At 42.8% G+C, this 57671-nt stretch carries 49 protein-coding genes and 14 tRNA genes (2 of these 63 running past the window's edge); 23 read left to right on the top strand and 40 right to left on the bottom strand.

Translation table 11 applies throughout. From position 1 onward, the window contains the following. From frsA to L3V25_RS07810, 4 genes are all read left to right on the top strand, one after another. Positions 1 to 1216, top strand: the 3' portion of a protein-coding gene (gene frsA / locus L3V25_RS07795) for an esterase FrsA (RefSeq protein ID WP_237294828.1). Its footprint begins 26 nt before the window's first position; only the last 1216 of its 1242 coding nucleotides appear in the window; its start codon lies off the left edge, out of view; it ends in the stop codon at positions 1214 to 1216. 83 nt (positions 1217 to 1299) lie between these two features. After that, positions 1300 to 1686: a sigma factor-binding protein Crl gene (gene crl / locus L3V25_RS07800; RefSeq protein WP_237294829.1), complete on the top strand. Its 387-nt coding sequence runs from the start codon at positions 1300 to 1302 to the stop codon at positions 1684 to 1686. Between the two features lie 175 nt (positions 1687 to 1861). Next, complete coding sequence (gene proB / locus L3V25_RS07805; protein WP_237294830.1) at positions 1862 to 3016, top strand: glutamate 5-kinase; 1155 nt, start codon at positions 1862 to 1864, stop codon at positions 3014 to 3016. Positions 3017 to 3044: 28 nt separating this feature from the next. Further along, entirely contained in the window at positions 3045 to 4295 is a 1251-nt protein-coding gene (locus L3V25_RS07810) for a glutamate-5-semialdehyde dehydrogenase (protein WP_237294831.1), read from the top strand. 254 nt (positions 4296 to 4549) lie between these two features. Here L3V25_RS07810 and lipA read toward each other — a convergent pair whose 3' ends face one another. The 12 genes from lipA to leuS form a co-directional block, all read right to left on the bottom strand. Next, positions 4550 to 5515, bottom strand: a complete 966-nt coding sequence (lipA, locus tag L3V25_RS07815) for a lipoyl synthase (RefSeq protein WP_237294832.1) — start codon at positions 5513 to 5515, stop codon at positions 4550 to 4552. Positions 5516 to 5551: 36 nt separating this feature from the next. Beyond that, positions 5552 to 6244, bottom strand: coding sequence for a lipoyl(octanoyl) transferase LipB (lipB, locus tag L3V25_RS07820; protein WP_237294833.1), 693 nt, complete (start codon positions 6242 to 6244; stop codon positions 5552 to 5554). 179 nt (positions 6245 to 6423) lie between these two features. Continuing rightward, a complete protein-coding gene (ybeD, locus tag L3V25_RS07825; protein WP_027697515.1) occupies positions 6424 to 6693 on the bottom strand; it encodes a DUF493 family protein YbeD in 270 nt (89 codons plus the stop codon). Between the two features lie 254 nt (positions 6694 to 6947). Beyond that, complete coding sequence (locus L3V25_RS07830) at positions 6948 to 8135, bottom strand: serine hydrolase (protein WP_237294834.1); 1188 nt, start codon at positions 8133 to 8135, stop codon at positions 6948 to 6950. Between the two features lie 146 nt (positions 8136 to 8281). Next, complete coding sequence (locus L3V25_RS07835; RefSeq protein ID WP_237294835.1) at positions 8282 to 9067, bottom strand: septal ring lytic transglycosylase RlpA family protein; 786 nt, start codon at positions 9065 to 9067, stop codon at positions 8282 to 8284. Between the two features lie 4 nt (positions 9068 to 9071). Then, a complete protein-coding gene (rodA, locus tag L3V25_RS07840) occupies positions 9072 to 10196 on the bottom strand; it encodes a rod shape-determining protein RodA (protein WP_237294836.1) in 1125 nt (374 codons plus the stop codon). Between the two features lies 1 nt (position 10197). Next, a complete protein-coding gene (gene mrdA / locus L3V25_RS07845) occupies positions 10198 to 12105 on the bottom strand; it encodes a penicillin-binding protein 2 (protein ID WP_237294837.1) in 1908 nt (635 codons plus the stop codon). A 6-nt stretch (positions 12106 to 12111) separates the two neighbouring features. Beyond that, positions 12112 to 12582, bottom strand: a complete 471-nt coding sequence (gene rlmH, locus L3V25_RS07850; protein WP_089122503.1) for a 23S rRNA (pseudouridine(1915)-N(3))-methyltransferase RlmH — start codon at positions 12580 to 12582, stop codon at positions 12112 to 12114. 28 nt (positions 12583 to 12610) lie between these two features. After that, positions 12611 to 12928: a ribosome silencing factor gene (rsfS, locus tag L3V25_RS07855; protein WP_237294838.1), complete on the bottom strand. Its 318-nt coding sequence runs from the start codon at positions 12926 to 12928 to the stop codon at positions 12611 to 12613. A 100-nt stretch (positions 12929 to 13028) separates the two neighbouring features. After that, a complete protein-coding gene (holA, locus tag L3V25_RS07860) occupies positions 13029 to 14066 on the bottom strand; it encodes a DNA polymerase III subunit delta (RefSeq protein ID WP_237294839.1) in 1038 nt (345 codons plus the stop codon). A gap of 5 nt (positions 14067 to 14071) precedes the next feature. Further along, positions 14072 to 14791 carry an LPS assembly lipoprotein LptE gene (gene lptE, locus L3V25_RS07865; protein WP_237294840.1) on the bottom strand — a complete coding sequence of 240 codons (720 nt, stop codon included), beginning with the start codon at positions 14789 to 14791 and terminating at the stop codon, positions 14072 to 14074. Between the two features lie 128 nt (positions 14792 to 14919). Continuing rightward, positions 14920 to 17514, bottom strand: a complete 2595-nt coding sequence (gene leuS / locus L3V25_RS07870) for a leucine--tRNA ligase (RefSeq protein WP_237294841.1) — start codon at positions 17512 to 17514, stop codon at positions 14920 to 14922. 139 nt (positions 17515 to 17653) lie between these two features. Between leuS and L3V25_RS07875 the strand changes: the two genes are divergently transcribed. The 3 genes from L3V25_RS07875 to L3V25_RS07885 all read left to right on the top strand — a co-directional run bounded on the left by L3V25_RS07875 (position 17654) and on the right by L3V25_RS07885 (position 20907). Continuing rightward, a complete protein-coding gene (locus L3V25_RS07875; protein ID WP_237294842.1) occupies positions 17654 to 18136 on the top strand; it encodes a zinc ribbon-containing protein in 483 nt (160 codons plus the stop codon). Between the two features lie 216 nt (positions 18137 to 18352). After that, positions 18353 to 19723, top strand: coding sequence for an anaerobic C4-dicarboxylate transporter DcuC (gene dcuC, locus L3V25_RS07880; protein ID WP_192999903.1), 1371 nt, complete (start codon positions 18353 to 18355; stop codon positions 19721 to 19723). A gap of 56 nt (positions 19724 to 19779) precedes the next feature. Further along, positions 19780 to 20907 carry a M20 family metallopeptidase gene (locus L3V25_RS07885; RefSeq protein WP_237294843.1) on the top strand — a complete coding sequence of 376 codons (1128 nt, stop codon included), beginning with the start codon at positions 19780 to 19782 and terminating at the stop codon, positions 20905 to 20907. A 132-nt stretch (positions 20908 to 21039) separates the two neighbouring features. Here the strand turns inward: L3V25_RS07885 and lnt are convergent, their stop codons facing one another. The 5 genes from lnt to miaB form a co-directional block, all read right to left on the bottom strand. Beyond that, the gene (lnt, locus tag L3V25_RS07890) at positions 21040 to 22560 is read right to left on the bottom strand and encodes an apolipoprotein N-acyltransferase (RefSeq protein WP_237294844.1); all 1521 of its coding nucleotides are present in this window, start codon (positions 22558 to 22560) and stop codon (positions 21040 to 21042) included. 38 nt (positions 22561 to 22598) lie between these two features. Beyond that, entirely contained in the window at positions 22599 to 23504 is a 906-nt protein-coding gene (corC, locus tag L3V25_RS07895) for a CNNM family magnesium/cobalt transport protein CorC (RefSeq protein WP_089123553.1), read from the bottom strand. Positions 23505 to 23579: 75 nt separating this feature from the next. Then, on the bottom strand, positions 23580 to 24044 hold the full coding sequence (gene ybeY / locus L3V25_RS07900; protein ID WP_237294845.1) for an rRNA maturation RNase YbeY: 465 nt from the start codon (positions 24042 to 24044) through the stop codon (positions 23580 to 23582). Between the two features lie 8 nt (positions 24045 to 24052). Beyond that, on the bottom strand, positions 24053 to 25171 hold the full coding sequence (locus L3V25_RS07905; protein ID WP_237294846.1) for a PhoH family protein: 1119 nt from the start codon (positions 25169 to 25171) through the stop codon (positions 24053 to 24055). 84 nt (positions 25172 to 25255) lie between these two features. After that, on the bottom strand, positions 25256 to 26680 hold the full coding sequence (miaB, locus tag L3V25_RS07910; RefSeq protein ID WP_027697498.1) for a tRNA (N6-isopentenyl adenosine(37)-C2)-methylthiotransferase MiaB: 1425 nt from the start codon (positions 26678 to 26680) through the stop codon (positions 25256 to 25258). Between the two features lie 302 nt (positions 26681 to 26982). Here miaB and L3V25_RS07915 point away from each other — a divergent pair, with 302 nt between their 5' ends. After that, positions 26983 to 28164, top strand: coding sequence for a 2-octaprenyl-3-methyl-6-methoxy-1,4-benzoquinol hydroxylase (locus L3V25_RS07915; RefSeq protein ID WP_237294847.1), 1182 nt, complete (start codon positions 26983 to 26985; stop codon positions 28162 to 28164). Between the two features lie 58 nt (positions 28165 to 28222). Here the strand turns inward: L3V25_RS07915 and L3V25_RS07920 are convergent, their stop codons facing one another. The 17 genes from L3V25_RS07920 to lolB form a co-directional block, all read right to left on the bottom strand. Further along, the gene (locus L3V25_RS07920; RefSeq protein WP_237294848.1) at positions 28223 to 29260 is read right to left on the bottom strand and encodes a beta-propeller fold lactonase family protein; all 1038 of its coding nucleotides are present in this window, start codon (positions 29258 to 29260) and stop codon (positions 28223 to 28225) included. 166 nt (positions 29261 to 29426) lie between these two features. After that, positions 29427 to 29511, bottom strand: a tRNA-Leu gene (locus tag L3V25_RS07925). A gap of 111 nt (positions 29512 to 29622) precedes the next feature. After that, positions 29623 to 29697: transfer RNA gene (locus tag L3V25_RS07930), tRNA-Gln, on the bottom strand. Between the two features lie 83 nt (positions 29698 to 29780). Then, positions 29781 to 29865: transfer RNA gene (locus L3V25_RS07935), tRNA-Leu, on the bottom strand. Between the two features lie 141 nt (positions 29866 to 30006). Next, positions 30007 to 30081 (bottom strand) — tRNA-Gln (locus tag L3V25_RS07940). A gap of 36 nt (positions 30082 to 30117) precedes the next feature. Continuing rightward, positions 30118 to 30202 (bottom strand) — tRNA-Leu (locus L3V25_RS07945). Between the two features lie 111 nt (positions 30203 to 30313). After that, positions 30314 to 30388: transfer RNA gene (locus tag L3V25_RS07950), tRNA-Gln, on the bottom strand. Positions 30389 to 30472: 84 nt separating this feature from the next. Further along, positions 30473 to 30557 (bottom strand) — tRNA-Leu (locus L3V25_RS07955). Between the two features lie 106 nt (positions 30558 to 30663). Continuing rightward, positions 30664 to 30740: transfer RNA gene (locus tag L3V25_RS07960), tRNA-Met, on the bottom strand. A gap of 116 nt (positions 30741 to 30856) precedes the next feature. Continuing rightward, positions 30857 to 30931 (bottom strand) — tRNA-Gln (locus tag L3V25_RS07965). A gap of 35 nt (positions 30932 to 30966) precedes the next feature. Next, a tRNA-Leu gene (locus L3V25_RS07970) sits at positions 30967 to 31051 on the bottom strand. A gap of 105 nt (positions 31052 to 31156) precedes the next feature. Next, positions 31157 to 31233, bottom strand: a tRNA-Met gene (locus L3V25_RS07975). 261 nt (positions 31234 to 31494) lie between these two features. Continuing rightward, positions 31495 to 32586 carry a redox-regulated ATPase YchF gene (gene ychF / locus L3V25_RS07980; RefSeq protein WP_237294849.1) on the bottom strand — a complete coding sequence of 364 codons (1092 nt, stop codon included), beginning with the start codon at positions 32584 to 32586 and terminating at the stop codon, positions 31495 to 31497. Positions 32587 to 32655: 69 nt separating this feature from the next. Continuing rightward, on the bottom strand, positions 32656 to 33246 hold the full coding sequence (gene pth, locus L3V25_RS07985; RefSeq protein WP_237294850.1) for an aminoacyl-tRNA hydrolase: 591 nt from the start codon (positions 33244 to 33246) through the stop codon (positions 32656 to 32658). A gap of 141 nt (positions 33247 to 33387) precedes the next feature. Then, positions 33388 to 34332: a ribose-phosphate pyrophosphokinase gene (locus L3V25_RS07990; protein ID WP_027697493.1), complete on the bottom strand. Its 945-nt coding sequence runs from the start codon at positions 34330 to 34332 to the stop codon at positions 33388 to 33390. Between the two features lie 27 nt (positions 34333 to 34359). Continuing rightward, positions 34360 to 35328 carry a 4-(cytidine 5'-diphospho)-2-C-methyl-D-erythritol kinase gene (gene ispE / locus L3V25_RS07995; RefSeq protein WP_237294851.1) on the bottom strand — a complete coding sequence of 323 codons (969 nt, stop codon included), beginning with the start codon at positions 35326 to 35328 and terminating at the stop codon, positions 34360 to 34362. Then, positions 35316 to 35978: a lipoprotein insertase outer membrane protein LolB gene (lolB, locus tag L3V25_RS08000; protein WP_237294852.1), complete on the bottom strand. Its 663-nt coding sequence runs from the start codon at positions 35976 to 35978 to the stop codon at positions 35316 to 35318. Before lolB ends, ispE begins: the two co-directional genes overlap by 13 nt. 232 nt (positions 35979 to 36210) lie before the next feature. Here lolB and hemA point away from each other — a divergent pair, with 232 nt between their 5' ends. From hemA to L3V25_RS08045, 9 genes are all read left to right on the top strand, one after another. Then, positions 36211 to 37470 carry a glutamyl-tRNA reductase gene (gene hemA / locus L3V25_RS08005; protein WP_193001848.1) on the top strand — a complete coding sequence of 420 codons (1260 nt, stop codon included), beginning with the start codon at positions 36211 to 36213 and terminating at the stop codon, positions 37468 to 37470. Positions 37471 to 37539: 69 nt separating this feature from the next. After that, entirely contained in the window at positions 37540 to 38628 is a 1089-nt protein-coding gene (prfA, locus tag L3V25_RS08010; RefSeq protein ID WP_237294853.1) for a peptide chain release factor 1, read from the top strand. Positions 38629 to 38633: 5 nt separating this feature from the next. Next, positions 38634 to 39482 (top strand): peptide chain release factor N(5)-glutamine methyltransferase, encoded by an 849-nt coding sequence (gene prmC / locus L3V25_RS08015; RefSeq protein WP_237294854.1) that lies wholly within the window; start codon positions 38634 to 38636, stop codon positions 39480 to 39482. Between the two features lie 57 nt (positions 39483 to 39539). After that, a complete protein-coding gene (locus L3V25_RS08020) occupies positions 39540 to 39920 on the top strand; it encodes a SirB2 family protein (protein WP_027697487.1) in 381 nt (126 codons plus the stop codon). Positions 39921 to 39984: 64 nt separating this feature from the next. Then, positions 39985 to 40800 carry a SirB1 family protein gene (locus L3V25_RS08025; protein ID WP_237294855.1) on the top strand — a complete coding sequence of 272 codons (816 nt, stop codon included), beginning with the start codon at positions 39985 to 39987 and terminating at the stop codon, positions 40798 to 40800. Between the two features lie 65 nt (positions 40801 to 40865). Further along, positions 40866 to 41717 carry a 3-deoxy-8-phosphooctulonate synthase gene (gene kdsA / locus L3V25_RS08030; protein ID WP_237294856.1) on the top strand — a complete coding sequence of 284 codons (852 nt, stop codon included), beginning with the start codon at positions 40866 to 40868 and terminating at the stop codon, positions 41715 to 41717. Positions 41718 to 41942: 225 nt separating this feature from the next. After that, positions 41943 to 43604 carry a bifunctional UDP-sugar hydrolase/5'-nucleotidase UshA gene (gene ushA / locus L3V25_RS08035; protein ID WP_237294857.1) on the top strand — a complete coding sequence of 554 codons (1662 nt, stop codon included), beginning with the start codon at positions 41943 to 41945 and terminating at the stop codon, positions 43602 to 43604. Positions 43605 to 43726: 122 nt separating this feature from the next. After that, positions 43727 to 44203 (top strand): Cys-tRNA(Pro) deacylase, encoded by a 477-nt coding sequence (ybaK, locus tag L3V25_RS08040; RefSeq protein WP_237294858.1) that lies wholly within the window; start codon positions 43727 to 43729, stop codon positions 44201 to 44203. Positions 44204 to 44346: 143 nt separating this feature from the next. Next, on the top strand, positions 44347 to 45252 hold the full coding sequence (locus tag L3V25_RS08045; RefSeq protein ID WP_237294859.1) for a DUF2971 domain-containing protein: 906 nt from the start codon (positions 44347 to 44349) through the stop codon (positions 45250 to 45252). Positions 45253 to 45419: 167 nt separating this feature from the next. On the opposite strand, the gene L3V25_RS08050 is transcribed toward L3V25_RS08045, so the two are convergent. From L3V25_RS08050 to smrA, 4 genes are all read right to left on the bottom strand, one after another. Further along, a tRNA-Cys gene (locus tag L3V25_RS08050) sits at positions 45420 to 45493 on the bottom strand. A 61-nt stretch (positions 45494 to 45554) separates the two neighbouring features. Beyond that, positions 45555 to 45641, bottom strand: a tRNA-Leu gene (locus L3V25_RS08055). A gap of 181 nt (positions 45642 to 45822) precedes the next feature. Then, on the bottom strand, positions 45823 to 46854 hold the full coding sequence (rluF, locus tag L3V25_RS08060) for a 23S rRNA pseudouridine(2604) synthase RluF (protein WP_237294860.1): 1032 nt from the start codon (positions 46852 to 46854) through the stop codon (positions 45823 to 45825). A gap of 97 nt (positions 46855 to 46951) precedes the next feature. Further along, positions 46952 to 47533 carry a DNA endonuclease SmrA gene (smrA, locus tag L3V25_RS08065; protein WP_237294861.1) on the bottom strand — a complete coding sequence of 194 codons (582 nt, stop codon included), beginning with the start codon at positions 47531 to 47533 and terminating at the stop codon, positions 46952 to 46954. Positions 47534 to 47733: 200 nt separating this feature from the next. Here smrA and L3V25_RS08070 point away from each other — a divergent pair. Both L3V25_RS08070 and L3V25_RS08075 read left to right on the top strand, forming a co-directional pair. Beyond that, positions 47734 to 47810, top strand: a tRNA-Pro gene (locus tag L3V25_RS08070). Between the two features lie 207 nt (positions 47811 to 48017). Then, the gene (locus L3V25_RS08075) at positions 48018 to 48530 is read left to right on the top strand and encodes an RNA methyltransferase (protein WP_237294862.1); all 513 of its coding nucleotides are present in this window, start codon (positions 48018 to 48020) and stop codon (positions 48528 to 48530) included. A 14-nt stretch (positions 48531 to 48544) separates the two neighbouring features. Here the strand turns inward: L3V25_RS08075 and L3V25_RS08080 are convergent, their stop codons facing one another. Both L3V25_RS08080 and L3V25_RS08085 read right to left on the bottom strand, forming a co-directional pair. Continuing rightward, positions 48545 to 49429, bottom strand: a complete 885-nt coding sequence (locus L3V25_RS08080) for a TraB/GumN family protein (protein WP_237294863.1) — start codon at positions 49427 to 49429, stop codon at positions 48545 to 48547. Between the two features lie 80 nt (positions 49430 to 49509). Further along, complete coding sequence (locus L3V25_RS08085; RefSeq protein WP_237294864.1) at positions 49510 to 52266, bottom strand: copper-translocating P-type ATPase; 2757 nt, start codon at positions 52264 to 52266, stop codon at positions 49510 to 49512. 578 nt (positions 52267 to 52844) lie between these two features. Here L3V25_RS08085 and L3V25_RS08090 point away from each other — a divergent pair. From L3V25_RS08090 to L3V25_RS08105, 4 genes are all read left to right on the top strand, one after another. Continuing rightward, the gene (locus L3V25_RS08090) at positions 52845 to 54314 is read left to right on the top strand and encodes an OprD family outer membrane porin (RefSeq protein WP_237294865.1); all 1470 of its coding nucleotides are present in this window, start codon (positions 52845 to 52847) and stop codon (positions 54312 to 54314) included. Between the two features lie 317 nt (positions 54315 to 54631). After that, positions 54632 to 56059 (top strand): glutamate--tRNA ligase, encoded by a 1428-nt coding sequence (gene gltX, locus L3V25_RS08095; RefSeq protein ID WP_027697472.1) that lies wholly within the window; start codon positions 54632 to 54634, stop codon positions 56057 to 56059. Between the two features lie 238 nt (positions 56060 to 56297). Next, positions 56298 to 57149 (top strand): DUF3450 domain-containing protein, encoded by an 852-nt coding sequence (locus tag L3V25_RS08100; RefSeq protein WP_237294866.1) that lies wholly within the window; start codon positions 56298 to 56300, stop codon positions 57147 to 57149. Next, a protein-coding gene (locus L3V25_RS08105; protein ID WP_237294867.1) for a MotA/TolQ/ExbB proton channel family protein crosses the window boundary here: on the top strand, positions 57149 to 57671 show its 5' portion. It continues 836 nt past the right edge of the window; the window shows 523 of its 1359 coding nt (coding positions 1-523); its start codon is at positions 57149 to 57151; its stop codon lies beyond the right edge, outside the window. The genes L3V25_RS08100 and L3V25_RS08105 overlap by 1 nt, the downstream gene beginning before the upstream one ends.

Here is a 57671-nt window from a genome sequence, read left to right on the forward strand (position 1 = left end):
ATCACTGTTTAAAAAACATCAGCATGCCAAAGAAACGTCGAGTTTCATCAGTTATCTATCAGAAAGTCAGGACTTGTTAGATACCAACCAAAAACGCAGCAAAAGTGCCTGGTATCGAGCTTTGCGTCGTATGCAGTGGATTTGGCAGGGGTTAGATCCGATTGAAATTGAATCAGTCCTTGCTCGCATCGCCAGTTCAGGGAACAAACATAATCATCCCGATTGGCTTGATACGATAGCAGGCTACCGCCCGGGAAATTGGTCGTATGAATGGAGCCAACAAGGCGCGATTCATCAGAAAAAAGCAGCGTTATTGAAAGGTGAAGCCGCCTCAGATGAGTACTTTATCGCAAGCTTATGCTTTAGCGTTGCCAGTTACCCACACCTTAAAGGGGATAATCTCTCTATTCAGGCTCAAGTGCTTGCCAATAAAGCGTATTCTGATGCGATGGAACATAGCCCTTATGTCACAAAGCAACTGAAAATCCCATATAAAAACAAAAAGATCATGGCTAATCTTCACCTACCTCACACTGAAAAGTCGCTACCTGTTGTGATCGTGAGTGCTGGAATTGATAGCCTACAAACCGACATGTGGCGTTTATTTCGAGACTTTCTTGCCAAACATGAGATAGGCATGCTTACCGTTGATATGCCGGGCGTTGGTGCCAATATCCATTGGTCAATGACCGAAGATTCAAGCTGCCTACATCAAGCGGTACTCAATGAATTGCCAAATATCCCTTGGGTTGATCACTATAAAGTGGGCTTAGTTGGTTTTCGATTTGCCGGTAATGTGATGGCAAGGCTTTCATTTATCGAGCAAGACAAAATAGCAGCGTGCGTTGCTTTAGGTGCTCCCATTCATGATCTACTGTCTGATGCGAATAAATTCAGCATAATGCCGAAGATGTACTTGGACGCTTTGGCGTCTCGTATGGGTAAAAACGCCGTGGATATTGCGAGCTTTTCTAAACAAGTTCGCGCTTGGTCATTGAAATCACAAGGCTTGCTTGCCGGTAGAAAAACCACCGTACCAATTTTAGCGCTGGGGTTAGAAGGTGATCCGGTAGGTTCTAAGATGGATAATCAAAGTCTGGCAAGTTTTAGTCAGGGTGGAAAAGCGATTGAATTGAGAACAAAGTCAATTTCACAAGGTTATGATCAAGCGCTCACTTCTGCAGTCGACTGGTTGAAAGTAGCACTCAAAAAGTGACATTTGTGATCGAATAGTGAACTATAGATAACCAGGGTCAATGGATTGTTGATCTTCTTTAATAATAATGTATGGAGAATTCAATGACTGACGCTTCTGCACCAACTCACTATCGTTTAATGACCGCTTTGAAAGCGATTGGCCCTTATTTACGTGAAGGTGAATACGAGTCGGGTACTTACTTGTTTGATTGCTTGTCTGTCTGTGTCGATGATAAAAAGTCACCGGAGTTAAGAGAGTTTTGGGGCTGGTGGTTAGAGTTAAACAAGCAAGAAGATAACTTTGTCGCCAACTACACCTTGGGTAAATACGATGAAAAAGGCGATTGGGTTGATATAGCGATCCCTAAAAAATCACAACTTGAAGTGGAAAGGACATTAGAAGAATTCCATAAAAAGCTTGTTTCTGTATTGTCTGGAAATTACAACTACACGGTTAGTCTTCATAAAAACTCGGTTGATACTCTTTAATTAGCCGCAACATTATCTGAATAGAGAATATTGTAGGGCGTGTTTGTGGATTATCCGCAACACGCCTTATCTTTTACTTGTGAAATGGCGCTTGTATTGATACAACATCAAGATATCTTATACCCAAGTTACTTGGATACACCCTTTTATTATTTTCATTTTTGACAGGAAACACATGTCAACTCAAGCCTCTTCAAATCAAAGCGGAAACAACAGCCAAGTGGAATCTCAAACCATAGTGGTAAAATTGGGAACCAGCGTGCTGACCGGCGGAACCTTAGAAATTAATAAAGCTCGTATGGTTGACCTTGTTCGCCAATGTGCAGAGCTAAAAAATCAAGGCCATCAAATTGTTATTGTCTCTTCTGGCGCAATTGCTGCAGGGCGAGAGCATCTTGGTTACCCCGCATTACCCAACTCGATGGCAAGTAAGCAATTATTAGCCGCCGTTGGGCAAAGCCGCTTGATTCAAGTTTGGGAGTCATTATTTGAATTGTACGGAATTAAAATTGGACAAATGCTGCTCACCCGTGCTGATTTGAAAGACCGTGAACGTTTTCTGAATGCGAGAGATACCATTAATGCCTTAATTGAACATGGCATTGTGCCAGTGGTTAATGAAAATGATGCGGTCGCAACAACTGAAATCAAAGTTGGCGATAATGATAACCTTTCGGCATTAGTTGGTATTTTATGTGGCGCCGATAAACTGTTGCTATTGACCGATCAGTCGGGTTTATTCACAGCCGATCCTAGAAAGAACCCTGATGCAGAATTAATCCGCGAAGTGAAAACCATTGATGAAACACTGCGTAAAATCGCCGGTGGCAGTGGGACGACTTTAGGTACTGGTGGCATGGCAACGAAATTACAGGCGGCGGATATTGCAAGACGTACTGGTATTGAAGTAGTGATTGCCGCAGGAAGCAGTCCAAATGTGATTGTTGATACTTTGAGTGATAATCCTCAAGGTACACGCTTTCTGGCTTTAGAAGAGTCATTAGAAAACCGTAAACGCTGGATCTTAGCGGGCCCTGCTTCTGTGGGCGATTTGGTTTTAGATGATGGTGCCGCCAAAGCCGTTATCGAGCGAGGTAGTAGTTTATTAGCCAAAGGCATCACGCAGACTCAAGGCACTTTCTCGCGCGGAGATGTGGTTCGTTTGCGTAATCAGCAAGGGCAATTGTTAGCCAAAGGTATTGTGAGCTATTCAGATACCGAGTTAGCGCTATTGATCGGTAAACACAGTACTGAGATTGAAGCAACACTAGGCTATGCGTATGGTGCCACCATTATCCATCGCGATGATTTGGTTGTTATTCAAGAATAGTTTGGCAAAAGAATTTAAGGAAAAGATTGTGGATTTAACATTAATGGGTCAAGCGGCCAAGCAAGCCGCATTTCAATTAGCGACAGCGTCAACTGCTCAAAAAAATAAAGCACTCTCGATCATTGCAGATGAGCTTGAAGCAAATGCGAGTACGATTTTAGCGGCTAATGCCCAAGACATTGAATTAGGTCGTCAAGCGGGTTTAACCGATGCGCTGTTAGATCGTTTGTTGCTCAATGAATCTCGTTTAGCGGGCATTGCGGCTGATGTGCGTAATGTGATTAATCTTAATGATCCAGTTGGTAGTGAGATTGACAGTAAAGTTCTAGAAAGTGGCATGTCACTTTCACGCCGTCGCGTGCCTTTAGGGGTTGTCGGGGTGATTTACGAAGCACGCCCTAATGTGACGATTGATATTGCCGCCTTGTGTTTGAAAACCGGTAATGCCAGCATTTTGCGTGGTGGCAAAGAGACCTTCTTTTCTAATATGGAATTGGTCAAAGTGATTCAAATTGCGCTTGAAAAAGTCGGCCTACCTGCTGCTTCGGTGCAATACATTGAAAAGCCTGATCGTGAATTGGTTTCACAATTGCTAAAACTGGATGATTATGTCGATATGATCATTCCTCGCGGTGGTGCGGGTCTGCACAAAATGTGTAAAGAAAATAGCACGATTCCGGTGATCATCGGTGGCTTTGGTATCAGTCATATTTTTGTCGATGAAACGGCAGACTTAGTGAAATCAATCGATGTGATTGAAAATGCGAAAGTACAGCGTCCATCGGCTTGTAACTCTCTGGATACCTTATTGGTGCATGAAAAAGTTGCTGCTGAGTTTTTACCTAAACTGGCAAAACAGCTCGGTGAAAAAGTAGCTTTAGTGGCCGAACCAAAAGCAAAAGCAATATTAGGTGAAAATGAGCAAGTACGTGATGCTCAAGAAGGTGATTTTGATACCGAATGGTTAAGCTACACCTTAGGCATCAAAGTCGTTAGCGATATTGCGGAGGCGATTGACCATATGCAAGTGCATAATGCGAGTCACTCTGATGCCATCATGACAGAATCAATCCGTAATGCTGAATTATTCATTAACTCGGCAGGTTCAGCAGCAGTATACGTTAATGCTTCTACACGCTTCACTGATGGCGCTCAATTTGGTTTGGGTGCGGAAGTGGCAGTATCTACTCAAAAGCTACATGCACGCGGCCCTATGGGCTTAGAAGAGCTGACAAGTTATAAGTGGGTGGGTAAGGCGGATTATTTAATTCGAAGCTAATCCGCTGCGCGGAGGTTGCGAGTTTCGAGAGCGCTTCGCTTCGAGTCGCGAGAAAAAGCTCAAAAAGATTGGCCGTTTGAAATTCAGTCTTTGTCCTTTAAATTCCGTATTGTTCAAAATAAAAAAAGATCGTGGTGAGGACCACGATCTTTTTTTATGTCTAACTCGAAATAACTTACGTGTATCTTAAGGCTGTAAATAGCCGCTTAATTTCTCTTCGGAACTCGAAGCGAAGCGTACTCGGATCTCGTAACCTACTTTATTTCAATCCCTTGTGCTTGCATATCGGCATGGTACGAAGAACGTACGAATGGGCCACATGCGGCATGGGTAAAGCCTAGTTCTAGAGCGATTTCTTTTAGCTCATCAAACTCAGAAGGCGGTACATAGCGTTCAACCGGCAAGTGGTGACGGCTTGGTGCTAAGTATTGTCCTAGTGTCAGCATCGTCACGCCGTGAGCACGTAGATCTTTCAGTACTTCGACAATCTCTTCTTTGGTTTCACCTAAGCCCATCATTAAGCCAGACTTGGTTGGAATATGCGGATGTTGCTGTTTAAATTTCTGCAGGAGTTGCAGAGACCATTTATAGTTGGCACCAGGGCGAGCTCGGCGGTATAAGCGAGGCGCAGTTTCTAGGTTGTGGTTGAACACATCTGGCGGATTGTCTTTCATTAGATCTAGTGCGACATCCATACGACCACGGAAATCAGGCACTAACGTTTCAATTTTAATATTTGGATTCTTTTCACGAATCGCTTTATTACACTCAGCAAAGTGTTGTGCGCCACCATCACGTAGATCATCTCGGTCAACCGAGGTGATCACTACGTATTTTAGTTTCATATCAGAAATAGTTTGCGCCAGTTTCTGTGGTTCATTGGTTTCCGGTGCATTAGGGCGACCATGCGCCACATCACAGAAAGGACAACGACGAGTACAAATCGCGCCTAAGATCATAAAGGTCGCGGTGCCGTGATTAAAGCATTCGGCAAGGTTAGGGCAAGATGCTTCTTCACAAACTGAGTGAAGATCATTTTTACGCATCGCAGCTTTGATATCTTGAATACGCTGACTATCAGCAGGCAGTTTTATTTTCATCCATTCCGGCTTGCGTAAGATCTCCGTCTTTTCCACTGCAACCGTCTTGGTTGGAATTAGTGCCATTTTATCAGCGTCACGATACTTAACGCCTTTTTCCATTTGGATTGGTTTACTCATAACTTCCTACTTACTTTTTAAAGCGGGTGCTGATTTTCAGCGGCTTTCTGTCGTAACGTCAACTTGGGTATATTCAAGTTGCTGAGTGATTTTTTCAATTAACACGGCTTCAACACTGGCAACGGAGTTTGGTCCGTTAACATCTTTAACTTGTATCATTTCCATGCCTGCATACCCACAAGGGTTAATACGTAAAAATGGTGATAAATCCATATTGACGTTTAAGGCTAGGCCATGAAAAGAACATCCTTTACGAATGCGTAAACCTAATGAGCAGATTTTACGCTGTTCAACATACACACCCGGAGCATCTGGTCGTGCGGCGGATGTGATGCCAAATTCATTGAGAGTGGCAATGACGATATTTTCGATATTTGTTACCAGTTCACGCACACCGATATTTTTACGGCGTAAGTTTATCATGAAGTAAGCGACAATTTGCCCCGGCCCATGATAGGTCACCTGTCCGCCACGGTCACTCTGCACCACTGGAATATCTCCAGTATTTAATAAGTGTTCAACTTTACCAGCCTGACCTTGGGTGAAGACGGGATTGTGTTCAACTAGCCAAACTTCATCAACTGTCTGAGCATCTCTTTGATCAGTAAATTGATGCATCGCTTGCCAAACAGGAAGGTAGTCTTGACGACCGAGTTGCCTAATCACAACATGATTTGGCGACGCAGTAGGGGATTCTAATGTCTCGGCCTGAGCTGATTGACTATCCATGTGCAAAATCCTAACGCAGAGTGATGTGTAGTGAAGGAGGCTAAAACTGGATCAGCTAACGATTATAAACTTGTTTATCAATACTAACTACGGATAAGCAGTAAGGGTATAGCGGTTTGTTGTCGTTATTTGAACTGATCCAAACTTTGTTTTTATAAACGTTCTCTATAAAAGATGCGTTATAAAACCATGCGTACGATTTCAATTTCACCAAGCTCTTTATATAAAGTTTCAACTTGCTCAATTGAAGTGGCAGTAATGGTTACTGATACTGAGTTGTAAGTACCTTTACCGCTTGGTTTGACGCTTGGAGAGTAATCACCTGGTGCGTGTTTTTGAATAACGCTTAGAACAAGATCCGGTAATTCTGGTTTCGCATAGCCCATCACTTTGTAGGTAAATTGGCATGGGAATTCAAGTAAATCTTTTAGTTTTGGTTGCTCTTGCATACCGTGCTCCTGAAAGGGGAAAGGTGCGATAAAGCGTGAATAGTAATGGGATTGACGTAGGATCTCAACTATCACGTACTATCCATATCGCATAGATTATGTGCTTTTGTTTTAAGTCGATGGGGTATTGATTAGGAATATAAATAAAATTAACGGTTTATCATATCGAGGCGTTGAGCATCAAAAAAACAAAAAAAGCCGCAATGAAAGCGGCTTTTGAAGTTAGCGAGTTCTACTTAACTGTTATAAGAGACTTAGAACCAGCTCTTAAATAGTAGAATGATGTAGTCGATTAGGCGGCTGAAAATGCCCCCTTCTTTAACATCTTCTTGAGCAACAAGTGGGTACTCAGCAACGTCTTTACCATTTAATTGGTAGAACAGTTTACCAACTACTTCACCTTTGTTGATAGGAGCTTTAAGCTCTTTATCTAACACAAAGCTAGCCGCTAGGTTTTTCGCTTGACCACGAGGTACGGTAACAAAAGTATTCTCTTGTACACCTAAAGAGATTTCGCTCTTATCGCCCATCCAGATTTTTTCTTTAACGAACTCTTCGCCCGCTTTGTGTGGCGCAACGGTTTCAAAGAAGCGGAAGCCAAAGTTTAGAAGCTTTTTGCTCTCTGCTTTACGAGCGTTTTCACTCTTAGTACCCATAACAACAGATACTAGGCGCATATCGCCTTCTGTTGCAGAAGTCACTAGGTTATAACCTGCACCGCTTGTATGGCCTGTTTTAATGCCATCTACGTGCATGCTCTTATCCCACAATAGACCATTACGGTTGTATTGAGTAATGCCGTTGTAAGTGAATGATTTTTGAGCGTAGAGTTTGTATTCTTCTGGTACGTCACGAATTAACGCAGCACCTAAAATAGCAAAGTCGTGTGCAGTCGAGAAATGCTCATCGTTGTCTAGGCCGTGAACGTTCACAAAGTGAGAATTCACCATGCCGATTTTTTGTGCCCACTGGTTCATTAAATCAACAAATGAATCTTCAGAGCCGGCAATGTGCTCAGCCATCGCAACACAAGCATCGTTACCTGAAGTCACGATGATGCCTTGGTTTAATTTATCAACCGTTACCGTTTTGCCCACTTCGATGAACATTTTTGAAGAATCAGGGAAGTTTTTCGCCCAAGCTTTTTCACTGATCACAACTTCATCAGAGCGTGAAATGCTACCTGATTTAAGTTCTTGACCAATTACGTAGCTGGTTAGCATTTTAGTTAAGCTCGCAGGGTGGCGACGCTCATCCATATTTTTCTCAGCTAAGATTTTGCCTGAATGGTAATCCATTAACACAAAGCTTTGTGCTGCAATTTCTGGAGCATTAGGCACTACGATAGGGTCGGATGCAGAAGCATTCAATGAAACCAAAGATGCTGAAAGTGCTAATGAAGGTACTAGCAATGATGTTAGATATTTAGCCGTATTTTTCATGAGATAAATGCTATCAATATTTTAGTGGAAGTAAATTTTTCGTATTCTAACAGAAACTTTTCTAGAAATCAGATATGGATCAAAGTCTACGAAATTAGCAAGATCGTTTAACCGCTAGACGATAAAGAGCTAAGGTTTGGTCGATTTTATTTACGCGTTCGGTGTTTCATAAAGGCGGATTGGTAGCCGCTTTGTTGAAGTTTATGAAGCACTTCATTCGCTTGGTCTTGATCTTTCCAAGGGCCAAGCATGATGCGATTAATACTGCTCGAATTTTCGACACTGTATTGTGATGCGTATTTTTGACCAAGATTTTTCGCTAAAGTTCGCGCTTTTTCGGAATCAGAAACGGCGGCGACTTGGATCAGATATTCTTGTTTTGAATAAGCATGATCGACCTTGCTTTTAGGAACCGTAATATAGTCAATTTTGACTGGAGCAGTACCCGCTTGGTAGACACCGAGTTTGTAAGCTGCGGCGTAACTTAAATCAATAATACGACCGTCATGGAAAGGTCCACGGTCGTTAATTCGAACGATAGCGGTTTTACCATTTGCGGTGTTGGTGACTTTGACATAGCTAGGAATAGGCAAGGTTTTGTGTGCCGCAGACATGGAATACATATCGTACACTTCGCCGTTTGACGTCAAATGACCATGAAATTTCTTACCGTACCAAGAAGCATAGCCTGATTGAGTAAAGTCTTTGGTGTCTTTTACGATTTTATAATCTTTACCACGTAGGGTGTAGTCACGGTTACCACCACGGCTAAAAGGCTCATAGCGAGGGTGGGCATCTTCTACATTGGCGACAGAAATTGGATCTTCAGGTGCGACATCATCTGATAGTTTGTATCGCTCATCTGGAGACGATGAGCAACCCGCTAAAAGAGTGAAGGCCATCCATAGGCCGTAACGGCAATATTTTTTCATTAATTTAATTCGCCTTTGAAAGCATTTTTCTATGAGTGTGAATTGACATTAAAATACCGAAACCAACCAACAGAGTGATCATCGAGGTACCACCGTAGCTGATTAGCGGCAAAGGTACACCTACTACAGGTAAAATGCCGCTTACCATGCCAATATTTACAAAAACATAAACAAAGAAGCTAAGTACAACACTGCCTGCCATCATTCGACCGAAAGCAGTTTGCGCTTGTGTCGCTAAATATAAACCACGTGCGATGATGAATAAGTATACCGAGAGCAAAAATGTCACGCCGATAATACCCCATTCTTCTGCGATAACTGCAAAGATAAAGTCAGTATGTCGCTCTGGAACAAATTCAAGTTGCGATTGGGTTCCATGCAACCAGCCTTTGCCAGTCAAGCCGCCAGAGCCAATGGCGATTTTACTTTGAATAATATGGTAACCCGCCCCAAGCGGATCGGATTCTGGATCAAATAATGTTCTCACCCGAGTTTTCTGGTACTCGTGCATTAAAAAGAACCAGAGGATTGGAATGAATCCACCGATTGCAGCAGCAGCGGCAATGATAATTCGCCAACGGATACCGGCGAGGAAAATAACGAAAATACCTGAAGCGGCAATCAGTATTGACGTTCCTAAGTCTGGTTGTTTAGCGATTAAAATAGTCGGTAAGCAGACCAAAATTAATGACACCGCTAAGGTACGGAATGTCGGGGGTAGAGGTTGTTTACCGATGTACCTTGCAATCATTAAAGGCACAACTAACTTCAAAATTTCCGATGGCTGAAAGCGTGGGCCAAAGCCTAGACTTAACCAACGTTGAGCGCCTTTAGAAGTCTCGCCAAAGAACAATACACCGAGCAATAAGATGATCCCGATGAAGTATAAGCTTGGCGCTAAGGATTCCATTGTTCTTGGCTTTACTTGGGCGACAGCAAACATGACGGTTAGAGATAGCAACATCCTCATGGCTTGCTTGTCCATCATTTCATAGCTTTGTCCACTGGCGCTATACATGATAACTAGACCAATTCCCATCAATAATAAGATACCAAGTAGTAGAGGTAGGTCGATATGCAATCGTTCGAAAAATGAACGGTTTTGCCCAGTGGCAGGATCCATTTTCATACTACTTGTTATCCTCTTTATCTGCATCCGCGTCATCAGGTGATTCAACGAGTACATGGTCAAAAATTTCACGGGCGATTGGGCCGCCGACGCCAGAGCCACCACCGGCATTTTCAAGCACCATGGCGACGATAAGTTTAGGATCTTCCAACGGTGCGAAGCCCATTAATAATGCGTGATCGCGTAAGTGTTCTGCGACTTCATCGGCGTTATATTTCTCACCTTCTTTTAATCCATAAACCTGTGCGGTACCGGATTTGACGGCAGCTTCATATTTTGCACCATAGAAAGAACGGCGTGCGGTGCCTCGAGAACCTGTCGCAACCAAGTGCATGCCTTCTTTGGCGATTTCCCAATCAGAATCTTTAACTCCAGTAATGGTCGGGAATGTTTTGATTGGGCTCAATACTGGTTTTTGATCGGGTTCGGATTTATCGATAGTCGCACGAAGAAGGTGAGGCGCTCGCACTTTACCGTGTGAAACTAATACCGATAATGCTTTAGCAATTTGCATCGGTGTTGCTGTCCAATAACCTTGCCCAATACCGACAGGTATAGTGTCACCTTGATACCAAGGCGTGCGGTGGCGAGCCATTTTCCAGTCACGAGTCGGCATATTGGCGCTGCTTTCTTCATGTAAATCAATACCGGTATATTCACCAAAACCGAATTTATTCATCCATTTAGACAGGCGATCGATACCGAGATCAAATGCGATTTGGTAGTAGAAAGTATCAACCGATTCTTCAATGGATTTTTTGACATCAACCACACCGTGTCCCCAGCGGCTCCAGTCGCGATAACCTTTATGGCTTCGTGCATGCGGGATATACCAAATTCCCGGATCATTACGGGTGGTTTTGGTGGTGATCACGCCTTCGGTTAATGCCGATACCGCAATAAACGGTTTCACCGTCGAAGCGGGTGGGTAGATCCCTAAAGTTGCTCGGTTTACCAATGGGCGGTCTGGATCATTTAATAATTTACTATAGGCCTTACCACTGATGCCATGAACAAAGGCATTGGGATCATAACTTGGGCTAGATACCATCGCGAGAACGCCATTATCAGCAGGATCGAGAATAATGATCGAGCCACGGCGGTGATCCATTAATTTATAAGCGTATTGCTGTAGCTTAATATCTAAGTTGAGAACGATATCTTTGCCTGGAATAGGCGGCACGTATTTTAAAGTACGAATGATGCGGCCTCGGCTGTTAACTTCCACTTCCTGATAGCCAGATGTGCCGTGTAAAACATCTTCGTAATAACGTTCGATGCCTAACTTACCAATATCACGAGTTGCTTGATAATTAGAGACTTTATCTTCTTCGGTTAAGCGCAAAATATCGCGGTCATTGATGCGAGAAACATAGCCCAAAACATGGGTTAAGGAGGAACCGTACGGATAATAACGTTTCAAGGCGGCAGTGATTTCTACCCCAGGAAACTTATATTGGTCGACAGAAAACTTAGCTACTTGTTCGTTAGTTAACTGAGTTAATAGTGGAACCGGTTTGTAGTGTCTAATGTGCAGTCGCTCTTTTTGGAAGGCAGCAACTTGCTCATCAGTAATGGTTAAAATTTTACGCAGCTCTTCGATGGTCTTATCGATATCAGGGACTTTTTCTGGCGTAATTTCAAGGCTATATACCGGGCGGTTAGACGCCAGTAATTCACCATTACGATCGTAAATAAGACCGCGATTGGGCGCGATCGGGACAATTTTAATTCGGTTGTCGTTTGAACGAGTTTTATAGTCTTGGTATTGATCGACTTGGATGTAATAAAGGTTGGCTAGCAAAATGCCAACCAACACAATGATGCCCATAAACGCAACAATTGAGCGTCGTGCGAACAATTTAGCTTCAGCAGTGTAATCGCGTATTTGGCTACGTCTACGTCTCATTCTTTATTATTCTCGGTGGTACGGGTGATTAGCTGTGACGCTCCAAGCTCGGTATAGGCTTTCAGCCATGATCACGCGAACCATTGGGTGTGGCAAAGTCAGTGGTGATAATGACCAACTTTGATCGGCAGCAGCCTTACACGCTGGCGCAAGTCCTTCAGGGCCACCAATTAAAATCGACACATCACGGCCATCTAGTTTCCAAGCATCGAGTTGAGAAGCCAATTGACCGGTATCCCAACGTTTGCCTGGAATGTCTAATGTTATAATGCGATTCCCTTTAGGTACAGCGGCTAGCATCGCTTCGCCTTCTTTTTGCAGAATCCTTGCAATATCAGCATTTTTGCCACGTTTTCCGGCTGGAATTTCGACTAAATCAAACGGCATATCACTTGGGAAGCGACGCTGATATTCGTAAAAACCGTCTTCGACCCATTTAGGCATCTTGGTTCCGACTGCAATAAGTTGAATTTTCACTTACTGGCTCCAACAGAGTGGTAGGGTATTAACCCCACAGTTTTTCCAATTGGTATAAATCACGAGATGCTTCTTGCATGATATGAACCATGACTGATCCCATATCGACTACGACCCATTCGCCTTCATCTTCACCATCAATACCTAAAGCTTCAATGCCGGCGATTTTCGCTTCTTTCGCAACATTATCTGCAATGGAAGCAACGTGGCGTTTTGAGGTGCCAGTACATACGATCATGTAGTCAGTTACGCTTGATTTACCTTTAACATCTAGTGTGATGATGTTTTCAGCTTTCATGTCATCTGCTTTATCAGCAAGAAAATCTTTTAACTCATTCAGTTGCAAAGTATTGCCTCTTTAATATGGTATTTAATGGTACTTCTTAATGGTAAGGGGAAATACCGGGTTTGGAAAGAAACCACCGAATTGAAAGTCTATTGGGTGGTCAAATAGGTTGATCTAAACGAGATAACGCCGCTGTCGGTTGGCATAGCTCGATGGATAGTTGGCTGAGCTTTGGCCAAGGTTCTTGATCAAAGGTTGTTTTGACCGACAACTCTAATTGGCACAATAGATGAACTTGTTTTTGTAAAAACGCTAAGTTTAATCGTTGTAGTGCCGATGTATAGAGTGGGCGTTTGTTTTGCCAGATTCGGTGTTGATCAAATATTTTACCGAGTACCGCGCCATGATCAAAAGCTTGTCTCATTTCGATAAGTAGAAAGAGTTCTTTTTGGATGGTGCGCAGTAATATAATAGCCTCTTGGCCTTCGGCTTGCAGTTGACGCAAGATTCGCTGAGCTCGTTTGGCTTGGCCCGCAAGGAGGGCATCGGTCCATTGAAAAGGAGTAAAGTGGTTATGTCGGCTTAGTGATGTCTCTACTCTTGGCAGAGTCAGATTACCATCTGGGTACAATAGCGCTAATTTCTCTAAGCTTTGCGCCAGTGCCAGTAAGTTACCTTCATGCCATTGCGCTAGCATTTGTACCGCTTCGGCATCGGGTGTGAGCTTTAATTTACGACAACGTTGTTGGACAAACTGTGGTAACTGACGCAGCTCCGGGCTATTGCAACTAACGAGTAGACCATTTTGATGCAGAGCTTTAAACCACTTGGTATTTTCTTGAGCACGCGACAGCTTATTGCCAATCACCACCAATAAAATGTCAGGATTTAACATGCCTGCTAAGTTAACCAGTTCTTTGGCGCTCGCAGCGGTGACACCAGTTTCGGGAATCTCTAACTCAATAATCTGCTGATTAGAAAATAAGCTCAACGCTTGGCAGCAATCAAATATCTGATTCCAATCAACTTGTTTATCGAGAGTAAATCGCTGTTTGTCTAAGAAGCCTTTATCTTTGGCATGTTTATACAAAAGATCTTTGCTTTCTTGCAGCAATAAAGGCTCGTTCCCCATTAATAAATAAATAGGGAAGGATTTTCGCTCGAGGTTTTCAGCCAGTTTATCGGCAAATATACGCATGGTGATTACGGCGTTTCAGTTGGAGAGTCGCTGGTGACTGACTCGTCACTATCACTTGATACTTTACTAGCGCTAGATACTTCACTGGTAGAAGTCGTTTGCTCTACGCCTTCATCAATAGTGATGGTTTCTGGTTGATTCTCAGTACCATCAATATTGGTTGGGAAATCTTGTAGCTCATCACTTCCTGCTGGAGTAACGACTAGCTGGGCTTTCAAACGAGCCATTTGACGTATGATTTGCTCTGCGGCTTGTTCACGCATCTCTTCAACAATCAGATCTCGTTCAACCGATTTTGCCAGTGCGGCTAATGGGTTATCTAGGTAACTACGAGTAATATTAACGTTAAAGGTTTTTTTGTCATAACCCGGAACCGACACTTGGTAAGACACACGGTAAGACAATTCATATTCCGCCGCTCGTGAGTTTTGGTACAAGGATAAGGTGCGACCATTATCACTGTCATCATTGGCGGTTTCACTGACTAGGTGTAGGTTTGTGATATTGGCACCAGGAGAAACAACATCCACACCGTTAAGGCGTAATTGGTTTTTCACATCACGAGTGATTTGGTTATAAGAGTCAAAACTGGTAACGGAAATGGTTGAAACTTCTTCAGGTAGTAGATAGCTGCCTCTGAAGTGGAAGCCACATGCGCTGGTCATCATGGCTAGGCCGATAATGGCAAGAAGACGTACATGAGAACGAGAAAACAAATGTGCCACTAAGGAGTACCTCAAATCGGTTTAAATATGTTGGGTGCTTATCTTATAAATTCTTTGGCTAAAAACCTATAAGATAAGCGTAAGCACCTTTCGATGCCTACGCTTTTAATTTTTATCTGTGCTTATGATTAACTAGCAACGATGTTCAATAGTTTACCTGGTACGTAGATGACTTTACGAACCGTTAAACCATCGGTGAACTTAGTTACATTTTCATCACTTAGGCCCATCGCTTCAATATCATCTTTACTGATATCAGCAGGAACCGTTAGTTTTGCACGAAGCTTACCATTCACCTGAACGATGATAAGTTTCTCATCTTCCACTAAGGCTTTTTCATCAAATGTTGGCCACTCACAGCTATCGACATCTGATTCACCTAAAGCGTTCCATAATTCATGACAAATATGTGGAGTGATAGGGTAAAGCATGCGAACAACCGCTTTTAGTGCTTCATCAAGAATCGCGCGATCTTGTGCGTTTTCTTGTGGTGCTTTGCCTAGCTTGTTCATTAATTCCATGATAGCGGCGATAGCAGTGTTGAAAGTCTGACGACGGCCAACATCATCGCTTACTTTAGCAATGGTTTTATGAACATCACGACGTAGCGCTTTTTGGTCGCCAGTTAATGCTGCAACATCTAGTGCTTCAACGTTACCTTTAGCCGTATGCTCACCAACTAATTTCCATACGCGACGTAAGAAACGGTTTGCACCTTCTACACCTGATTCTTGCCATTCTAGTGTCATATCAGCAGGAGAAGCGAACATCATGAATAAACGAACAGTATCTGCACCGTATTTATCAACCATTTCTTGTGGATCAATACCGTTGTTTTTCGACTTAGACATTTTGATCATGCCAGAGTGCTCAACGTTACGACCTTGGTTATCAACCGCTGTTTCAATGCGGCCTTTACCATCACGCTCAACGGTTACATCTGTTGGAGCTATCCACTCTTTAGTGCCTTTTTCATTGGTGTGGTAGAAAGCATCGGCTAATACCATACCTTGACAAAGCAGCTGCTTGAACGGTTCATCAGACGTTACATAACCTGCGTCACGTAATAATTTGTGGAAGAAGCGTGAGTACAATAGGTGCATACAAGCGTGTTCAATACCGCCCACATATTGATCCACTGGTAGCCAGTAGTTGGCTTTTTCTGGGTCTAGAATATCGTCCGCTTGTGGGGAACAGTAACGTGCGTAGTACCAAGATGATTCCATAAAGGTATCAAAGGTATCCGTTTCACGTAGTGCATGTTCGCCATTGAAAGTGGTTTCTGCCCATGCTTTATCGGCTTTAATTGGGCTAGTTACACCGTCCATTACCACATCTTCAGGTAGGATAACCGGAAGTTGGTCAGCAGGAACAGGATGCACTTCACCGTCATCTGTAGTCACCATTGGAATTGGTGCGCCCCAGTAACGTTGACGAGATACGCCCCAGTCACGTAGACGGAAGTTAACGGTTTTCTTACCTTTATCTTCAGATTCTAATTTCGCAGCGATAGCATCAAAAGCCTCTTGGAAATCAAGTCCATCGAATTCGCCTGAATTAAATAACTTACCTTTTTCAGTGTAAGCCGCTTCAGAAACGTCTGGTTGGTTACCTTCTTCATCAAGAATGACTGCTTCGATATTTAGGCCGTATTTGGTTGCGAATTCAAAGTCACGTTGATCGTGAGATGGAACTGCCATTACTGCGCCTGTGCCGTAATCCATTAATACAAAGTTAGCTACATAAACCGGTACTTCTTTGCCGTTTAATGGATGAATGGCAGTTAGGCCTGTATCCATGCCTTTCTTTTCCATTGTTGCAAGTTCAGCTTCAGCAACTTTGGTGTTTTTACATTCTTCACAGAAAGCAGCCAGTTCTGGGTTATTTTGTGCAGCAATGGTAGCCAGTGGGTGACCAGCGGCAATACCTACGTAAGTTACACCCATTAGCGTGTCAGGACGTGTGGTATACACTTCAAGGTCAGCTTGGTCTTTCACTTTAAAGGTTAATTCAACACCTTCAGAGCGACCGATCCAGTTGCGCTGCATGGTTTTTACCATCTCAGGCCAACCGTCTAGGTTATCTAGATCGTCTAATAACTCTTGTGCGTACTCGGTGATTTTAATAAACCACTGTGGAATTTCTTTTTGTTCAACTGGGGTATCACAACGCCAGCAGCAACCGTCTTCTACTTGTTCGTTAGCAAGAACCGTCATGTCGTTTGGACACCAGTTCACAGAAGAGGTTTTTTTGTAGACTAGGCCTTTTTCATATAATTTCGTGAAGAACTCTTGTTCCCAACGGTAGTATTCAGGTGTACAAGTCGCAAACTCACGGTTCCAGTCATAACCAAAGCCTAATAGTTTAAGCTGGTTTTTCATGTATTCGATGTTTTCGTAAGTCCAAGGTGCTGGCGCAGTTTTGTTTTTAACTGCAGCATTTTCAGCAGGTAGACCAAACGCATCCCAACCAATAGGTTGCATGACGTTTTTGCCCTGTAGACGCTGGTAGCGAGAAACCACATCACCGATAGTGTAATTACGAACGTGCCCCATGTGCAGGCGGCCACTTGGGTAAGGGAACATAGACAAGCAGTAGAATTTTTCTTTGCTTGGATCTTCTGTTACTTCAAATATTTTGCTGTCATCCCAGTGCTGTTGAACCTTTGGCTCAATGTCTTGAGGATTATAATGTTCTGATAATTTCACTTTATGCTCTTGCATCGATGATATCCGGTAATCGTAGATTTGTGAGATCGGTTAAAACCGATAATACTTGATCAGCATAGAATACCTTAAAGGGGTTGCGCACAACAATAGGCAATGTGACCCTGTAGTTAACTAGATGGTTAAGGAGAGCAATATGTCAAAGCGTAATCAAGACTATAAAAAGCTATTAGAAGAGATTATTGAAAGCTTAAAGCATACGCCAGAAGAGCTAAATAAAGCGCTCGATACGCCCAAGAAGATGTGGCAAGCGACTAAAGACATGACTAAAGATGAGTACGCGCTTATTAGCCGATATGTGAAGTCGGATCTTAAAGAGTTTGCGGAAAATTATGAAAAAGACAAAGAAGCGATTGCTAATGACCCATTTAGAGACGTTATTGCAGAATCTATTTGGCAAGGCTTACTCGATATTACCGATAAAACACAAATCGAGTGGATGGAAGTGTTTCAAGATATTGAGCATAAAGGGCTTTATGAAGTCGGCGATGTGATCGGGTTAGGTGCTTTGGTGTGTGAAAAATGTGGTCATCGACAAGAGTACAGCCACCCTTGTGAAATTACCCCTTGTATTCAGTGTGGTAATGGCGCCTTTACTCGCGTGCCATTAAAACCTTGATCACACAATTGATCGGTTTATTTCATGCGGTAAATCAAAAAATGTGAATTGAAGCACCTTGTTTCAGCGCTACAAGACTAAAAATTGATAGAGATTAATATTTGTTGTGATGCCTTTTGGTAGTTTCTTGCAATCAAAATTACTAAAAATTTGAAGTTTTATCTCCAAGTCAGTTGGATATAGCTAAAAACTTCTAAAGATAAAAGGCAAACATTTATGTTAGAACTATTAGTTGGTCTGGTTGTGACCATTGCAGTAGGCTACTTTATTGTAAAAGGTTATAAGCCTACTGGTGTGCTTTTAACTGCCGGTACGGTGTTGTTATTATTGGCCAAACCATTAGGTCACTCAGTACTACCTGAAGGCATGGAATCAACCGGTAGCTTTTTTACCGATGCGCTGTTTTTCTTAAAAAATACCTTACAAGGTTATAATGGCGGTTTAGGTCTACAAATCATGTTGTTGTGTGGTTTTGCTTCTTACATGACACATATTGGTGCCAACAACATTGTTGTGAAGCAGTTTTCTAAACCACTATCTTTTATTAAGTCACCTTATGTTCTTTTGGTGGCGGCTTATATTGTTGCGTGTTTAATGTCACTAGCGGTAAGCTCAGCAACTGGACTAGGTGTGCTGTTAATGGCGACATTGTTCCCAATGATGACAGCTATGGGGATTTCTCGTCCTGCGGCAGTGGCAGTATGTGCTTCTCCGGCGGCAATTATCTTATCGCCAACGTCTGGTGATGTGGTTATCGCGGCACAAAAATCTGGTATTCCTCTACACGTTTTTGCGGTTGAAACCGTACTACCGGTATCTATTTCAGCCATTATCGTGATGGCGATTGCGGCTTTCTTCTGGAACAAGTACCTAGATAAGAAAGACAATACGCCAATGGAAAAAGTCGATATATCTCATATTGATACTAGTGCGCCTGCTTATTATTCTATTCTGCCATTCCTACCAATTGTGGGTGTGTTCTTATTTAATGGCGAAACCATCCCAGGCATGACATTAGACATTTATACTATCGTAGTGCTTTCTATCTTTATTGGCGCTGTGGTTCATTACGTTTCTAACCGTTTTGATGGTAAGAGAGCAGTCGAAGATTTAGAAGTATGTTACCAAGGTATGGCGGATGCGTTTAAAGGCGTAGTAATGCTATTAGTTGGTGCTGGTTTATTTGCTCAAGGCTTAATGTCGGTTGGTGCGATTGATACTTTACTTGGTCTTGCGGATAACGCAGGTGCAGGCGCAGTGGCACTGATGTTACTTCTTACGGCTATTACGGTTGCCGCTTCAATTGCAACAGGCTCAGGTAATGCCTCTTTCTATGCGTTTGTTGAATTAGCACCGTCACTTGCTGCGAAAATGGGTATCAACCCAGCGTTCTTGATTATTCCAATGCTACAAGCTTCAAACTTAGGTCGTACCATTTCGCCAGTTTCGGGGGTTATTGTTGCTACGTCAGGTATGGGACAAGTAAACCCATTTGATGTGGTGAAGCGTACCTTTGTGCCAGTTGTTTGTGGTCTGGCAACTGTGATTATCGGTACTGTGTTCTTAGTACCAATGATGGCTGCTTAATAAATCGATTTTCAAAAGCTCACAGGTTTGTGGGCTTTATTTTTTTAGGAGCGTTTATGTCTCATACATTTGATCTTAAAACTTATATTCAACAGCTAGAAACATTAGTTAATGTTGATTGCGGTACGCGTACTCCACAAGGTGTCGCGAAAATTGCCGATATCCTGACTCCAATGTTTGAACAAATTGGCTTTACGGTGACTCGTCATCATATTGATGATAAAGCTGGCCCATGTTTGGAAATTACCAATAAGCCCGGTGCGGAACAATACGATGTAATGTTAAGTGGCCATATGGATACGGTTTTCCCAGAAGGTACTGTCGCACAACGTCCATTAACTTTTGATGAAGAAAAAATTTATGGTCCAGGCACCTCGGATATGAAATCAGGCATCTTAAGTGCTTGGTATGCCTTACAACAGCTGACAGATGAAGAAAGAGAAAATCTGGCAATCGTCGTGGCATTAAACTGCGATGAGGAAATTGGTTCAATGTATTCTCGTCCTTGGATTGAAGCTATGGCGAGAAAGAGTAAGCGAGTGTTGGTGTGTGAAGCGGCCCGAGTTAGCGGTAATTTAATCCGCTCACGTAAAGGTAATGCCAAATATGAATTGGTATTTAAAGGCGTTGCTTCTCACGCTGGTTCTGCATTGCAAGACGGTGTATCAGCGATTTATGAGTTGAGTCATTGGTCACTAGCGATTAAAGATCTAGTCAACCTTGAAACCGGCACTACCATGAATGTTGGTATTATCGAAGGTGGCCTTGCGGTGAACGTTGTGCCTGATTACGCTAAAGCGACGGTTGATTTACGTTTCTGGAGTAATGAAGAAGCAGAAGCGATTGATGCTAAGTTACGTGAAATGGCGAAAACACCGTTTGAGAAAGGTGCAAGCGTTGAAGTAAATCGTTTAGCGTTTAAACCATCGATGCAGCCAACTGATGCAACGGAAGAAATGATCAAGCTTGTCAGCGAAAAAGCGGATGAACTAGGTATTCAATACGGTTGGGAAGATGCTGGTGGCGGCTCTGATGGTAACTTTACAGCTAATGTAGGTACACCAACGTTAGATGGTTTTGGCCCAATGGGTGCTGGTTTCCATTCTGACAAAGAATACCTACTCATTGATTCGATCAAACCTCGTATTGATTTATTAGCCAGTGTTTTAAAGAGCTTTGCTTAATAACCACTCCAATACTTAATATTTCTTTGACGATAAAAAGCCGCGTAAGTTGAATGACTTACGCGGCTTTATTGTTTTACACAAATCAGTTTTAAACGAATCAGAAAGTATTTTCGTTATTCGTAGCTGAGGCTATTTATTCGCTTTTCTTTGTTGAAACCAAATCGCAAATAATCCCACGGCACACCATAGGTATAACAACCAAGATCCTAACGTTCTATAAGGCGTATTGCCTGATGTTGACGTCACTTCAGCTTTTAAAACTTCCGTTTGGAACTGTGGTACTTGTTTGGTAATGCGGCCTTTGTAATCGGTGACAGCCGTTACACCATTGTTGGTAGCACGAATAAGCGGTTTACCAAGCTCTAGGGCGCGCATACGAGCAATTTCCATATGTTGCAATGGACCAATCGAATGGCCAAACCAAGCATCATTAGAAAGCGTTAAGATGAAATCGGTATCAGGCGTCACATTTTGGCGTACTTGCTCGCTGAAAATGATTTCATAACACAAAGCGGCGACTAGGTGACGGCCGTTAGCAATGAGGTTCGGCTGAATGAAATCACCACGCTGGAATGAAGACATTGGCAAGTTAAAGAAAGGTGCGATAGGGCGCAGCAAGTCACCAAATGGTACAAACTCACCAAAAGGTAATAAATGGTGTTTGCTATAGCGTTTAGCCGTATCGTAATCGTACGGGCCTAAGCCATTTTGACCGAGCGTTAGAACGTTATTATAAAAACGTCCCATATCATCTTGCGATAACACGCCAGTAATTAAAGCGCTGTTATTGGTTTTTGCCGCGGTATCTAAATTATGTAGAAATGCTGGTAAATCAGATTCTAAAGCAGGAATTGCCGCTTCAGGCCAAATAATAATATCGGTGCCCCAATTGTCTCGGCTGATATCGGTATATTTCATTAAGGTAGGCCAGCGATGACTCGGCACCCACTTCATTTTTTGATCGATATTGCCTTGGATAAGAGCAAATGAGGTTTTGGTTGAAGGATCCGGTTTTACCCATGAGACCTGGTTTAAAGCAAAAGCAACCACGAAAACAGCAGTAGGTATCGCCAAGTAAGCCCATTTTCTTGTCATAGCGACCAAAGCGAAACTACCCGCAATAAGCCATAGCATGAGGGTAATTGCTTCAACACCAGATACTGGCGCATACGCATTCAGTGGGCTATCAATTTGGCTGTACCCTAACCATAGCCACGGAAAACCAGTCATCACCCAACCACGTAACCAATCGGTGATGAGCCAAATGATCGGAGCGGCAATCACTAAACGTTGGGTCGTTGTCTTCGGGAAGAAACGGTTGAGCAGGGCGCCAAATAGCGCTGGGTAGAGCGCTAAGTAAGCCACCAACAAACTCATTAGAGTGACGCTGGCAATCTTAGGCATGCCACCAAAGGTATCGATACTGACATGTACCCAATTGATGCCCGTGCCAAATTGACCTAAGCCCCAAGCAAAAGCAATCCAAAAACCAAACTTGGTGGATTGTTTATTAAGAAGTAGCAGTAGAATGAAAGGGCTTAAAATCGCAATGGGCCAGTAAGAAAATGGCGCAAACGCAAGGGTAGTTGTCGCGCCAATAAAAGCGGCCAATAAAGGCCGCCCAATGCGCTGAATCCAAATTGTTTTCATAGGTTCAGATTGCTTTTTAGGTTAGAGAAGCTTCGCTGCTAATCGTTACTTTCAGGTTCGATATTGGTTTCTGAGTTGGTTGGAATCGTGACTTGTAGTTGAATCACTTTACGGTTGTCTGCTGCCGTCACTTTAAAGTTGTAGCCATCCAGTTCAACCACTTCACCACGCTCTGGTAGGTGACCAAAGGTCAGAGTAACCAGTCCACCAATAGTATCGACTTCTTCATCACTGAAATTAGTGTTAAAGGCATCGTTGAAATCATCAATATCGGTCAATGCACGAACTGAGAAGGTGTGCTTGCTCAGTTGGCGAATATCGGCGGCTTCTTCATCATCGAATTCATCTTCGATTTCACCCACGATTTCTTCGAGAATATCTTCGATGGTGACAAGGCCAGAAACGCCACCAAACTCATCGACCACAATCGCCATGTGGTAACGCTCTTCGCGGAACTCTTTTAGTAGGCGATCAACCCGCTTACTTTCCGGCACAACAACCGCAGGACGTACTACTTCATTTAAGATGAATTCAGTACTGTCTGACACCAAGTAACGTAATAAGTCCTTGGCAAGTAAAATACCTTCGATATGGTCTTTATCTTCATTAATCACAGGGTAGCGAGAGTGAGTCGCATCAATGATTAAGGTCGCTAAAGAATCTAGGTCATAGTCACGGCTAATAGTGACCATTTGCGAGCGTGGGATCATAATGTCACGTACTCGCATTTCCGATATTTCCATCACTCCTTCAAGCATATCTCGTGTATCAGGATCGATCAGATCGTTCTCTTCTGAATCACGAAATACTTCGACGAGCTCTTGGCGATCTTTAGGATCACCTTGAAATAGATGAGCTAGGCGTTCGAAGAAGGATTTTCTACTGGGACCTTCAGATTTATCATTATTGCCTTCATTATGTGAAGGCGAGGTACTGTCGTTCATGTCTACTCTTTCATTAACGCTATCAAAAGCGGATAGCTCGCATATGCGTTCACTTAGTAAATTAAGTAACGGCTATTATTCTTTTTCAGAAATGTACGGGTCATCAAATCCGAGATTTTGCATGATTTCGGTTTCAATGCTTTCCATTTCTTCAGCTTCTTCATCTTCGATATGGTCATAACCTAGCAGATGAAGACTACCGTGTACAACCATATGCGCCCAATGCGCTGACAGCGGTTTATTTTGCTCTTTTGCTTCCGCTTCAACTACTTGCTTGCAAATGATTAGATCACCAAGTAAGTCGATTTCGATACCTGGAGGCGCTTCGAAAGGGAATGATAGCACGTTAGTTGGCTTATCTTTGCCTCGGTAATCACGATTTAATTGTTGGCTTTCTTCGTTTTCAACAATGCGAATAGTCACTTCTGCTTGAGGCTGAAATAAGGTAATCGCCGATTCCAACCATTGTTGTAACTGGGCCTCAGTAGGAAGCCCTGTTGTTTCTTCGACTGCAATTTGAAGATCGAGTTCAATAGCCATAGTTTGTATTATTCCGCATCTTGCTCTTGTTGAGGACTGGCTTGCTGAGGATTAGCAGCCGAAAATAACGCGGCTGCTTGAGCTTCACGTTGTTCTCTTTCTTCTCGGCGACGCTTTTCTATCGCTTTCTTTTCTTTTTGATCTTGCGCTTCCCATTTCTCGTAGGCATTAACGATACGAGCAACCACTGGGTGACGAACGACGTCATCGGCTAGGAAGAAATTAAAGCTGATGTCTTCTACTTCTGATAGTACTTCAATCGCATGACGTAAGCCTGAACGAGCCCCACGAGGCAAATCGATTTGGGTAACGTCGCCAGTGATCACTGCACGTGAGTTAAAGCCGATACGGGTTAAGAACATTTTCATTTGTTCTACCGTTGTATTTTGGCTCTCATCAAGAATGATAAAGGCATCGTTTAAAGTACGGCCACGCATATAAGCAAGCGGTGCCACTTCAATGACGTTACGTTCAATTAACTTTTCAACGCGTTCAAAGCCCAGCATTTCAAATAAGGCATCATAAAGTGGACGCAAATAAGGGTCGACTTTCTGGCTTAAATCACCCGGCAAGAAACCAAGTTTTTCACCCGCTTCAACCGCTGGACGAGTTAATAAAATACGACGAATTTCTTGGCGCTCTAGTGCATCAACCGCTGCGGCAACCGCAAGGTAGGTTTTACCTGTACCAGCAGGCCCAATACCAAAACTAATGTCATGGGTCACCATGTTGACTAGGTATTGACCTTGATTTGGTGTACGAGGCTTAATCACACCTTTTTTGGTTTTGATGAAGACTTCTTTGCCGTATTCCATCGGCTGCTCTTGGTGTTGCTCAAGAATGCCAGATTCTTTTACCGCGAGGTGAATTTGCTCGGGGTCTAAATCAGGGATCGTGCCACGTACCGGGGCCGTATCGACATACAAATCTTTGATAATATCTAACGCAGCTGCGGCAGTATGAGGCTTGCCAGTAATAGTGAAGAAGTTACTGCGGTGGTTAATTTCAACGCCTAAGCGACGTTCAAGGTGTTTGATATTGTCATCAAAAGGGCCACAAAGACTCGAAAGTCTGTGGTTATCGGAAGGTTCTAGGTTTACTTCAAGCGTTACGATTTTATTGCTCACGTTTTCCCTCGCTATAAGCGGTTCGTGCTTTAATACCAGCTATTCGAACCGCTTTATTGAACTTATCTTAATTCTAAGATGGTGTTAGGGCGTGAAAGTAACAACCCCTAATTCATCTTCTTTGCGTGTTTTTTTCATCATTTCAGCCGGAGATACTGCTGAGCGTAAGCCCATTTCCGCTTCAGTACGAATTAAAGTACCACGAAGTGAGTTAGGGTGAACTTCAGTAATATGAACGTCAACAAATTGACCAATTAAGTCTGCTGAACCTTCAAAGTTAACGACGCGGTTATTCTCTGTACGGCCACGTAATTCCATCAAGTTTCTCTTCGATGGGCCTTCAACAAGAATGCGTTGTTCAGTATCAAGCATTAAGCGAGAGTATCGCATAGCTTGTGCATTAATTTGTTGTTGAAGCTCATACAATCTTTCTTTCTTCTCAGACTCAGGTACATCGCATGGGTAGTCTGCCGCAGGCGTACCTGGACGAGGAGAGAAAATAAAGCTAAAGCTCATATCAAAATCAACATCTTTGATAAGCTTCATTGTATCTTCAAAGTCTTTCTTCGACTCACCAGGGAAGCCAACGATAAAGTCAGAACTGATTTGAATATCAGGACGAGCTTTGCGCAGTTTGCGAATAATCGATTTATACTCAAGGCCAGTGTGTGGGCGCTTCATCATGGTAAGAATGCGATCTGAACCACTTTGTACCGGTAGGTGTAAGAAGCTCACTAGCTCTGGTGTATCTTCGTATACCGCAATGATGTCATCGCCAAACTCTAATGGGTGGCTGGTGGTAAAGCGAATACGGTCGATACCATCGATAGATGCCACTAAACGTAACAATTCAGCAAAAGTACAGATATCGCCATCGTGCATCGGGCCACGGTACGCATTAACGTTTTGACCTAGTAGGTTAACTTCGCGTACGCCTTGCTCGGCCAGTTGAGCGATTTCAAATAATACATCGTCCATAGGACGGCTAACTTCTTCACCACGAGTATAAGGTACCACACAGTAAGTACAGTACTTCGAGCAGCCTTCCATGATAGAAACGAATGCAGTTGCACCGTCAGCACGAGGCTCAGGTAAGCTATCGAATTTCTCGATCTCTGGGAATGAAATATCCATCACAGGGCCAGTGTTGGCTTGTGATTGTTTGATCATTTCAGGTAGACGGTGAAGCGTTTGTGGTCCAAAGATAACATCAACAAATGGCGCACGTTGACGGATATGGTCACCTTCTTGAGTCGCTACACAGCCACCCACGCCAATCACCACACCTTCTTTTTTGTCTTTTAAGGTTTTCCAACGACCCAGCTGGTGGAAAACTTTCTCTTGTGCTTTCTCACGAATCGAACATGTATTGAGTAATAATACATCTGCTTCCGCTGGATCTTCAGTTAGCTCATATCCATTTGCGGCATTAAGTAGGTCGGCCATTTTCGATGAATCGTATTCGTTCATCTGACAGCCCCAAGTTTTAATTAGCAGTTTCTTACTCATTTCACATTCGCTCGTATTAAATCAGTGTTGGGTTGAGCTTTTGCTCATCGTTATGCTAGTTGAGTGCCATTTTAAATCAGGCTTAAATCTAGCAAGCCGCGTATTGTACTGGTTTAAATCCAACCTGACTATACCCTTTGTACTTGAAGTATAGATCTTAGGAGCACAAAGCTTTGTTTGTATTATAGACATAATTTGGGTAGGGATTTATTAAGAAAGAAAGTCCAAGAATTTGAATAGCATGGCTGAAAAAGAACTCGTTTGGGGTAGAATGGCAAAGATATTTTTTACTGAGGTTAAGTATGTCTAAGTTTGATGTGGTGATCATTGGTGGTGGCATGGTAGGGGCGGCTCTTGCGGTCGGGCTTGCTAAGCAAAAAAAGACAGTAGCTTTAATTGAAGGTAAATCTCCATTGCCATTTGAAGCGTCACAGCCGATGGATTTACGAGTGTCTGCCATTTCAAAAGCCTCGGTTGATCTTCTAACCCAGCTTGGTGCTTGGCAATCAGTAGCAGATAAACGGGTTACGCCATACTTAGGTCTCGAAACCTGGGAGCATCCTGAGTGCCGAACTCGCTTTCATGCCCATGATATTAATCTCGATAAACTCGGCTATATGGTTGAAAATCGCTTATTACAGCTAGGTTTGTGGGAGCAATTTGATGCTTATCCTAATTTAACGGTCATATGCCCAAATAGCTTAGATAGACTCGAGTTTCTGGCTGAATCTACCAAGGTTTATTTGGATTCAGGCGAATGCTTAGAAGCTTTATGGGTAGTAGGGGCAGATGGTGCCAATTCGAAAGTACGTCAACAGGCGAATATCGGAATCACCGCGTGGGATTATCGCCAACGTTGCATGCTAATTAATGTTGCGCTGCCAAACTTAGCTGATGGCACTCAACGTGATGTAACATGGCAACGGTTTACTCCTTCAGGCCCTCGCTCGTTCTTGCCGTTAGCTGCAACGAGTGACGGTGTTCAGCAGGGTTCATTGGTGTGGTACGACAGCCCTAAGCGCATTAAACAATTGCAATCCTTGTCACCGGAAGCTTTACGCCAAGAAGTGCTGACACATTTTCCTAAAGAACTTGGTGATGTTACGGTTCTGCAAGCTGGATCTTTCCCTCTTACTCGTCGTCATGCCCAAGCGTATTTTGCTAACCGTTGTGTACTGGTTGGGGATTCGGCGCATACGATTAATCCATTAGCAGGGCAGGGCGTTAACTTAGGATTTAAAGATGTCGCAGTTCTGCTCGATACCATTGCGGATAAGGGGCTCGATTCTGAGCAGGCTTTTGTGGATTATCAAAAGCAAAGACGTACGGATAATCTATTGATGCAAAGCGGAATGGATTTTTTCTATAAGACGTTCAGTAATGATATCCCACCATTAAAGCTACTTAGAAATGTCGCCTTAAAAGCGGCCGAGCATTCTGGTGAAGTTAAGAAGCAAGTGCTTAAGTATGCACTAGGTCTATAAAGTTGTTGTGCAGCTTGTTTCTATTCAAGCTGCATATAATATATTCTCGTGTCTCGGCTCAGCTGAACTTCACACAAACAGGTGACGGTATTTTCTGCCTACAACCCGTATCTTCCAATTTCCCTGTTGCAATATCTCTACGGTAGGTTGCCACGTTATGGCTGTTTTGATTGGCAATAACTAGCCACTGGCCACAAGGTGAAATAGCAAAGTCTCGCGGAAAGTCCCCACCACAATCAGTCGAAAATACATAACTTGCTTCCCCGGTTTGCTTATTAAACTCAAAGCATGCGATCAGGTTTTGTCTTCGCCCTGTTAGATAAACAAAGCGTTCATCTGGCGAAAATTTTATTGCGCCTGCAGCCTGCCCATTTTGAGTATTAGGGAAAGCAGGTTGGTTGGAAAGTACCTGCCACTTATCTTGTGGCTTATATAGAGTGATGAGCTGTTCTGAGATCTCGCATAGGACCAGTCCAAAGCGTTCTTGCTTATCAAACACCATATGTCTTGGACCACTTTCATCGGGAAGTTCGATGGAGTAATGCTGCTCAATTGAGAATTTTTGTTCTGTGGTATCAAATGGGAAAAAGCCGATACAGTCACAACCTAAATCAACGGTGACTAAGGTTTTTGTCTCATTGAGAATCAGAGATTGATGAGCGTGTGATTCTTGATTTTCTGATGTGCACAAAGATTGACTATCGATCGTTTGTAGGTGCTGAGTGATTTGGTGATTGATATCAGTAGTAAAAATATCAATATGACCTGAACCATATTGAGCGGTGGTGACTAGATGATGCTGAAGATGATGTTGAACATAACAAGGCGCGCTGCCGGATAATGAGAATTCTGTTGCTAGTTCGCTTTGATTGTTTTGTAAGCTGTGCTGCTGAATAGTGGGCTTTTGAGTTTCTAGCACTTCAGAAATAACAGTCAGCGTTTGATTATGAACATCGAAATAAGAAGGGTGACGTAAAGCTATAGATGATGGCTTAAGGGATAGATGCCCAGTTGTGGTCTCTATTTGTGCAAAGTACAGCCCTGTAGCTTCATGTTTATCGGTATAACCACCAATGATAAGCGATAAATCTGTCATTACTTTCCTGCCATCTCTCGTTGAAAATATCGAATAGCATTTTGCGAGGTTTTAGCCGATAAGAAAAATAATATTCAAAGAGATAGAGTGATATGGATTGCAAAAAATAGAAATCAAGACCTTCAGAAACAACAAAGCCCACAATTAAGTGGGCTTTGTTAAATGATGGTGCGGACGGAGAGACTTGAACTCTCACACCTTGCGGCGCCAGAACCTAAATCTGGTGCGTCTACCAATTCCGCCACGTCCGCATATACGTGTCTAGAAAACTCGTTTCTAGTTTCTCGAATTTTACGAGCACATCAATTGATGAAATATGCTCTTCGAGATACGAGCCTCGAAAATCGAGATTCGTAATAAAGTGGCTGGGCTACCTGGATTCGAACCAGGGAATGCCGGCATCAAAAGCCGGTGCCTTACCGCTTGGCGATAGCCCAGTTGACGGAACTCGAATTTTCGAGGCTCGTAACTCGATGTTTATTTCGATATACGAGACTCGATAACGAGAAACGTTTAAATATGGTGCGGTCGGAGAGACTTGAACTCTCACACCTTGCGGCGCCAGAACCTAAATCTGGTGCGTCTACCAATTCCGCCACGACCGCATGTTCGTGTTTGAGAGTAGTTCTCTCAATTTTCTCGATAAAAAAAGCAAGCTGATTGGTTAAGCTTGCTTTCGAGATGTACCTCAATTTTTTGAAGTACATTCCTAGTAACTAGAAAACTAGGGACTAGGAACTAATATATGGCTGGGCTACCTGGATTCGAACCAGGGAATGCCGGCATCAAAAGCCGGTGCCTTACCGCTTGGCGATAGCCCAGTCGACGAGACTCGATAACCGAGAAACGTTTTAATATGGTGCGGACGGAGAGACTTGAACTCTCACACCTTGCGGCGCCAGAACCTAAATCTGGTGCGTCTACCAATTCCGCCACGTCCGCATATACGTGTCTAGAAAACTCGTTTCTAGTTTCTCGAATTTTACGAGCACATCAATTGATGAAATATGCTCTTCGAGATACGAGCCTCGAAAATCGAGATTCGTAATAAAGTGGCTGGGCTACCTGGATTCGAACCAGGGAATGCCGGCATCAAAAGCCGGTGCCTTACCGCTTGGCGATAGCCCAGTTGACGGAACTCGAATTTTCGAGGCTCGTAACTCGATGTTTATTTCGATATACGAGCCTCGATAACCGAGAAACGTTTAAATATGGTGCGGTCGGAGAGACTTGAACTCTCACACCTTGCGGCGCCAGAACCTAAATCTGGTGCGTCTACCAATTCCGCCACGACCGCAAATTCGTGACTAGGATAAATCCTAGCTTTTCGATATTAATGGCAAACTGATTGGTTAAGTTTGCTTATCGAATTACGACCCTTTATAGAAGCATCGTTTAAAATATGGTGGCTACGACGGGATTCGAACCTGTGACCCCATCATTATGAGTGATGTGCTCTAACCAACTGAGCTACGTAGCCATGCGTTACTGAGTAACGTTGTGAGCCGAGAAGTATAACGAAATACAAACTCAACATCTAGTCTCAAAGTTATCTTTTCGAGACACGAGCCTCGATAACCGAGATTCATTAAAATATGGCTGGGCTACCTGGATTCGAACCAGGGAATGCCGGCATCAAAAGCCGGTGCCTTACCGCTTGGCGATAGCCCAGTTGACGGAACTCGATAACGAGAAACGTTTAAATATGGTGCGGTCGGAGAGACTTGAACTCTCACACCTTGCGGCGCCAGAACCTAAATCTGGTGCGTCTACCAATTCCGCCACGACCGCAAATTCGTGACTAGGATAAATCCTAGCTTTCGATATTAATGGTAAGTTGATTGGTTAAACTTACTTATCGAATAACGACCCTTTATAAAAGCATCGTTTAAAATATGGTGGCTACGACGGGATTCGAACCTGTGACCCCATCATTATGAGTGATGTGCTCTAACCAACTGAGCTACGTAGCCTAAACTGTGTTGTCCCTGTGTCTCAAGGACGGAGCGCATTATGCGTATCTGGGCCGCAAGCGTCAACAGTTTTTTTTAATAAATTGGCATTCTTGAATCGTTCGACTTTTTTTTAAACAAAAAGCGTTGTTTGTGAGCAAATACTAGTACTTAAAGCGAACTTTTCTCAAAAGAACCGTCTTTCAAAGACTTAATTCAAATAATAAAAAAGCCAGCAAATGGCTGGCTTTATACAAACTTTAAAAAAATAATGTTTGTTATTTATACGTTAAAGCGGAAATGGACAACATCACCATCTTTTACGATGTAATCTTTACCTTCTAAGCGCCATTTGCCGGCTTCTTTAGCGCCACTTTCACCTTTAAACTGGATGAAGTCTTCATAAGCAACCACTTCGGCACGGATAAATCCTTTTTCGAAATCGGTATGGATTTTACCCGCTGATTGAGGAGCCGTTGCACCAACAGGGATAGTCCAAGCACGAACTTCTTGTACGCCCGCTGTGAAGTAGGTTTGTAGGTCGAGTAATTCATAGCCTGAACGAATTACACGGTTTAGACCTGGCTCTTCAATCCCTAAATCAGCCAAAAATTCGTTACGATCTTCTTCGTCTAGTTCAGACATTTCAGATTCAATCGCAGCACATACCGGTACCACAACGGCATTTTCGCCTTTTGCGTATTCACGAACTTGGTCTAAGAATGGGTTATTTTCAAAACCATCTTCGTTTACGTTAGCAATGTACATAGTTGGTTTTAAGGTAAGGAAGTTTAAGTAACCTACCGCAGCAAGCTCTTCTTTACTTAGCTCAACAGAACGAGCCATGCCACCTTCAGTGAATACTGGAAGTAGTTTCTCTAGTACTGTGATTTCATATTTTGCGTCTTTATCGCCGCCTTTTGCTTTTTTCGCTTGGCGTTGAATTGCACGTTCACAGCTATCTAAATCGGCTAGAGCAAGCTCAAGGTTAATAATTTCGATATCTTCAATCGGTGAAATACGACCTGCAACGTGAACGATGTTTTCATTTTCAAAACAGCGAACAACGTGACCAATCGCATCAGTTTCACGGATGTTAGCTAGGAATTTGTTACCTAAGCCTTCACCTTTTGATGCGCCGGCAACTAGACCTGCAATATCAACGAATTCCATCGTGGTTGGCAGAATACGTTTAGGGTTAACAATTTCAGCTAACGCATCTAGACGTAGATCTGGCACCGGTACGACACCCGTATTTGGCTCAATCGTACAGAAAGGGAAGTTAGCCGCTTCAATACCAGCTTTAGTTAGTGCATTAAATAGAGTTGATTTACCTACGTTTGGTAAACCGACGATTCCACATTTGAAACCCATGATATTAACCTTCTTTCATTCGGCATCGTTAGCCGACTTATGTTGTAATTTGATAACTCTTAAAGCGACTTATTCGGCTTTAAAAGTATGTAATCTATTTTGAGCTTTTGCTAAGCCGTCTTTGAGTAGGATGTCTAAACTTCTTACTGACTCATCGACCACTGCATCGAGTAATTCTTGTTCTTTGGTAGGGGCTTTACCGAGTACATAACCTGCCACGCGGTCTTTATGTCCTGGGTGACCAATACCAATTCTAAGGCGGTAAAAATCTTTGTTGTTGGCTTGCTTGGCAATAATATCTTTTAAGCCGTTATGGCCACCATGTCCGCCGCCTTTTTTGAATTTAGCAACACCGGGAGGAAGATCCAGTTCATCATGAGCAACCATGATTTCCTCAGGTTTTATTTGGTAAAATTTCGCAAGTGCAGAAACGGATTTACCAGACAGGTTCATGAAGGTCGTCGGGATCAGTAATCGTAGATCTTGACCATTAACCATAATGCGTCCGGTGTAGCCATAGAACTTACTTTCATCTTTTAGCGTCACGTTATGGACGCGAGCTAATTCTTCAACCACCCATGCACCTGCATTATGGCGTGTTTTTGCATATTCAGGCCCGGGATTCGCCAGACCAACAAGTAATTTGATAGGTTGAGTCAAAGTCTAGTTCTCTTTTCAAATTTAAAAAGCGCGGCATGATAGCATATTTTTTTCATGGATGGGCAAAGCTGGAAACAATAAAAAACCACTTTACCGTAAAGCAAAGTGGTTTCATTTATTTAAAATTTTGAGTTTCGAGTATTAGTTAAACATCGCAGAAATTGATTCTTCGTTGCTAATACGACGAATAGCTTCAGCAAGCATGCTTGAAAGCGTTAGCTGCGTTACTTTACCCGTTGCTTTCATTTCTTCTGATAACTTGATTGAGTCAGTAATGATCACTTGGTCAAGTACAGAGTTTTTGATGTTTTCAGCGGCTTTGCCAGAGAATACGGCGTGCGTTGCGTATGCGAATACACGTTTCGCGCCACGTTCTTTCAACGCTTCAGCTGCTTTACATAGTGTGCCACCGGTATCGATCATGTCATCAACGATCACACAGTCACGACCTTTAACATCACCAATTAAGTTCATCACTTCAGAAACGTTAGCACGTGGGCGACGCTTATCAACAATCGCGATGTCAGTATCGTCTAACATTTTTGCTGTTGCACGAGCACGTACAACACCGCCTAGGTCAGGTGATACAACAACAGGATCTTCAAGGTTACGAGACTTCATATCTTCCATTAGTACTGGTGTACCGAAGATGTTATCAACAGGAACATCGAAGAAGCCTTGAATTTGCTCTGCGTGTAAGTCGATAGTTAGAACGCGGTCTACACCAACGTTAGAAAGGAAGTCTGCAACTACTTTTGCAGTGATTGGAACACGAGCTGAACGGACACGACGGTCTTGACGTGCGTAACCAAAGTAAGGAATTACCGCTGTAATACGACCCGCAGAAGCGCGGCGCATTGCATCGATCATTACGACTAATTCCATTAAGTTGTCGTTGGTTGGGGCACAGGTAGATTGGATGATGAATACATCACTACCACGAACATTTTCATTGATTTGTACAGCGACTTCGCCGTCGGAAAAACGGTTAACAGTTGCGTCACCAAGGGAAATGTAAAGACGATCTGCAATACGTTGGGCTAGTTCAGGTGTGGCGTTACCAGCAAATAGCTTCATATCAGGCACGGTGGAAACCTCGGGTTGCGTCCAGTTTTAAATTGAGTTGTGGTTGGCTCGTTTGTAGTCAGCCAAAGTCTTATGAAGTGGTGAAGTATTCACCCCTTTGGCGATAAAGCCGAAGACACTATTACCTAACTGAGTTTGGGTATTTAACTTAGTTTGGGTTGATTCTGTTTGGTCGTTTAATTTCGCAAGAACACTTTCAGCTTCCTCTTGAGTATCAAACTCAGCGAAAAGACATGAACCCGTTCCGGTCAATCTCGACGGCGCGTATTGTAGCAGCCATGAAAGTTGCTTAGCAACCTCCGGATAGAGCAAAGTGACGATTTTTTCGCAATCGTTTCCGTAAGGCTGCTGCAAAAGTGTTGTAAGGGCTTGCTTTGGCGTATTTCTGGTTAAATCTGGGTGAGTGAAAATTTCTGCTGTTGCAATATTTTCTTCAGGCTTGATCACAAGATACCACTTCTCATTTGGTGTCGCTGCGGTGAGTTTTTCACCTACACCTTCTGCAAATGCTGCTTGACCGCGAACAAATACCGGAACATCCGCACCGAGTTTAAGGCCGAGTTCAGCAAGTTTGTCGAGTGAGAAATTTAAGTTCCATGCAGTATTTAATACCACTAAGGCCGTTGCCGCATTTGAAGAACCTCCGCCCAATCCTCCGCCCATAGGCAGTACCTTGTGTAGATTAATCTCAGCACCTAAAGCTTGCGCATTCGATATGCCTTGTCGTTCAGCTTCATCTTTCAGAGCTTGCGCCGCTTTCCAAATTAAATTGCTTTGCAGTGGCACCCCAGAAATTTCCGGTGTGATCGTGACGTTCCCAGAGACGTTAGGGGAGAACTTTAAGGTGTCACCAAAATCAATGAATTGAAATAAGGTCTGCAATTCATGGTAGCCGTTTTCGAGGCGGCCAGTGATGTATAAAAATAAATTCAGTTTTGCAGGTGAAGGCCATTCAATCTGAGTAAGCGTTGAGTGTTGAGACATTATAGAATCCATTTACTGATCAAGATTTTAATTTCGGTGTCGCTTTGGTGTAACAGCATTTGTTTTGGCAAAGTGATGCTTTGTTGTTGATTCATCACGCTTTGATAATTTAAGTAAGACAGTGTCCAGTCGCGCCCATCGATCATCTTATTTAAACTTTCCACCGTATTCGATTGATTGAATGTGACGTTATCCGCTTGGGTTGGTAGACCTTTAATCCAGTCGGGTAACTGGCTCACCGGAATAGCTAAGCCGGTTAAGTTTTGGATGAGGGCATTGGCTTGTTGCGCGGTTTGAACTTTGCCATCGGAATTGGTTACCATCGCGCCTGTTGGGGTCATTTGAACAGTGAGAATAGTTTGTCCAAAAACGGACAATAGTTTGAGCTCGCTAAAAGAATTAGCCTGTTTAAGAATGAAATTTAGCGACTGACGGTGCTCTGGATCTTTATAGCCAATCTTACCGGTCGCTTTAAAGGTGTCGAGCTGCTCAAGGACGGCTTTCTGGTTCTGCCAATCGACAGAGTAATTTTCTTGGCTCGGCGGTACGCTGCTACAACCTGATAAAATAAGTACCAATGTAGCCAATATTGTTGTGGTTAGGCGTTGAACAGGAGAACGAGCACTCAATGTGGTGCGAATAAAAGCGAAATGAGAAAACAAAGCGGCTTCCTTTGGCAGTTCGTAATTGAGTATCAACTATACCATTCTATTTGTGGTGAGAGCATTAGTAATGAAATATTTAACATCAGCATGAAGATCAGCGTTGAAATTGAGCGTTTTTAATTACTGGCGGTAGAAAAGTACTAATAAAAACGGATGCCTCTTTCATTAATAAGTCCCATCAAGTAAAATTGCGTCCCTTTTATAATAAATTTCAGAGTGTCCTCACTAGATGTCCTTGCTTGCTATTGGTATCAATCACAATACAGCGTCGGTTGAGTTGCGAGAAAAAATTGCATTTTCACCGGAAAAACTGTCTGAAGCTTTAGCGCAGATAGCGATTAGTGACACCATAAAAAGCGGTGTGATAGTTTCTACATGTAATCGAACTGAAATTTATTGCGATGTAAAAAAAGGCACAGCTAAAGGTTATGTCATTGATTGGTTGATGAATTTCCATCAGTTAGATTCCGATGAATTGATGTCGAGTATTTATACTTACGAAGAACAAGCGGCCGTGCGTCATTTAATGCGTGTGGCATGCGGCTTAGATTCTTTGGTTCTTGGCGAGCCGCAAATTCTCGGTCAAGTTAAGCAAGCTTATGCTGAATCTACCGAGCTTAACGCGGTTAATGGCATGACAGAAAAGCTCTTTCACAAAGCATTTTCAGTGGCGAAACGAGTCCGTACGGAAACCGCAATTGGCGGTAGTGCAGTATCCGTAGCTTACGCAGCGTGCATTTTAGCCAAACAAATTTTTGAATCGATGAAAAATGTTACCGTACTACTAGTTGGCGCGGGTGAGACGATTGAGCTAGTCGCCAAACACATATCATCGACAGAATGTAAAAAAATCATTGTCGCCAACCGTACGCTAGAACGCGCGAAAACCTTAGCCGATCAATTCGGTGGCGAAACCATTACCTTATCGGAAATCCCAGAGCATCTCGCCGAGGCTGATATTGTGATCAGTTCGACCGCTAGCCCATTACCGATTATCGGCAAAGGTATGGTTGAATCCGCTTTGAAGAAACGTAAACACCAGCCGATGTTATTGGTTGATATTGCAGTTCCTCGCGACATCGAATCCCAAGTCGGCGATTTAGATGATGCTTATTTGTATAGTGTGGATGATCTGCAAGGCATCGTTAATAAAAATATGGAACAAAGAAAAGTCGAAGCCATTCAAGCCGAAGCGATTGTTTCTGAAGAAAGTGCGGCCTTTATGACTTGGCTGCGTTCATTGCAAGCGGTTGATAGCATCCGTGATTACCGCGAACAAGCCAATGACATTAAAAATGATTTACTAGAAAAAAGCCTTAATGCACTCGCTGCTGGTGGCGATCCAGAGAAAGTATTACGAGAATTAAGTAATAAACTAACTAACCGTTTAATTCATACCCCAACACGCGCGATGCAAATTGTTGCAGAGCAAGGTGAGCCTGAAAAGCTGACCGTTATCCGCCAAAGTTTAGGTTTAGAAGAGTTGTAGCGACGCTTATTTTTAGCCTTGCTATGATTTATGCCTCCCATTTTATTGATACTAAAAAAGAATTAAATTATGAAATCGTCAATTTTGATTAAATTAGAAACACTGGTTGAACGCTATGAAGAAGTTCAACACTTACTTGGTGACCCTGATGTTATTGGCGACCAAAATAAATTCCGCACTTTATCTAAAGAATATTCTCAGTTAGAAGAAGTGACTAAATGCTTCCAAGCTTATCAGCAAGCGCAAGAAGATTTAGTCGCGGCTGAAGAAATGGCGCAAGAAGATGACGCTGAAATGCGTGAAATGGCGCAAGAAGAAATCAAAGAATCAAAAGTGGCGATTGAACGTCTATCTGACGAACTGCAAATCTTATTGATTCCAAAAGATCCAAATGATGAGCGTAACTGTTTCTTAGAAATTCGTGCTGGTGCGGGTGGTGATGAAGCGGGCATTTTTGCCGGTGATTTATTCCGCATGTATAGCCGTTTTGCAGAGAAAAAAGGTTGGCGCATTGAAGTGATCAGCAGCAACGAAGCTGAGCACGGTGGTTATAAAGAAATGATCGCTAAAGTGAATGGCGATGGCGCGTATGGCGTATTGAAATTCGAATCAGGCGGTCACCGTGTACAACGTGTTCCTGCTACCGAATCACAAGGTCGCGTTCATACTTCTGCTTGTACCGTTGCGGTTATGGCGGAAATCCCAGAAGCGGAAATTCCAGAAATTAAAGCCTCTGATCTGAAAATTGATACTTTCCGTTCATCAGGCGCGGGTGGTCAGCACGTTAACACCACCGATTCTGCGATTCGTATTACCCACTTACCAACCGGTACTGTGGTTGAATGTCAGGATGAGCGTTCACAGCATAAAAACAAAGCCAAAGCGATGGCGGTACTTGCTGCACGTATTATCAAAGCAGAAGAAGAAAAACGCGCGGCGGCAGAGTCAGATACTCGTCGTAACTTATTAGGTTCTGGTGATCGTAGTGACCGTATTCGTACTTATAACTACCCACAAGGCCGCGTGTCCGATCACCGCATTAACTTAACCTTGTACCGTTTAAGTGAAGTGATGGAAGGTGATCTACAAAGCTTGGTGGATCCAGTTATTCAAGAATACCAAGCCGATCAACTAGCCGCGCTATCAGAGCAATATTAATCTCAATGATCAGCATTGAAGCTAACCTACAAACGGCGATTGAAGCATTGATCGCCAGTGGTTCCGATACGCCAGCGCTGGATGCGGCAGTACTGTTGTGTCACGTATTGGATAAACCGCGCAGCTATTTGCTTACTTGGCCAGAGCGCGAGCTTGATGCAGCTCAGCAGATTCAATTTGATGAATTGTTAGCTAAGCGTATCGAAGGTCAACCGGTAGCTTATATTGTCGGTGAGCGAGAGTTCTGGTCATTACCATTGGAAGTTGCGCCTGCTACTTTAATTCCGCGCGCTGATACTGAAAGACTAGTGGAATTAGCGCTAGACAAAATTCCTGCCATTGACGGGGATATTCTTGATTTAGGTACTGGTACGGGAGCCATTGCTTTGGCACTCGCTTCTGAATTTCCTGAGCGTCGCGTGATTGGCATCGATTTACAACCACAAGCACAACAACTTGCCACTTGTAATGGACAAAAACTCAACCTAGCTAATGCATCGTTCTTGCAAGGTAGTTGGTTTGAACCATTAGATGATAAGGCTGAATTTGCCTGTATTGTGAGTAACCCTCCTTATATTGATAAGATGGATCCTCACCTTGCACAAGGTGATGTTCGTTTTGAACCTCTGACGGCGTTAGTCGCTGAAGAAAAAGGTCTAGCTGATCTTAATTATATTGCTGCCAATGCGCGTCAATATTTGAAATCCGGTGGTTGGCTATTAATGGAACATGGTTACGACCAAGGCGCTGATGTTCGCCAAATTCTAATGGGTGCAGGTTATCAGCAAGTCACAACCGAACAAGATTATGGCCACAATGACCGTGTAACACTAGGTTGCTGGTTAAGCGCTTAACTATCGAATAAAGACAACAGTTGGCATGATGCTGACTATCAAAGGAAGAGATAAACAATGTTATATACCTCAATGAAGCACGTACATTTATTGGCTATTGCACTCAGTGTTTTATTCTTAACGGTTCGTTATATTTTAATGATGATGGATTCTCCATTACTTCAGAAAAAGTTCTTCAAAGTCACGCCTCATATTGTAGATACCGTTTTATTACTATCGGGTATTTCACTTATTTTCATCACAGGCTTTATGCCGTTTACCGCTGCGGGCGCTTGGCTGACCGAAAAAATTAGCTGCGTTTTAGTGTATATCGCACTTGGCTTTGTCGCTCTGAAACTGGGTAAAAATAAAGTGATTCGCAGCGTGGCATTCTTTGGTGCTTTAGGTTGGTTGTATTGGGCCGCACACCTTGCGATGACCAAAGTTCCGACGTTATAAATAGTGTTTCAAAAGCATTGTTGTAATGCGAAACCAATAGCTTTAACTTGAGTAGTTTGACGTAATGACTGATTTAGAATTATTTGAACAAGAAATTGATGAATGCAGCTTGGTGGAAGGAGCGTTAGCGTTAAATGCGTTAATTTTCCCTGAGACCGATAAGCCGTGGGTGATGCATACATTAAATGCCATGTTTGAAGAGCTTGAACATGCGTTAGTGCATGAAACGGATGAAAAGCAAAAGTTCGAATCTTTCCTACGCTTTTTCTACCACGATTGGAATTTTTCTGGTGACAGCGAGCAGTTTTTTGATTCATCTAATGCGCGAGTGGAGCTGGTATTAAAGCGTCGTAAAGGGATTCCTGTTAGTTTAGGCGCATTATTAGTCTACTTTGGTGAGCGTTTAGGCTTTCCAATTGTAGGCGTCAGCTTTCCGAGTCAATTTATTGTTAAAGTGAATTGGCCGCATGAGGCGCCGCTGTACATTAATCCGTTTAATGGCGAGTATGTGTCTAAGTCTATTTTACGTGCTTGGTTGATTGGTTATGAAGGCCCATTAGCTAAAGTAAAACCTCAAGATCTTGCCGCTTGTGATAATCCAAGTGTTTTAGGTCGTTGGCTTGCGGTCATCAAAGGTGCTTTGATACGTGAAGATAATTTTGCTCAAGCATTAATGTGCACAGATATTGCGCTAAGCTTTGTACCAGACGATCCTTATGAAATTCGCGACCGCGGTTTTATTTACCAACAGTTAGATTGTCAGCAATTAGCAATGGAAGATTTCCAGTTTTTTATTGATAGCTGCCCGGAAGATCCCTCTTCTGAAATGCTTAAAATTCAGGTGAACGCATTAAGCGGGCATCAAGTAACGATTCATTAATAGAGATTCACTAGTAACTTATTCATTAATTTCAAACATAGCGTTTGAAGGACGGAGCGAACAGTATGCAACAGAAAACCGTTAATATCGGCAACATCCCAGTTGCTAATGATAAACCTTTTACTCTTTTTGCTGGCATGAACGTACTTGAGTCTCGTGACCTTGCGATGCAAATCTGTGAGCACTATGTAAAAGTCACTGAAAAGCTTGGTATTCCATACGTATTTAAAGCGTCTTTTGATAAAGCTAACCGTTCTTCAGTGCATTCTTACCGTGGTCCAGGCTTGGAAGAAGGCATGAAAATCTTCCAAGAGCTGAAAGATACTTTCGGTGTGAAAATCATTACTGACGTGCATACGGAAGCGCAAGCACAACCCGTTGCTGATGTGGTTGATGTTATTCAATTGCCAGCTTTCTTAGCTCGTCAAACTGATCTCGTTGAAGCGATGGCAAAAACTGGCGCAGTCATTAACGTGAAGAAACCACAATTTATGAGCCCGAACCAAGTGGGTAATATCGTGGATAAATTCGCAGAATGCGGTAACGATAAAATCATCTTATGTGAGCGCGGTTCATGCATGGGTTACGACAACCTAGTGGTTGATATGCTTGGTTTTGGTGTTATGAAAAATGCATCAAACGGTAGCCCAATCATCTTTGATGTGACGCACTCGCTACAAATGCGTGATCCTTCTGGTGCCGCTTCTGGTGGTCGTCGTGAGCAAACAGTAGAACTAGCAAAAGCAGGCTTAGCTACAGGTATTGCGGGTCTATTCATCGAAGCGCATCCAAACCCAGATCAAGCGAAATGTGATGGTCCGTCTGCATTGCCACTCGATAAGCTAGAACCATTCTTGAAGCAAATGAAAGATCTTGATGATTTAATCAAAGGTTTTGAGCATATCGATATTCGATAATTCGCATAGAGTTTGCCGATAAACGTTAAAAACCAGTCAGTTATGTGGCTGGTTTTTTATTACCTATAATTTATACAATCGTTTTCTTGTGATCGTGACATCAATTCTTTTTGCTAATTATTCTTAAAGTTAATCAATCTATTACACTTTGTGTATTCATACTTTCACATTAGTGTTGTTTATTGTTTCTTCTCTTTTAATTTCTCACTCTACAGGTATTCACCGATGAAACATTTTGTACTTAAAACGTCAGTCGTCGCGATTGCTTTAGCTTCAGTTGTCGCTTGTTCTAATCAATCAGGGCATGAATGGCAAGCGGATAAAACCTATAAGCTTACCGTACTGCATACCAATGATAACCATGGTCGCTTCTGGCATAACCAAGATGGTGAATATGGCATGGCGGCACGTAAAACCTTAATTGATAGCATTCGTAAGCAAGTACAAGCGGAAGGGGGCAATGTTTTACTGTTCTCTGGCGGTGATATTAATACCGGTGTGCCGGAATCGGACTTGCAAGATGCTGAGCCTGATTTTAAAGGCATGGATAAAATTGGCTACGATGCAATGGCAGTGGGGAACCATGAATTTGATAATCCATTATCGGTACTAATGAAGCAACGTGATTGGGTTAATTTCCCAATGCTTTCTGCCAATATCTACGATAAAAAAACCGGTGAGCGTTTATTCCAGCCTTATAAAATTTTCGATGAACAAGGGATCAAAATTGCGGTCATTGGTTTAACGACCGAAGATACTGCCAAGATTGGTAACCCTGAATATATTGGCGATGTTGAATTTCGAGATCCGAAATCTGAAGCTAAGAAAGTGATTGAACAGCTACAAGCTAATGAAAAGCCCGATCTGATTTTCGCAGTGACGCACATGGGCCACTATGATAATGGTTTAAGTGGTGCCAATGCGCCGGGTGATGTCACTCTCGCGCGTTATTTGCCACAAGGTGAGCTGGATATGATTGTCGGTGGACACTCACAAGAGCCAGTGTGTATGGAGTCTGAAAACCACAGAAAACAAGACTACAAGCCGGGTGATGAATGTGCGCCAGATAAGCAAAATGGCACTTGGATTGTACAAGCTCACGAATGGGGTAAATATGTCGGTCGCGCCGATTTTGAGTTCAAAAATGGTGAACTCAACATGGTGAGCTATAATCTTATTCCAGTAAATTTAAAGAAAACCATCAACGTAAATGGTGAGAAGAAAAAAGAGTTAGTTCAAGCTGAAATCCCACAAGATCCAGAGTTAAAAGCTTTCCTACAGCCATATCAAGATAAAGGCCAAGAGCAACTAAACGTGCAAATCTCTTATGCAAACGGCAAGCTCGAAGGGGATCGTAACGTAGTGCGTTATAAGCAGACGAACCTAGGTCGCCTAATTGGTATGTCACACATGGAGCGAGTGAATGCCGACTTTGCGGTGATGAACTCTGGCGGTGTGCGTGATTCCATTGCCGCAGGTGATATCACTTACAAAGACGTGCTTAAAGTGCAGCCATTTGGCAATATCGTTACCTACATGGATATGAAAGGCAGCGACTTGCTAGATTACCTCAATGTCGTAGCGACTAAGCCAGTTGATTCAGGTGCCTACGTGCAGTTTTCGGGTATATCAATGACAGTTGGCAAAGACAAAGTGAGCAATGTTGTCATTGACGGTAAGCCGCTTGATGCAAACAAAGTCTACCGCTTCTCTATCCCAAGCTTTAATGCCGCGGGTGGCGATGGCTATCCAAAAATTGATGATAAACCGGGTTTTGTGAATACCGGCTTTGTTGATGCCGAAGTATTAAAAGACTACCTAGAAAAACACAACCCAATCAATGTTGCCGATTACGAGCCGAATGCTGAAATTAAATACCTTAACTAATCTAAAGCATTGAACTGAAAGTCAGTTTATTTAAGAATATATTCGAGCAACTTAGGTATAAAACAGCGCTGAATCAAGCGCTGTTTTTGTTTGTTAAGGTAATCGGTTGTTAAGGAAAAATCATGACACCGGCAATTAATCTCGCTAAAAAGAAAAAAATCCCGCATACGGTTCATCAATACAAACACGATCCTAACTCAGCCAGTTATGGGCTAGAGGCGGCAGAAGTCCTTGGACAAAATCCTGCTCAAGTATTTAAAACCTTATTATTTTGCCTTAATGGCGAAGCGAAGAATCTTGCAGTGGCGATCATTCCAGTTGAAAACAAGTTAAACCTAAAACAAGCAGCCAAAGCCGCCGGTGCCAAAAAAACTGAAATGGCCGATCCTGACATTGCACAAAAAACCACAGGTTATGTAGTAGGGGGAATTAGTCCGCTAGGCCAAAAGAAAGCCTTACCAACCTTTATTCATCAATCCGCCACCAACTTTGAAACCATCTGTGTGTCAGCAGGTAAACGAGGCTTGGAGATTGAACTTGCGCCACAGGATTTGGCGAGTTTGACGAGAGGGAAGTTTGTGGATTTGTGTTTGGGGTAAAGGGTTTTTGGACAAGGGATCAGCTAAAGATTAAGTCTGAAGTTATGAAATTCGGATAAAAGATGTATGGATAACGTCTAAAGTAGTGACCAATATAAATTGGCCACTACAGGGTACTAAATTAATCAACCTGGAGAAAATGAATGTTGGACGTTCGCTCAAAGAGTTTTCGCAATACATACAAATGGCCAAAAGATGAAAACATAAAGAGTCTTTATCGGTTTTCCAGCTTTGATCCGGATACGATTAAATATCATCAGGCTTTATTTGAAGAACGACTTTTGTTTCATAATTTACCAGTAAACTTTAATGACCCTTTTGAATGTCGTCCTGCTATTCAGTGGCCAGAGTCAAAGAAGGAAGAGGACGGATTAAGGAGAGATTTGGCCTCCCTGCTGATTTTTCATGGATATGAGGAGATTCATGCAGAGGCTAAGGCTAAAGACGTAAATTTAGATTCGAATATAAAAAAACAAGTTGAGGATATACTAAACCAACAGTTTCAAGCATTCAGAATTTGTTGCTTCACTAAGCGCAAAGAAAATCTACTGTTTTGGTCGCACTATGCGGATTCACATCGTGGGTATTGTGTAGATTACAGTACGTCGAGTAGCATCATAGGTGCGGCTTATAAGGTGAAATACGGTACAAAATTTCCATATCTGAAATTCCCTCTGTTAAACGATCTGAGAGCGTTAACTGTTTTAGCAAAGCAACTAGCGGAAGGACAGACGATCGATAGATTTAACACATCGATGAACAATGATTTAATTAAGCCAATCTTAAATAAATCGATTGATTGGAAGTATGAAGAAGAATACCGCTCGATTTTAAAACCTGATGCGATTGCTCAGTTAAACAATAACGGGGAGTGTCTTATCTTAGAGGGGCATGAAATTCGTAACGTCTATTTTGGTTGCAATATGCCTGAAGAGAATAGGGATTTACTGATTGAATCAATCAAGAGTGGACCGTTTACTCCTGATCTTTGGCAAGCCCGAATGACACGAGGCATGTTTTCTCTCGAATTTGAAAAAATAAGCATCTGATGATCTTTTGCAAAACTGCGTATTTATTTATGTGCTCTGACGTGAGCTTTTCTCACTGATTCTCGCCAGAAATAGCACGTTGTATCCGTAGAGCTTATTCATACCGTTAGTGAGGTATTCTATATTTGTAAAAAAGCCTGACTACTTCTAGTCAGGCTTTCTAAATCTGGAGGCGCCTCCCGGAGTCGAACCGAGGTCCACGGATTTGCAATCCGCTGCATAGCCACTCTGCCAAGGCGCCATTTTTGTATTGGGTGTTTTTGAAGAGAAACTTTTGAAGTGTTTATCGATAATCTTTTAGATGGTGCCCCGGGCCGGACTTGAACCGGCACAGCGCGAACGCCGAGGGATTTTAAATCCCTTGTGTCTACCAATTCCACCACCAGGGCACATGTAATCTAAATTACAGGGCACTTAACTGAAAAGTTAGAACACCATCGTCTTCGCTTGAAGACGATGCATACTTTATAGGATTCAGCTCAGAGGTAAACAATTATTTTCAAAAAGTGAGTTTAAGTGCCTGCTTTTTGGGCTTTTTGTTTTGTTTATAAGCAAAGGTGCGTTGCTTGGCTATTTCTTCGGCGTCCATTTTTTGATGGTACTGCTATTTGAGTTACCAAAACGAGAGCCTTTGCTAGCAGGTTTTCCAGGTGTCGCTGCTTTTGGCTTGTCTTGATTGCGGCTGCGGTTACCACCAGTACGGTCATTTTCTTTGCCTTTGGCACGCGGTTTACGTTCAAATTCACCTTTGCCACGGTAAGTTTTAAATTGAGTTTCGCGCTCTTTTTCCGCTTGTGCTTGCTTGCGCGCATCGTGCAATTTAGCGTCTGTCGCTTTAGCAATGCTATGACCATCGGCAGCCACTTTAGAGGCTTCTTCCGTACCAACTGAGCCTTCAATCATATTATGAATTTCAGTGATTTCAGCATCGGTTAAGTAACGCCATTTACCGTTTGGTAGGCCATCAATCGTGATGTTCATAATGCGAACGCGACGCAATTTATAAACATCGTAGCCTAAGGCTTCACACATACGACGAATTTGGCGGTTTAGACCTTGGGTTAAAGTGATGCGGAAAGAAAAGTCTGTTTCCTTACTTACTTTACAAGGTAGGGTAGTGGTATCCAAAATATCGACACCCGATCCCATCTTGGCAATAAACTCTTCGGTGATTGGCTTATCAACACGTACTACATATTCTTTTTCATGGGCATTACCCGCACGTAAGATCTTGTTTACGATATCGCCGTCATTGGTTAAGAAAATCAAACCATCAGAAGGTTTATCTAGGCGACCAATTGGGAATATACGTTTACGGTGACCAATAAAATCAACAATATTGCCTTCAACGTGACGTTCGGTAGTACAAGTAATTCCCGTTGGTTTATTGAGCGCAATATAGATAGGCTTTTCTTTGGTCTTAATTGGCTTGTTATCAACCTGAACATCATCGCCCGGCAGCACCTTAGTACCCATTTCAGGCACTATGCCATTGATGGTAACACGGCCTTGGTCGATAAGTTTGTCGGCTTCACGGCGTGAGCAAAAGCCCGAATCGCTGATGAATTTATTAAGACGAATAGCAGAAGTTTGATTAGTCATAGTGATCTCTTTTGACGTTTCACAACGGAAATGCTCAACTATAGATTAAAAGATAGCTTGAGCGATGAAGGTGGCAGAGTTTAGCAGATTTGCTGATTTAACTCATTCGTTTTTGGTGACGCTCGCGGTTATCCAGTTTCATTTCGGGGCTTTTCTTAATCAGGACATACACCGCACCGCTGCCACCATGAAAAGGTTGGGCGCTATGAAAACACATCACATCAGAAATTTGCTCAAGCCATGCGGCAACATAACTTTTCATCAAGGCTGGTGGATTAGAACGCTCACCTTTACCATGCACAATAAGTACACTGCGAGTATCAAGGCGTTGTGCTTGACGTAAAAACGACACTACATCTTCACGAGCTTGCTCTAAAGTACGACGGTGTAAATCTAACTTGGCGGTAATCGGGTACTTACCTAAACGTAGTTTGCGGAATACGCCGTCTTGAACGCCATCTTTTTTGTACTCCAAAATATCATCAGGTTTTAGCATCGGGGCATTATCCAATGATAGATATTCGTCATACTCTTCCGCTAAAGATACTGCTGCTTTGCGTCTGGCAAGGTGAGCTTCAGTGAGAGTGCGCTCTTTGGTGCGAATGGTCGTATCTTGTTTTATCGGTTTAACATCACCCATCATTTGTTGAAATAAGTCTAAGTCGTTATCGTCTGTCATAATCATCACCACTTGATGGAAAGCTGTTATAGGAAAATTATAACGGTGGAGAGGGATATGGGAATCGTATCTGCTTATAAAATCAGCAAACGAACGTTATTTTTTAAAATCGTAAAATAATTGCCTAAAACCCCTTGCGCTTACTAATAAAATCCGTATTATACGCAGCTCATTCAGCGACACATTGCTGATATGAATCTCGGTGAATAGCGCAGCTTGGTAGCGCATCTGGTTTGGGACCAGAGGGTCGGGGGTTCGAATCCCTCTTCACCGACCATATTAAGAAAAAGGCTCTGCAGAAATGCGGAGCCTTTTTTCGTTTTAATCCCGACGGGTCGGGGGTTCGCTTGATGTTAGAATTTGGCTCTTCACCGATCACTTTCAAAAAAAGCTCTGTAGAAATGCGGAGCTTTTTTGCATTTGAGTGACAGGAAACTCGAGCTTCTGCTATTATTCGGTCTCTTTTTTCTACCAGATACTTTCCATGCCTAGTTCAAATTCTCATATTACTATTGGTTTAACCAACCCAAAAAGTCCGTCTAATGTTGGTGCGGTGATGCGTGCTGCTGGTTGTTATCGCGCGGATGCGGTTCGTTATACTGGCGTGCGATATGAAAAAGCTGCCAAGTTTCATACCGATACCAAAAGCGTTGCCCGTCATATTCCACTTGATAGAGTAGATGACATGCTGCAAGGCTTAGATGCGGATACCAAGATCGTGTGTGTTGAATTAGCGGAAGGGGCGATTGCGCTGCCTGAATTTGAACATCCAGAAAAAGCGTTATACGTGTTTGGCCCTGAAGATGGCAGCATCGAGCAGTCGGTAGTATCGAAAGCCGATGCTGTGGTGTATGTGCCAACGGTAGGGTGTATGAACCTAGCTGCCACGGTCAATGTCTTGTTGTATGACCGATTAGCGAAATCATCAAACGTTGAACAAGGCGATGAGTTAATTCGTAAAAGTCGCGATAACCGCAATCATTTGCAAGTCGTTTAATTTTTCAAAATAGGTTAAAGCGGGCAATAACTGTCGCTGCTGGTGGAGACCTGAGTAACCTGATAACCATGCTCTGACAGTGCTTGAATCAAGTTTTGTTCTGCGATTAAATGCAAAGCACCTACCGCAATCACATATTGACCTGTCGGAGATAAAAATGATGGGTCAGTAATTTTGTTTATCCAATCTCGGTTACGGCTATACAGTAGATCATCGCTGGTTTGTTGATCCCATTCTGATGTTTCTAGTAGTTCGAGTAAGTTGTCTTGATCGCCATCTTGCCAGCTTTGAATCACGCATGAATAAACCTCTTCAGTTTGCTGTTGCTCTTCATCACTGATCGCATCAAGTAATAAGCTTTTGCCGTTATCTGGTAGGTTTTGCAATACATCTAGTTGTTGGGCAAGTGTTTCAAAAGTCAGTAATGGGACTTTTAAGGCTTGAGCTTGTTTTTGTATGGTTTGATCAACGCCTTCACTGGCATCATAACCAAGCGATTCAAACGTTTGATTCTCAATGCTGATTGCGGTTAACCAGGGCGGTAAATTGAGCAAGGTGATTGGATCTAGCTTGAGCTGTTTGGCAGTTTTCTCAAGTTGCTTTCTTTGCTCTGAAGTTAGCACTTGCTTGGTGAGTGTCACGCCATCAAAGTTTATTTGTGGCATGCCTTCTTCAAGATTGGCTTCTAATACTAATCCATCACTGGTTTTCAAAAATTGCTCTAACACTTCCGGCAATGGGTACATGCTTTTATGCCCCAAATGAATCGTACCGATCAGCATTAATTGCTGCTGTCCTTTAGTCGCTTTCCAAGCCAATGGTTCGGCATGGCTTGTTGTGGCAAACAATAAAGAGGGCAGTGACAATAAAGAAAGTAGAAGAGGACGCCAGTTTTTCATATCAGCCTTGAAGGTCAGTTTTGTCTTGTCTTAAAGATAGAATAGCATGATGAAAGTGGCATCATGCTATTCCGTTCTGGTTATTGTTTTGGTTTAAATAGTCTTAAGCGATTGGCATTACTCACCACGGTAATTGATGATAGCGCCATTGCCGCGCCCGCGACGACTGGGCTGAGCATAATACCAAAAAACGGATACAGCACACCTGCCGCCACCGGAATCCCTAAACTGTTATATAGAAAGGCTCCGAGCAAATTCTGCTTGATGTTTTTCACCGTCGCTTTCGATAGTTCGATGCCATGTACTACCGCGAGTGGTGACGATTTAAGTAGTGTCATATTGGCATTTTCGATTGCAATATCAGACCCGCTTCCCATTGCAATACCAACATCGGCTTGAGCTAATGCCGGCGCATCATTAATGCCATCGCCTACCATCGCTACTATACGCTTACCTGTGCTGCTGTTTTGGAGTTCTGTAATATGCTGCGCTTTTTGATCCGGCAATACACCAGCAATGACTTTATCAATTCCAAGTTGTTGACCAATCGCATTGGCTACTGATGGATGATCGCCCGAAAGTAGAACCACTTCGATACCCATTTTGTGCAATTGCTTAACGGTGTGTTTCGATTCTTCACGCAATGGATCCGATACTCCAATGATGGCAGCGAGTTCACCATCTTGAGCAATCAGGATAGGCGTTTCAGCATTTTGTTCAAGCTGTGCGAGTGCATCGCGATGCTCAGTTAGCGATACTTGGTTTTCCTCTAAGTAACGCGGGCTACCAATCCAATATTGATGACCGCTTACGTTACCTTGCACCCCTAGGCCACGTTCGGTTTGGTAGTGATCTACCTTAGTATTTGCAATATCAATTTCGGTATAGGTTTGCTTAATATACTGACATACCGCTTGAGCCAATGGATGCTCAGATTGTGCTTCTAGCTGATAAACATCACTCCATAAACTAGTCGGATTTGAAACTAGGCAAGTTTCACTCTGCACACTCGGTTTACCTTGGGTCAGCGTGCCGGTTTTATCAAATACGATAGTTTGAATTTGGCTGGCCGTTTGCAGCACTTCGGCATCTTTAATTAATATTCCGAGCTCTGCTGCTTTGCCGACTCCAACCGTAATCGATAGTGGAGTGGCAAGGCCAAGCGCACAAGGGCAAGCAATAATCAGAACTGTAGTGACGACGACCAACATATAACTGGCTTGTGGGGTTGGGCCAAATAGATACCAAGCTGCCGCAGCAATGATGGCGATCATGATCACCACTGGCACAAATACTGATGAGATTTGATCCGCTAAACGAGCCAGCGCAGGCTTACTACTTTGAGCCTGGCGAACTAACTGAATGATGCGCGCTAGGGTAGTCTGTTCGCCAACCATAGTGGCTTTAATCAATAAGCTGCCGTCTTGGTTGATGGTGCCAGTAAATACTTTGTCTTCTTTTTGTTTAAGCGCAGCAATCGGTTCACCGGTGAGCATGGCTTCATCAAGATAAGATGAACCGTCAACAACCACACCATCAATGGGAATGCGTTCACCGGGTTTGACTCGTACTACCATACCAGTTTGAATATCTTTTACGGCAATTTGTTTTTCTTCACCATCTTGATACAGCGTAGCGGTTTTAGGTTGTAGATTGATTAAACCTTGCAGCGCATCGGTAGTTCTGGCTTTGGCTTTTGCTTCTATATAATGGCCGAGCGAGATTAAACCAATGATCATAGCACTGGCTTCAAAATACACATGACGCGCTTGTTCAGGAAACCAATTTGGCGCAATGACTACCAACATGGAATATAACCAAGCGGCGCCCGTACCAAGGGCAACTAAGGTATCCATAGTGGCACGTTTGTGAGTTAGCGCCTGCCAAGCATTAATGAAAAACGGTTTACCAGCAGTTGCCAGTAGGGCGAAACAAATGATGCCAATGATCCCCCAAGCCCATTGAGATTGAGGATTAGTGATCATCATGCTGCCACCAAGTACGCCCCACAGCATTAAAGGAACGCCAATCACAATACCTGCCACCGCACTGTTACGATGCGATTTTTGAGTTTTGCTAAATTGTGCTTGTTGTTGCTCACGCATTTGGTCGTCATTTTGAATGCGTTCGGCTTGGTAACCAGCAGCTTTTACTTGTTGGATAACTTGTTCAGCAACGTTTTCATTGGCTTGATCAATACTTCTGCTTTCAAGATAAGCCCATGCGGTTTGCTCGGCCAAATTAACTTGAGCGCGAGTCACTTTCGGATGGGAAGCGATGGCTTTTTCAACGGATGAAACGCAACTGGCGCATGTCATACCAGAAATCAAGAAATGCAAAGCGGTTGATGAATCACTGGCCTCTTCTAATTGTTGAGGCGCTGGCTGTTCTACCTGTGGCGCAGCTGTTTTTTCAGTAGAAGTTACGGGTTTTTCTGTCTCAAATACTGCGCTCTCTATTTGTTTGGCTTGATAACCAAGCTGTTCAATAACATCCGTAATATCAGAAGCTTCATGGTTACTCGTGATCTGTAGTGAATGCTTACTAACTTCCATTTGGCTAATGTCAGGAAGTTCACCTAAAGCGGTTTCTAGTTTTGCTACACAGCGTCCGCAATTTAAGCCGGTCAGTTCAAAATTCAAGGTTTGCTCTGCGCGATAACCAAACTCACTTAGCGCTTGATTAATCTCGCCTAATGTTGCTTCGGTATGTAGCTCTGCTTGAGTAGGGCTTATCGACTCAACTAGGGTATTGGTGAGCGTTTCTAATTTAGTGCGCGCTTTTTTAGCACAGCCCATACAATTTAGCCCATGCAAAGTTAGTTGATAATGATTCATAACGGCCTCTTAAGCACTGGTTATCTAGGAATTAACTGCACTATAAACCTTCCCACAAGGGTAGGGTCAAGAAAATGAGCACAATATATTAGCTTGTTCAGGCGAATTGGCGGGTGGTTTTAGTGTGTTATGGGGTTCTGAGGGCAAGTTAGCTAAACTTTATTTCTATCTATAATTAGGTGTTTATTGCTTAAGTTTATGAATTTAATTGATATTAACGTTTTTAACGTTAGAAAAAGTGTGTTTGGACTCAAACTTTCTGATGGACGCCTACTGATTAATATAATGAAGCTATAAAAAGTGTGTGAACTCGATCTTGATAGTTCTAATAATAGCTAAAGTGATTTGATCTGTGTCGCATTTATATTTGCTTTATGTTTTTTGATTTTATCCTATATTGTTGTTTTTAATGAATAATAGTTTTTTATCTTGTGTTCGGTTTGAGCTGGTTCATATTTTAACTTCCATTTAATTTCCACCTCAAAAAAAGATGGGATTATTACCCCGTGGAAACATTTCTAGACAAGTTCACCAGCTAGAGCTTGTTAAGGAACAATATAAAAACATAGGGGAAAAATATGAAAACCACATCTCAAAGGACTGTACTTAAGAAAACAGTAATCAGCAGTATTGTTACATCTTTACTACTTGGTGCTTCCGCTTACTCTAGCGCAATTTATGCTGCAGATGACGTTGCGCCAAATGACCCTGCAGTGGCAGGTGAAGGTGTTGCAGAAAAACCATACGAAGGCGGCTTTTTTGAAGACGCAACAGTAAATGGTGCGATTAATGTTTGGATGCGCGACCGTACACGAGCCAAAGTTGATGCTAATGGTCATGACACTTCTAAATATACAAACTTAGATCATGGTTCAATTTATGCCGGCTTAGATATTAAATCCGGTTACGCAAAAGATATTATTGGTCTGGATTTGAACGTATATGGCACATTTGATATGTGGAATAACGGCTCTCCAGACCATGAAATGAACTTCTGGAATGTTAACAATCCTTATGAAATGAGCCCAGGCACCAACACAGGTTGTAATGGCACATGGGATTCTTCATGTACCGATAATGGTGCTGCGTTCCAAACTGCCGCAGTGAAAGTGAAGCTTGGTGAATATGGTTTCGCGCGTGGTGGTTACTTCCAACCAACCGTGCCAACTGCAATGGGTGTGAACTGGTCTTACGCCGCTGGTACTTATGAAGGTGGTGAAATTGGTCTGAACTTTGGCCCTGTTGCGTTAGGCTTTGTCTATGCTGATGCTTATAAAGCGCCTTGGTATAAACATGATTACAGCTTCCGCACAGGTACTGGTCCAAATGCTGAAGATGCGGGTGATGCTTACTCAGTAGGTATGCGTTATACCATTAACGATCAAATGCTGGTTGATGTGGCTTACGCAGGCTTAACCGATGGCGACCGTAAAAACGCCCACGCCAAATTTAAAATGACGACGGATGGCGGTTGGTACATCTCTCCACAAGTGTATGTGGTCGATGATGATAACCAATACGACAAAACGGCTTTCCAAGCAGCGTTATTAACCTCTAAAACCTTTGGTCAATACGGCCTACGTTTAGAAAGTACCTATACTTCAGCAGATTCAGAAGATACTCGCGGTAATGTAGGTAACATGGCATATCGCTTAACAGAAGCATACGGTGGTTCAAACGGTGCTTATGATATCTGGTGGAACAACCGTTCGGATTTCAACCACGATGGCGAGCTAGGCTTCTTCGCCGAACTAAAACGTGACTTCTCTGACCTAGGTGCTCCAGGCTTTACTGTCGGTCTAAATGGTGTGTATGCCTTCGGTGCAGATTCTGACCAACAAGGTATTGATGACCTAGTGGAATACTCAGGTAGTGCGTTTGCATACTACTCAATCCAAGATGGCGCATTAAAAGGGGCTAACTTCGGGATCTACTACACCCATTATGTTAATGACTCAAATGCTAATGACTGGGCACCATACTCAAATGCCTTCCAAGATGAAAATGACTTGAAAGTAACCTTAACCATTCCTTTCACAGTGAAATAATCACGGAAGTCTTGAGTTAACAGCAACACCAAGTGGTCTCATGGCGTTATGTTGTGAGCCACTTGCCGAATGAAGGTGGCCGCCATTCATTCAAAATCCTAAACTGATATAGCGAATAAAAGGAAATGTCTTATCGATGTTTCCTTTTTCTTGTTTTAGTTACTGCAGATGAGATTAGTTCGAGCCAATTTATTGGTTGGCTATTTTAGTGCCTAGCATTGGGTGCTAGAATGTGCCCAACATTTTGCCACTGTATTGGTTTCACCACGCAGTGAGTCAAAAACCTGTTTTGTAAAACACTCGATAAGGTAATTTTGATGACGGTTAAAACACGTTTTGCTCCTAGCCCAACAGGCTATCTTCACGTAGGCGGTGCTCGTACTGCTCTTTATTCTTGGTTATACGCAAAAAGCCAAGGCGGTGAATTTGTTTTACGTATCGAAGATACCGACATTGAACGTTCAACCCAAGAAGCAGTTGATGCAATTTTAGAAGGCATGCAATGGATGGGTTTGGATTGGGATGAAGGTCCTTACTACCAAACTAAGCGCTTTGATCGTTACAATGAAATGGTTGATAAACTGCTTGCCGAAGACAAAGCTTATAAATGCTACGCATCAAAAGAACTTCTTGATGAAATTCGCGCTGAACAAGAAGCGAATAAAGAAATGGCGCGTTACGATGCCAATCACCCAAAAATTGTTGCCGTAAACCAAGCAGCAAAAGACGGTGACCCATGCGTAATTCGTTTCCGTAACCCGAAAGAAGGTTCGGTAGTATTTGAAGACCAAATCCGTGGCCGTATCGAAATTTCAAATAGCCAATTGGATGACTTAATCATTCGTCGTACTGACGGCTCTCCAACTTACAACTTCTGTGTCGTAGTTGATGATTGGGATATGGGCATTACGCACGTGGTTCGTGGTGAAGATCATATCAACAACACGCCTCGCCAAATCAACATCTATGAAGCACTAGGCGCGCCAGTTCCAACTTTCGCTCACTGTGCAATGATCTTAGGTGATGATGGTGCCAAGCTTTCAAAACGTCATGGCGCAGTAAGCGTAATGCAATACCGTGATGAAGGTTACTTGCCGAACGCGCTAAATAACTACCTAGTGCGTCTAGGTTGGTCTCATGGCGACCAAGAAATCTTCTCTCGCGAAGAGATGATTGAGTTCTTCAGCTTAAATGCAATCAGCAAATCTGCATCAGCATTTAACACGGATAAACTACTTTGGTTGAACAACCACTACATCAAAACGTCTGAGCCTGAGTACGTAGCAGAGCACCTACAATGGCACCTAGATAACCAAAACATCAACATCGAAAATGGCCCTGCGATTACTGATGTAATCAAACTGGTTGGTGAACGTTGTAATACTCTTATTGAATTAGCAGAGCAATCTCGCTACTTCTATGAAGATTTCTCAGAGTTTGAAGCGGGCGCAGCGAAGAAACACTTACGTGGCGTAGCGAAAGGTCCTCTTGAACTAGCGTTAAGCAAAGTAGAAGCTTTGAGCGATTGGACGACAGAAAACTTACACGGCGTTATTGCACAAGTATGTGAAGAGCTAGAAATCGGCATGGGTAAAATCGGCATGCCACTTCGCGTTGCAGTAACCGGTGGTGGTCAATCTCCGTCTGTTGATGCAGTCATGCAATTAATTGGTCAAGAGCGCGTAATTGCTCGTATCAAGATGGCATTAGCTTTTATCGAAGAACGTGAAGCTAACGCTCAATAATTATCTTTTTCGATAAAACACCTTATGAAAAGTCGATCGATTGATCGGCTTTTTTTGTTTTAAACATCCCGAGTTTTTCTATAAAAATTATATAAACCTGACTTATATCAAGGTTATTTTTAATATTTATTCTTAATGGTAACTATTATCATTAACTTTTCCGTTTTTATCATATAGAATGTTGGCTTCACTGAATTCCGTTGGTTTACCTGACGTCTTATATTGAACGGACTTAATCATGCAGTTTCCATCATCAATAACACTTCCTCGTTATGCACAATCGAGTACCAAGCTTAAAGGTATTACGTTAGCTCTATTGGCCATTTCTAGTTTTTCAACTCAGGCAGATTCTTTAGATAATGCACGCAGTATTGAGCGTCAGACCAATCAAGTGGCGAAAAATTCACAGCAAAAGATTGATGCTAATTCCGACCAGAGTTTCCAATTGCAAGCCGAGGTAGAGCGCCTGCAAGATCAAGTTGATAACTTATCTTTATATCAAACTCACTTGAAAAAGCTGGTGGAAAGCCAAGAAGCGGAAAAAGTCAGTATTGATGAGCAATTGACTAATATCGAAGAAACTCGTCAAGGGGTAGTGCCTTTGATGTATCACATGATTGATGGTTTGCAATTCTCATTAGAGCAAGGCGCTCCGGTTCGTTTTGCAAGTCGTGAAAAACGTCTCGATGAATTAAAAACCTTGATGGGACGTTCAGATATTTCTGATGCAGAAAAATACCGCAGAATTTTAGAAGCCTACCAAATCGAAATGGACTACGGCTCAAAGCTTGGCGTCTATGAAGGTCAGATAAACCTAAGCCAAGATAATGACGGCCAAGATGATACACGCCAAGTAGACTTGTTGTATGTCGGTAAGGTTGTATTACTGGCTCGTAGCAAAGATGCGCAACATGCATGGTTGTGGTCACAATCTCAAAAACAGTGGCAAGAAGTCGCAGCAGATCAAAAGCCGGATATCAATCAAGCCTATGCATTGGCTAATAAGCAACAAGCACCAAGTTTATTGCATTTACCGCTTTCTGTGACTCAAGCATCCGCATCTAATTCTTCAACTCAGGAGACAAAATAATGAAGTTACTGTCTCTTCTTATTACTTCAATTAGTTTAGCGATTGTGAGTGTTAGCGCGTCAGCCGATGATCTTGCAACCCTAGATAACAAAGCGAAAGCAGAACAACAAACGGAAAATGCGCATAATCAACAACGTGTGGCGTTAAGTGCTGAACAACGTGCTGCGCTGCAAGCTAAGCGCGATCAACTTGCTAAACAATTAGCCCAAATTGAACAAGAAAATGCCCAATTGAGCGATACTTTTTCTGCCAACGAAGAAATTCTGGCAGAGAAAGAAAAAGAGCTTCAGTTAGCGACGGGGAGTTTAGGCGAATTGTTTGGCGTAGTTCGTCAAGCCGCCAAAGATGTTCAGCTAAGCTATGAAACCTCACTACTTGGCGAACAAGGTAAAGCGTTTAATACCACATTAGATAAAGTTATCAGTACCGATACGCTACCATCTTTAAAATTGCTGAATGGCCTATGGCAAGCGATGCAATACAAAGTGGCGACAGGTAGTGAAGTGGCTTCTGTGACACTTC

The sequence above is a fragment of the Vibrio sp. CK2-1 genome (genome assembly GCF_021726515.1).
In the GTDB taxonomy this organism is placed as follows: domain Bacteria; phylum Pseudomonadota; class Gammaproteobacteria; order Enterobacterales; family Vibrionaceae; genus Vibrio.

What these genes read in the sequence shown, in the direction of transcription:
- ushA (WP_237294857.1), top strand. Translation starts at nt 41,943, where the DNA reads ATGAAACATTTTGTACTTAAAACGTCAGTCGTCGCGATTGCTTTAGCT.
- ybeD (WP_027697515.1), bottom strand. Translation starts at nt 6,693, where the DNA reads ATGCAAGAGCAACCAAAACTAAAAGATTTACTTGAATTCCCATGCCAA.
- lipA (WP_237294832.1), bottom strand. Translation starts at nt 5,515, where the DNA reads ATGAGTAAACCAATCCAAATGGAAAAAGGCGTTAAGTATCGTGACGCT.
- ybeY (WP_237294845.1), bottom strand. Translation starts at nt 24,044, where the DNA reads ATGGCTATTGAACTCGATCTTCAAATTGCAGTCGAAGAAACAACAGGG.
- L3V25_RS07830 (WP_237294834.1), bottom strand. Translation starts at nt 8,135, where the DNA reads ATGAAAAATACGGCTAAATATCTAACATCATTGCTAGTACCTTCATTA.
- kdsA (WP_237294856.1), top strand. Translation starts at nt 40,866, where the DNA reads ATGCAACAGAAAACCGTTAATATCGGCAACATCCCAGTTGCTAATGAT.
- miaB (WP_027697498.1), bottom strand. Translation starts at nt 26,680, where the DNA reads ATGAGTAAGAAACTGCTAATTAAAACTTGGGGCTGTCAGATGAACGAA.
- prmC (WP_237294854.1), top strand. Translation starts at nt 38,634, where the DNA reads ATGATCAGCATTGAAGCTAACCTACAAACGGCGATTGAAGCATTGATC.
- L3V25_RS08090 (WP_237294865.1), top strand. Translation starts at nt 52,845, where the DNA reads ATGAAAACCACATCTCAAAGGACTGTACTTAAGAAAACAGTAATCAGC.
- lipB (WP_237294833.1), bottom strand. Translation starts at nt 6,244, where the DNA reads ATGGATAGTCAATCAGCTCAGGCCGAGACATTAGAATCCCCTACTGCG.
- L3V25_RS07885 (WP_237294843.1), top strand. Translation starts at nt 19,780, where the DNA reads ATGTCTCATACATTTGATCTTAAAACTTATATTCAACAGCTAGAAACA.
- hemA (WP_193001848.1), top strand. Translation starts at nt 36,211, where the DNA reads ATGTCCTTGCTTGCTATTGGTATCAATCACAATACAGCGTCGGTTGAG.
- L3V25_RS08020 (WP_027697487.1), top strand. Translation starts at nt 39,540, where the DNA reads ATGTTATATACCTCAATGAAGCACGTACATTTATTGGCTATTGCACTC.
- gltX (WP_027697472.1), top strand. Translation starts at nt 54,632, where the DNA reads ATGACGGTTAAAACACGTTTTGCTCCTAGCCCAACAGGCTATCTTCAC.
- prfA (WP_237294853.1), top strand. Translation starts at nt 37,540, where the DNA reads ATGAAATCGTCAATTTTGATTAAATTAGAAACACTGGTTGAACGCTAT.
- L3V25_RS07875 (WP_237294842.1), top strand. Translation starts at nt 17,654, where the DNA reads ATGTCAAAGCGTAATCAAGACTATAAAAAGCTATTAGAAGAGATTATT.
- L3V25_RS07915 (WP_237294847.1), top strand. Translation starts at nt 26,983, where the DNA reads ATGTCTAAGTTTGATGTGGTGATCATTGGTGGTGGCATGGTAGGGGCG.
- L3V25_RS08075 (WP_237294862.1), top strand. Translation starts at nt 48,018, where the DNA reads ATGCCTAGTTCAAATTCTCATATTACTATTGGTTTAACCAACCCAAAA.
- rluF (WP_237294860.1), bottom strand. Translation starts at nt 46,854, where the DNA reads ATGACTAATCAAACTTCTGCTATTCGTCTTAATAAATTCATCAGCGAT.
- L3V25_RS08045 (WP_237294859.1), top strand. Translation starts at nt 44,347, where the DNA reads ATGTTGGACGTTCGCTCAAAGAGTTTTCGCAATACATACAAATGGCCA.
- L3V25_RS08085 (WP_237294864.1), bottom strand. Translation starts at nt 52,266, where the DNA reads ATGAATCATTATCAACTAACTTTGCATGGGCTAAATTGTATGGGCTGT.
- dcuC (WP_192999903.1), top strand. Translation starts at nt 18,353, where the DNA reads ATGTTAGAACTATTAGTTGGTCTGGTTGTGACCATTGCAGTAGGCTAC.
- crl (WP_237294829.1), top strand. Translation starts at nt 1,300, where the DNA reads ATGACTGACGCTTCTGCACCAACTCACTATCGTTTAATGACCGCTTTG.
- L3V25_RS07920 (WP_237294848.1), bottom strand. Translation starts at nt 29,260, where the DNA reads ATGACAGATTTATCGCTTATCATTGGTGGTTATACCGATAAACATGAA.
- smrA (WP_237294861.1), bottom strand. Translation starts at nt 47,533, where the DNA reads ATGACAGACGATAACGACTTAGACTTATTTCAACAAATGATGGGTGAT.
- L3V25_RS08025 (WP_237294855.1), top strand. Translation starts at nt 39,985, where the DNA reads ATGACTGATTTAGAATTATTTGAACAAGAAATTGATGAATGCAGCTTG.
- ybaK (WP_237294858.1), top strand. Translation starts at nt 43,727, where the DNA reads ATGACACCGGCAATTAATCTCGCTAAAAAGAAAAAAATCCCGCATACG.
- L3V25_RS08080 (WP_237294863.1), bottom strand. Translation starts at nt 49,429, where the DNA reads ATGAAAAACTGGCGTCCTCTTCTACTTTCTTTATTGTCACTGCCCTCT.
- holA (WP_237294839.1), bottom strand. Translation starts at nt 14,066, where the DNA reads ATGCGTATATTTGCCGATAAACTGGCTGAAAACCTCGAGCGAAAATCC.
- leuS (WP_237294841.1), bottom strand. Translation starts at nt 17,514, where the DNA reads ATGCAAGAGCATAAAGTGAAATTATCAGAACATTATAATCCTCAAGAC.
- L3V25_RS08100 (WP_237294866.1), top strand. Translation starts at nt 56,298, where the DNA reads ATGCAGTTTCCATCATCAATAACACTTCCTCGTTATGCACAATCGAGT.
- ychF (WP_237294849.1), bottom strand. Translation starts at nt 32,586, where the DNA reads ATGGGTTTCAAATGTGGAATCGTCGGTTTACCAAACGTAGGTAAATCA.
- L3V25_RS07835 (WP_237294835.1), bottom strand. Translation starts at nt 9,067, where the DNA reads ATGAAAAAATATTGCCGTTACGGCCTATGGATGGCCTTCACTCTTTTA.
- proB (WP_237294830.1), top strand. Translation starts at nt 1,862, where the DNA reads ATGTCAACTCAAGCCTCTTCAAATCAAAGCGGAAACAACAGCCAAGTG.
- corC (WP_089123553.1), bottom strand. Translation starts at nt 23,504, where the DNA reads ATGAACGACAGTACCTCGCCTTCACATAATGAAGGCAATAATGATAAA.
- rodA (WP_237294836.1), bottom strand. Translation starts at nt 10,196, where the DNA reads ATGAAAATGGATCCTGCCACTGGGCAAAACCGTTCATTTTTCGAACGA.
- mrdA (WP_237294837.1), bottom strand. Translation starts at nt 12,105, where the DNA reads ATGAGACGTAGACGTAGCCAAATACGCGATTACACTGCTGAAGCTAAA.
- lnt (WP_237294844.1), bottom strand. Translation starts at nt 22,560, where the DNA reads ATGAAAACAATTTGGATTCAGCGCATTGGGCGGCCTTTATTGGCCGCT.
- ispE (WP_237294851.1), bottom strand. Translation starts at nt 35,328, where the DNA reads ATGGATTCTATAATGTCTCAACACTCAACGCTTACTCAGATTGAATGG.